At 68.4% G+C, this 57671-nt stretch carries 49 protein-coding genes; 25 read left to right on the top strand and 24 right to left on the bottom strand.

From position 1 onward, the window contains the following. Positions 1-49: 49 nt before the first annotated feature. On the top strand, positions 50-799 hold the full coding sequence (locus tag IB228_RS18425) for an SDR family NAD(P)-dependent oxidoreductase (RefSeq protein ID WP_192199478.1): 750 nt from the start codon (positions 50-52) through the stop codon (positions 797-799). A gap of 85 nt (positions 800-884) precedes the next feature. Here IB228_RS18425 and speA read toward each other — a convergent pair whose 3' ends face one another. Beyond that, positions 885-2774, bottom strand: a complete 1890-nt coding sequence (speA, locus tag IB228_RS18420) for an arginine decarboxylase (protein ID WP_183639590.1) — start codon at positions 2772-2774, stop codon at positions 885-887. Between the two features lie 173 nt (positions 2775-2947). On the opposite strand from speA, the gene speE reads away from it, so the two are divergent. Next, entirely contained in the window at positions 2948-3799 is an 852-nt protein-coding gene (speE, locus tag IB228_RS18415; protein WP_192199477.1) for a polyamine aminopropyltransferase, read from the top strand. Between the two features lie 65 nt (positions 3800-3864). On the opposite strand, the gene IB228_RS18410 is transcribed toward speE, so the two are convergent. After that, positions 3865-4317: a hypothetical protein gene (locus IB228_RS18410; protein WP_192199476.1), complete on the bottom strand. Its 453-nt coding sequence runs from the start codon at positions 4315-4317 to the stop codon at positions 3865-3867. Beyond that, positions 4317-4655, bottom strand: coding sequence for a P-II family nitrogen regulator (locus IB228_RS18405; protein WP_141455127.1), 339 nt, complete (start codon positions 4653-4655; stop codon positions 4317-4319). Before IB228_RS18405 ends, IB228_RS18410 begins: the two co-directional genes overlap by 1 nt. A gap of 174 nt (positions 4656-4829) precedes the next feature. Here IB228_RS18405 and IB228_RS18400 point away from each other — a divergent pair, with 174 nt between their 5' ends. The 3 genes from IB228_RS18400 to IB228_RS18390 all read left to right on the top strand — a co-directional run bounded on the left by IB228_RS18400 (position 4830) and on the right by IB228_RS18390 (position 7562). Then, complete coding sequence (locus IB228_RS18400; RefSeq protein ID WP_192199475.1) at positions 4830-5099, top strand: accessory factor UbiK family protein; 270 nt, start codon at positions 4830-4832, stop codon at positions 5097-5099. A gap of 10 nt (positions 5100-5109) precedes the next feature. After that, complete coding sequence (locus IB228_RS18395) at positions 5110-6612, top strand: YifB family Mg chelatase-like AAA ATPase (protein WP_183639594.1); 1503 nt, start codon at positions 5110-5112, stop codon at positions 6610-6612. Between the two features lie 188 nt (positions 6613-6800). Further along, positions 6801-7562, top strand: coding sequence for a phytochelatin synthase family protein (locus IB228_RS18390; protein ID WP_192199474.1), 762 nt, complete (start codon positions 6801-6803; stop codon positions 7560-7562). Between the two features lie 104 nt (positions 7563-7666). On the opposite strand, the gene IB228_RS18385 is transcribed toward IB228_RS18390, so the two are convergent. Next, positions 7667-8125, bottom strand: a complete 459-nt coding sequence (locus IB228_RS18385; RefSeq protein ID WP_192199473.1) for a carboxymuconolactone decarboxylase family protein — start codon at positions 8123-8125, stop codon at positions 7667-7669. A gap of 159 nt (positions 8126-8284) precedes the next feature. Between IB228_RS18385 and IB228_RS18380 the strand changes: the two genes are divergently transcribed. Both IB228_RS18380 and IB228_RS18375 read left to right on the top strand, forming a co-directional pair. Next, positions 8285-9196 (top strand): sigma-70 family RNA polymerase sigma factor, encoded by a 912-nt coding sequence (locus tag IB228_RS18380; RefSeq protein ID WP_192199472.1) that lies wholly within the window; start codon positions 8285-8287, stop codon positions 9194-9196. Between the two features lie 141 nt (positions 9197-9337). Beyond that, on the top strand, positions 9338-11392 hold the full coding sequence (locus tag IB228_RS18375) for a S9 family peptidase (RefSeq protein ID WP_192199471.1): 2055 nt from the start codon (positions 9338-9340) through the stop codon (positions 11390-11392). A 108-nt stretch (positions 11393-11500) separates the two neighbouring features. On the opposite strand, the gene aceA is transcribed toward IB228_RS18375, so the two are convergent. After that, positions 11501-12790, bottom strand: coding sequence for an isocitrate lyase (gene aceA / locus IB228_RS18370; RefSeq protein ID WP_192199470.1), 1290 nt, complete (start codon positions 12788-12790; stop codon positions 11501-11503). Positions 12791-12813: 23 nt separating this feature from the next. Then, entirely contained in the window at positions 12814-14439 is a 1626-nt protein-coding gene (aceB, locus tag IB228_RS18365; RefSeq protein ID WP_192199469.1) for a malate synthase A, read from the bottom strand. Positions 14440-14544: 105 nt separating this feature from the next. On the opposite strand from aceB, the gene IB228_RS18360 reads away from it, so the two are divergent. From IB228_RS18360 to IB228_RS18345, 4 genes are all read left to right on the top strand, one after another. Next, on the top strand, positions 14545-15513 hold the full coding sequence (locus tag IB228_RS18360) for a LysR family transcriptional regulator (RefSeq protein ID WP_192199468.1): 969 nt from the start codon (positions 14545-14547) through the stop codon (positions 15511-15513). A 132-nt stretch (positions 15514-15645) separates the two neighbouring features. Beyond that, a complete protein-coding gene (locus tag IB228_RS18355; RefSeq protein WP_192199467.1) occupies positions 15646-17220 on the top strand; it encodes a serine hydrolase domain-containing protein in 1575 nt (524 codons plus the stop codon). Positions 17221-17251: 31 nt separating this feature from the next. Next, positions 17252-18007, top strand: coding sequence for a helix-turn-helix domain-containing protein (locus IB228_RS18350; protein ID WP_183639602.1), 756 nt, complete (start codon positions 17252-17254; stop codon positions 18005-18007). Positions 18008-18081: 74 nt separating this feature from the next. Beyond that, positions 18082-18429 carry a VOC family protein gene (locus IB228_RS18345; RefSeq protein ID WP_192199466.1) on the top strand — a complete coding sequence of 116 codons (348 nt, stop codon included), beginning with the start codon at positions 18082-18084 and terminating at the stop codon, positions 18427-18429. Between the two features lie 229 nt (positions 18430-18658). Here the strand turns inward: IB228_RS18345 and IB228_RS18340 are convergent, their stop codons facing one another. Further along, positions 18659-19681 (bottom strand): isoaspartyl peptidase/L-asparaginase, encoded by a 1023-nt coding sequence (locus IB228_RS18340; protein WP_225562543.1) that lies wholly within the window; start codon positions 19679-19681, stop codon positions 18659-18661. Between the two features lie 26 nt (positions 19682-19707). Beyond that, positions 19708-20775: a cyanophycinase gene (locus tag IB228_RS18335; protein ID WP_225562542.1), complete on the bottom strand. Its 1068-nt coding sequence runs from the start codon at positions 20773-20775 to the stop codon at positions 19708-19710. A 125-nt stretch (positions 20776-20900) separates the two neighbouring features. Here IB228_RS18335 and IB228_RS18330 point away from each other — a divergent pair, with 125 nt between their 5' ends. The 3 genes from IB228_RS18330 to IB228_RS18320 all read left to right on the top strand — a co-directional run bounded on the left by IB228_RS18330 (position 20901) and on the right by IB228_RS18320 (position 25725). Further along, a complete protein-coding gene (locus tag IB228_RS18330) occupies positions 20901-21488 on the top strand; it encodes a sigma-70 family RNA polymerase sigma factor (RefSeq protein WP_183639606.1) in 588 nt (195 codons plus the stop codon). Continuing rightward, positions 21466-22554 carry a FecR domain-containing protein gene (locus IB228_RS18325; protein WP_183639607.1) on the top strand — a complete coding sequence of 363 codons (1089 nt, stop codon included), beginning with the start codon at positions 21466-21468 and terminating at the stop codon, positions 22552-22554. Before IB228_RS18330 ends, IB228_RS18325 begins: the two co-directional genes overlap by 23 nt. A gap of 87 nt (positions 22555-22641) precedes the next feature. Next, positions 22642-25725, top strand: coding sequence for a TonB-dependent receptor (locus tag IB228_RS18320; protein WP_192199464.1), 3084 nt, complete (start codon positions 22642-22644; stop codon positions 25723-25725). Positions 25726-25819: 94 nt separating this feature from the next. Here the strand turns inward: IB228_RS18320 and IB228_RS18315 are convergent, their stop codons facing one another. Further along, on the bottom strand, positions 25820-26422 hold the full coding sequence (locus IB228_RS18315) for a lysophospholipid acyltransferase family protein (RefSeq protein WP_305076295.1): 603 nt from the start codon (positions 26420-26422) through the stop codon (positions 25820-25822). A 4-nt stretch (positions 26423-26426) separates the two neighbouring features. Continuing rightward, a complete protein-coding gene (gene arfB, locus IB228_RS18310) occupies positions 26427-26861 on the bottom strand; it encodes an alternative ribosome rescue aminoacyl-tRNA hydrolase ArfB (RefSeq protein WP_183639609.1) in 435 nt (144 codons plus the stop codon). 127 nt (positions 26862-26988) lie between these two features. Here arfB and IB228_RS18305 point away from each other — a divergent pair, with 127 nt between their 5' ends. Beyond that, on the top strand, positions 26989-27543 hold the full coding sequence (locus IB228_RS18305) for a DUF2059 domain-containing protein (protein ID WP_183639610.1): 555 nt from the start codon (positions 26989-26991) through the stop codon (positions 27541-27543). An 82-nt stretch (positions 27544-27625) separates the two neighbouring features. Here the strand turns inward: IB228_RS18305 and ung are convergent, their stop codons facing one another. From ung to rhlB, 5 genes are all read right to left on the bottom strand, one after another. Continuing rightward, entirely contained in the window at positions 27626-28348 is a 723-nt protein-coding gene (gene ung, locus IB228_RS18300; RefSeq protein WP_192199463.1) for a uracil-DNA glycosylase, read from the bottom strand. A gap of 100 nt (positions 28349-28448) precedes the next feature. Beyond that, entirely contained in the window at positions 28449-29276 is an 828-nt protein-coding gene (locus IB228_RS18295) for a response regulator (protein WP_183639612.1), read from the bottom strand. 9 nt (positions 29277-29285) lie between these two features. Beyond that, positions 29286-30227, bottom strand: coding sequence for a permease-like cell division protein FtsX (gene ftsX, locus IB228_RS18290; RefSeq protein ID WP_192199462.1), 942 nt, complete (start codon positions 30225-30227; stop codon positions 29286-29288). Continuing rightward, positions 30224-30910, bottom strand: a complete 687-nt coding sequence (gene ftsE, locus IB228_RS18285) for a cell division ATP-binding protein FtsE (RefSeq protein ID WP_141455105.1) — start codon at positions 30908-30910, stop codon at positions 30224-30226. The genes ftsX and ftsE overlap by 4 nt, the downstream gene beginning before the upstream one ends. A gap of 90 nt (positions 30911-31000) precedes the next feature. Further along, entirely contained in the window at positions 31001-32692 is a 1692-nt protein-coding gene (gene rhlB, locus IB228_RS18280) for an ATP-dependent RNA helicase RhlB (RefSeq protein ID WP_192199461.1), read from the bottom strand. Between the two features lie 225 nt (positions 32693-32917). Here rhlB and trxA point away from each other — a divergent pair, with 225 nt between their 5' ends. From trxA to IB228_RS18260, 4 genes are all read left to right on the top strand, one after another. After that, positions 32918-33259: a thioredoxin TrxA gene (gene trxA, locus IB228_RS18275; RefSeq protein ID WP_141455103.1), complete on the top strand. Its 342-nt coding sequence runs from the start codon at positions 32918-32920 to the stop codon at positions 33257-33259. Positions 33260-33451: 192 nt separating this feature from the next. Next, positions 33452-35137 carry a transcription termination factor Rho gene (gene rho / locus IB228_RS18270; RefSeq protein WP_192199460.1) on the top strand — a complete coding sequence of 562 codons (1686 nt, stop codon included), beginning with the start codon at positions 33452-33454 and terminating at the stop codon, positions 35135-35137. 72 nt (positions 35138-35209) lie between these two features. Further along, the gene (locus IB228_RS18265) at positions 35210-36118 is read left to right on the top strand and encodes a LysR family transcriptional regulator (RefSeq protein WP_192199459.1); all 909 of its coding nucleotides are present in this window, start codon (positions 35210-35212) and stop codon (positions 36116-36118) included. A gap of 116 nt (positions 36119-36234) precedes the next feature. Beyond that, positions 36235-37233 (top strand): cyclase family protein, encoded by a 999-nt coding sequence (locus tag IB228_RS18260; RefSeq protein ID WP_192199458.1) that lies wholly within the window; start codon positions 36235-36237, stop codon positions 37231-37233. 104 nt (positions 37234-37337) lie between these two features. On the opposite strand, the gene IB228_RS18255 is transcribed toward IB228_RS18260, so the two are convergent. The 5 genes from IB228_RS18255 to IB228_RS18235 form a co-directional block, all read right to left on the bottom strand. Further along, complete coding sequence (locus IB228_RS18255; RefSeq protein WP_192199457.1) at positions 37338-38270, bottom strand: energy transducer TonB; 933 nt, start codon at positions 38268-38270, stop codon at positions 37338-37340. Between the two features lie 86 nt (positions 38271-38356). Then, positions 38357-39238 carry a TonB family protein gene (locus IB228_RS18250; RefSeq protein WP_225562541.1) on the bottom strand — a complete coding sequence of 294 codons (882 nt, stop codon included), beginning with the start codon at positions 39236-39238 and terminating at the stop codon, positions 38357-38359. Positions 39239-39295: 57 nt separating this feature from the next. Next, a complete protein-coding gene (locus IB228_RS18245) occupies positions 39296-39997 on the bottom strand; it encodes a TonB family protein (protein ID WP_192199456.1) in 702 nt (233 codons plus the stop codon). Between the two features lie 106 nt (positions 39998-40103). Then, positions 40104-40898 (bottom strand): energy transducer TonB, encoded by a 795-nt coding sequence (locus IB228_RS18240; protein WP_192199455.1) that lies wholly within the window; start codon positions 40896-40898, stop codon positions 40104-40106. Between the two features lie 42 nt (positions 40899-40940). Further along, positions 40941-41744: an energy transducer TonB gene (locus IB228_RS18235; protein WP_192199454.1), complete on the bottom strand. Its 804-nt coding sequence runs from the start codon at positions 41742-41744 to the stop codon at positions 40941-40943. A 122-nt stretch (positions 41745-41866) separates the two neighbouring features. Between IB228_RS18235 and IB228_RS18230 the strand changes: the two genes are divergently transcribed. Next, positions 41867-43678, top strand: a complete 1812-nt coding sequence (locus IB228_RS18230) for a monovalent cation:proton antiporter-2 (CPA2) family protein (RefSeq protein ID WP_192199453.1) — start codon at positions 41867-41869, stop codon at positions 43676-43678. A 31-nt stretch (positions 43679-43709) separates the two neighbouring features. On the opposite strand, the gene IB228_RS18225 is transcribed toward IB228_RS18230, so the two are convergent. Both IB228_RS18225 and IB228_RS18220 read right to left on the bottom strand, forming a co-directional pair. Further along, entirely contained in the window at positions 43710-47006 is a 3297-nt protein-coding gene (locus IB228_RS18225) for an ankyrin repeat domain-containing protein (protein ID WP_183639623.1), read from the bottom strand. Then, positions 46999-47256, bottom strand: a complete 258-nt coding sequence (locus IB228_RS18220; protein ID WP_183639624.1) for a YcgL domain-containing protein — start codon at positions 47254-47256, stop codon at positions 46999-47001. Before IB228_RS18220 ends, IB228_RS18225 begins: the two co-directional genes overlap by 8 nt. 182 nt (positions 47257-47438) lie before the next feature. On the opposite strand from IB228_RS18220, the gene IB228_RS18215 reads away from it, so the two are divergent. The 4 genes from IB228_RS18215 (at position 47439) to hemF (ending at position 52937) form a co-directional block, all read left to right on the top strand. Beyond that, positions 47439-49796 carry a S9 family peptidase gene (locus IB228_RS18215; protein WP_183641298.1) on the top strand — a complete coding sequence of 786 codons (2358 nt, stop codon included), beginning with the start codon at positions 47439-47441 and terminating at the stop codon, positions 49794-49796. A 5-nt stretch (positions 49797-49801) separates the two neighbouring features. Then, positions 49802-50344, top strand: a complete 543-nt coding sequence (locus IB228_RS18210; RefSeq protein WP_183639625.1) for a hypothetical protein — start codon at positions 49802-49804, stop codon at positions 50342-50344. 57 nt (positions 50345-50401) lie between these two features. Continuing rightward, positions 50402-51952, top strand: coding sequence for a hypothetical protein (locus tag IB228_RS18205; protein ID WP_192199452.1), 1551 nt, complete (start codon positions 50402-50404; stop codon positions 51950-51952). Between the two features lie 73 nt (positions 51953-52025). Beyond that, the gene (gene hemF / locus IB228_RS18200; protein ID WP_192199451.1) at positions 52026-52937 is read left to right on the top strand and encodes an oxygen-dependent coproporphyrinogen oxidase; all 912 of its coding nucleotides are present in this window, start codon (positions 52026-52028) and stop codon (positions 52935-52937) included. A gap of 444 nt (positions 52938-53381) precedes the next feature. Here hemF and IB228_RS18195 read toward each other — a convergent pair whose 3' ends face one another. Further along, positions 53382-53858, bottom strand: a complete 477-nt coding sequence (locus IB228_RS18195; RefSeq protein ID WP_192199617.1) for a YetF domain-containing protein — start codon at positions 53856-53858, stop codon at positions 53382-53384. Positions 53859-54243: 385 nt separating this feature from the next. Next, positions 54244-57006: a DNA polymerase I gene (gene polA, locus IB228_RS18190; RefSeq protein WP_192199450.1), complete on the bottom strand. Its 2763-nt coding sequence runs from the start codon at positions 57004-57006 to the stop codon at positions 54244-54246. A 96-nt stretch (positions 57007-57102) separates the two neighbouring features. On the opposite strand from polA, the gene IB228_RS18185 reads away from it, so the two are divergent. Beyond that, on the top strand, positions 57103-57408 hold the full coding sequence (locus tag IB228_RS18185) for a DUF2782 domain-containing protein (protein WP_183639629.1): 306 nt from the start codon (positions 57103-57105) through the stop codon (positions 57406-57408). Positions 57409-57671: the final 263 nt, after the last annotated feature.

Below are 57671 nucleotides of genomic sequence, written 5' to 3'. Positions count from 1 at the left end.
ACCCACACGCTGAATCCCCAGGCGTGCGGCTGATTTTCAAGGAGCCCCCATGACCCGAACCGCCCTCATCACCGGAGCGACCTCCGGTTTCGGCGCCGCCGCCGTGCGCCGTTTCGTCGCCGACGGCTGGCGCGTGATCGCCACCGGTCGTCGCGCGGATCGGCTGCAGGCGTTGGTGGACGAACTCGGCGGCGACCACGTGCATGCGGCGGCCTTCGACATCCGCGACGAAGCCGCCATGGATGCCGCGCTGGCGGCATTGCCGGAAGCCTTTCGCGGGATTGATCTGCTGATCAACAACGCCGGTCTCGCGCTGGGTACCGCGCCGGCGCAAGCGGCCAGCCTGGAAGACTGGCGGACCATGATCGCCACCAACATCGGCAGCCTGGTCACCCTCACCCATCGCCTGCTGCCGGCGCTGATCGAGCGCAAGGGCGCGATCATCAACATCAGTTCGATCGCCGGCAGCTATCCCTATCCGGGCGGCAATGCCTATGGCGGGACGAAGGCGTTCGTCACCCAGTTCTCGCTGGGCCTGCGCTCGGATCTGCACGGCACCGGCGTGCGGGTGACTTCGATCGAGCCGGGCATGGCCGAAACCGAATTCACCCTGGTGCGCACGCATGGGGATCAGGACGCGTCGGACAAGCTGTATGCAGGCGCGGCGCCGATGACCGCCGAGGACATCGCCGAAACCCTGTTCTGGGTCGCCACGCTGCCGCCGCATCTGAACATCAATCGCCTGGAGCTGATGCCGGTGACGCAGTCGTTCGCCGGGTTCCAGGTGCATCGGGGGTGATGGGGGTGTGACCCCGACCGCTTCGCCCCCATCCGCCCTTCGGGCACCTTCCCCCGCGAGCGGGGGAAGGGCAGGTTGTCGGGGCCTATGCCAGTGGTTCGTCCGACAGGTAGGTGTAGCCGGTCAGGCCGGCTTCCAGCGCGTCGGACAGGGCCGCCGCTTCTTCCTGCGGCAATCCGGCTTCGGCGACACGGGTACGGTACGCGGTGCGCAGGTCATCCAGCTTGTAGCCCACGTAATCCAGCATCACGTCGGTGGTGTCGCCGCGGCGCTGCTGGGTGAGCAGGTAGCCGGTGCCGGTGTCGGCGCTGACTTCCACCGCATCGGTGTCGCCGAACAGATTGTGGATGTCACCGAGAATTTCCTGGTACGCGCCGACCAGGAAGATGCCCAGCCGGTAGCTTTCGCCGGACCTGAGCGAATGCAGCGGTAGCGAGGTGTCCAGCCCTTCGTTCTCGACATAGGTTTCCACCATGCCGTCCGAGTCGCAGGTCATGTCGGCGATCACGCCGCGGCGGTCCGGTGCTTCGTCCAGGCGCTCGATCGGCAGGATCGGGAAGACCTGGTCGATCGCCCACACGTCGGGAATCGATTCGAACACGCTGAAGTTGACGAAATACTTGTCCACCAGCCGCTCGTTGAGTTCATCCAGCAGATCCCGGTGGCTGCGCTCGTCGCTGCTCAGGCGCCCGCGCACGGCATGGGCGATGGCGTAGAACAGATCGTCGATGCGCGCGCGATGGACCAGATCCAGCTGGCCCAATGCATAGAGGGACAGGCCCTCGCTGTGGTGGTGCTGCGCTTCGTGGAACAGCTCGACGGCCGGCCGCTCGTCCAGCTCGGCGTGGATCTCGCGCAGATGGCGGATCACCGCCGGTTCGTCGTCGTGGGCAGGCGGCACGCGGCCTTCCGGCGCCTGCTCCACCTCGGCCACGTTGACCACCAGCACCGCGTGGTGCGCGGTCATCGCGCGGCCGCACTCGGTGACGATGCGCGGCGGGGTCAACCCGTGCTGCTCGCAGGCGTCGGCCAGCGGCTGCACGATGTTGCTGGCGTACTGGTTCAGGCCGTAGTTGATCGAGCAGTAGCTGCGCGAACGGGTGCCTTCGTAGTCGATGCCCAGGCCGCCGCCGACGTCGACATGGGTGATGCTCGCGCCCAGTTTGGACAGCTCGACGAAGTAGCGGGTCGCCTCGCGCATGCCGTTGGCGATGTCGCGGACGTTGGAGATCTGCGAGCCCATGTGGAAATGCAGCAGGCCCAGGCAATCCTGCAGGCCGGCGTCGCGCAGGTATTTCCACAGATCCAGTACCTGGCGCGGGGACAGGCCGAACTTGGCCTTGTCGCCACCGCTGTTCTGCCATTTGCCCGCGCCCAGCGTGGCCAGGCGCATGCGCACGCCCAGACCCGGCTTGACGCCCAGCTTGCGCGCCTCCTCGATGACCAGCGGCAGCTCGGAGGGCTTTTCCACCACGATGAAGGTCTGCAGGCCAAGCTTGCGGCCGATCAGAGCCAGCCGGATGTACTCGCGATCCTTGTAGCCGTTGCAGACGATGAGGCCGCCGGGGCGCGACAGCGCCAGCACCGCCATCAGCTCGGGCTTGCTGCCCGCTTCCAGGCCGAAGCCCTCGCCGGCGTGCGAGGCCAGGGTGCCGGCCACGCCGCGATGCTGGTTGACCTTGATCGGGTACACGGCGGTGTAACCACCACGGTAATCCCAGTCGGCCTGCGCCTGGGCGAAGGCGGCCTGCAGCTTGCCCAGGCGGTCGCCCAGGATGTCCGGGAAGCGCACCAGCAGCGGCAGTTTGGCACCGTTGGCGCGGGCGGCATCCACCACCTCCGGCAACGGGATGACCGGTCCGCCGTCGCCCTTGGGCGAGACCACCATGCGGCCGGCGGCATCCACGTCGAAATACCCTTCCGCCCAGTGCGGGATGGAATAGGTCTTGCGGGCTTGGTCGGTGGACCAGGACATCGGCGTTTCCAGCTGAATACGAACGGACGCGCATTCTACAGGCAGTGGTCATGGGGGTTCGTTACAATGCGCGCCCTCGCCGTCCCCGCCTCACCCCGGTGGCCGCGGGCCCACCGGCCACGGCCGTCGCGCCCGCCGACAACGGCCAGATCCTTCCCCACCCAGGACAGACCATGACCACGAACGACAACTGGTACATCGAACACTTCCAGCCCACCGGCTCGGCCATCGGCTACCGCGTCACCGGCAAGCTGGACGAGGTGCAGTCGCCGTTCCAGAAGATCGAGATCTACGACACCACCGACTGGGGCAAGTTGATGGTCATCGACGGCGCGGTGATGCTGACCACGCGCGACAACTTCTTCTATCACGAGATGATCAGCCACCCGGCGCTGTTCACCCACGCCGCGCCCAAGCGCGTGGTGATCATCGGCGGCGGCGACTGCGGCACCCTGCGCGAGGTGCTCAAGCACCCGGGCGTGGAAAGCGCCACCCAGTGCGACATCGACGAGCAGGTCACCCGCATGTCGGAGAAGTACTTCCCCGAGCTGTGCGAATCCAACGGCGACGCGCGCGCCGAGCTGCTGTTCGACGACGGCGTGGCCTACATGGCCAACTGCCCGGCCGGCAGCGTGGACATCGTGATCGTGGACTCCACCGATCCGGTCGGCCCGGCCGAGGGCCTGTTCAACAAGGCCTTCTACGAAAGCTGCTTCCGCGCGCTGAAGGACGACGGCATCCTGGTGCAGCAGTCCGAGTCGCCGCTGGCGCTGCTGGACTTGATCAAGGAAATGCGCGGCGAGATGGGCAAGGCCGGCTTCACCGCCTTCAAGACCCTGCCGTTCCCGCAGCCGTGCTACCCGACCGGCTGGTGGAGCGTGACCATGGCACGCAAGTCCGGCGGTTTCGACTTCCGCCAGCAGGACGCCGCCAACAAGGGCTTCGACACCCTGTACTACAGCGCGCACCTGCACACCGGCGCGCTGGTCGCCCCACCGTTCGTGGCCAAGGCGCTGGGCGAGTAAGCGCTGCCGGTTCGATGAAAAAAGCCCCGCGATGCGGGGCTTTTTTTTATCCGGTACTCCTGATCTCAGTGCTCCAGCAAGCGCTGTATCTCCGCCCGCTCATCCAGCGAACGCTGGAAGTTGGCCGGATACACCGGCTGGTAGTCGCGCCCGGTGAGCAGGAAAATGCCACGCTGGCCGGTGAGATGCTTCTGCATGGTGCCCAACTCGTAGTGCCACATCATCCACAACGGCACCCGGATCGTGCGGGAAACCGGTGGCAGCCGCGTGGCGATCACTTCATGGACCTCCAGATGCAGACGCATCTGGTTGGCCGAACCGGGACCGGTCCGCGACTCGGGATCCGTAAGCAACCGGCCCTTGCCGTCCACCATGTCGACGCGGGTGATCGTCGCCACAACGACATGGTCGGCTTCCCGCACCATTTCGGCCAGCGGCTTGGGAACCACGCTCGTCGCCGATACCGTCGCCGCCAGGCACAGCAGCGCGATGAACAGGAACCGCTTCGCGACGCGCACTACAGCGCGTCCGCGTCCAGTTCACCGGTGCGGATGCGCACCACCCGCTCCAGGTCGTAGACGAACACCTTTCCGTCGCCGATCTTGCCGGTGCCGGCGGCCTTGACGATGGCTTCCACCACCGATTCGGCCTGCTCGTCGGTCACCGCCACTTCCAGCTTCACCTTGGGCAGGAAGTCGACGACGTACTCGGCGCCGCGGTACAGCTCGGTGTGGCCCTTCTGCCGGCCGAAGCCCTTGACCTCGGTGACGGTGATGCCGGCGATGCCGGATTCGGCGAGTGCTTCGCGCACGTCGTCCAGCTTGAACGGCTTGATGATGGCCATGATCATCTTCATCGGGACTGTTCTCCGGAAATGCTGGCGGCAGCATATCGTGGTTGCGGCCGGGGCGGGGGTCGGGTTCAATGTCGACCTGGCGCCGCGGGATTTCTCCGATGGCGCGACGCGGTGAATCCCGATGGCCGGGACGACTCCCGGATGCAATGCTCGGCTTCACTGCCGGAGACCCCCATGATCGATCTCAACCATCTCGACGACCTCGCCCGCCGCCTCAGTGATCTGGTCCCGCCGGGCCTGCGCGAATCCCGCGAGGAACTGCAGCAGGCGTTCAAGGGCGCCTTGCAGAGCGGCCTCTCCAGGCTGGACCTGGTGACCCGCGAGGAGTACGAGGTCCAGCGCGCGGTCCTGTTGCGCACCCGCGAGAAACTCGAAGCCCTGGAACGCACCGTCCAGGCACTGGAAGCGGCACCGCCCGCCTCCGCATCCACCGCCCAGTCCTGATTCCGCCGCCATGAGCCTGGCGCTGGTGCACAGCCGTGCACGGGCGGGCGTGGCCGCGCCTCCGGTCAGGGTGGAAGTGCACCTGTCCGGTGGTCTGCCGCAGACCCACATCGTCGGCCTGCCCGAGGCGGCGGTGCGCGAGGCACGCGACCGCGTGCGCGCCGCCATCCTCTGCGCGCAGTTCGAATTCCCGGCCCGCCGCATCACCGTCAATCTGGCGCCGGCCGATCTTCCCAAGGACGGCGGGCGCTTCGACCTGCCCATCGCGCTCGGCATCCTGGCCGCCAGCGGGCAGATCCCGCGCGACGCGCTGGCCGACTACGAGTTCCTCGGCGAACTCGGCCTGACCGGCGAGCTGCGCGGCGTCGACGGCGTGCTGCCGGCGGCGCTGGCCGCCGCGCGCGCGCAACGGACGCTGATTGTCGCGCCGGCCAACGGTCCGGAAGCGGCGCTCGCCCGCGACGGCCAGGCTCGCACCGCGCGCACCCTGCTGGAGGTCTGCGCCGCCCTGGGCGGCCAGCGCGAACTGCCGGTCGCCGAAACACCGCCGCCCGACGCATCGTTCGTTCCCGATCTCAGTGACGTGCGCGGGCAGGTGCAGGCGCGCCGCGCGCTGGAGGTGGCGGCCGCCGGCAACCACCATCTGCTGCTGGTCGGCTCGCCCGGTTGCGGCAAGACCCTGCTGGCGTCGCGGCTGCCCGGACTGCTGCCGGAAGCCAGCGAAGCGGAGGCGCTGGAAACGGCCGCCATCGCATCGATCAGCGGCCGCGGGCTGGATCCGGCGCGCTGGCGGCGGCGACCGTTCCGCAGTCCGCACCATACCGCCAGCGCAGTCGCACTGGTGGGAGGCGGCACCGAACCGCGTCCGGGTGAGATTTCCCTGGCCCACAACGGCGTGCTGTTCCTCGACGAATTGCCCGAGTGGGACCGACGCGCGCTGGAAGTGCTGCGGGAGCCCCTGGAGTCCGGCACGGTGTCCATCTCGCGCGCGGCACGCAGCGCCGAGTTTCCCGCGCGCTTCCAGCTCGTCGCGGCGATGAATCCCTGCCCGTGCGGCTGGGCCGGCGACAACAGCGGGCGTTGCCGCTGCTCCAGCGATGTCGTGCAGCGGTATCGCGGCCGCATTTCCGGCCCGTTGCTGGACCGCATCGATCTGCATGTGGAGGTGCCGCGCCTGCCGCCGAGGGAATTGCGTCCGGATGCGCCACCGGGCGAGACCAGCGCGCAGGTGCGGGTGCGGGTGGAACAGGCGCGCGCGATCCAGCTGGCGCGCGCCGGCCGGCTCAACGCGCAACTGGGCCAGGCGGAAACCCTGACGCTGTGCAGGCTCGACGATGCCGACCAGGCATTGTTGGAACACGCGATCGATCGGCTCCGGCTTTCCGCGCGCTCCATGCAGCGGGTGCTGCGGGTGGCGCGGACCATCGCGGATCTGGCCGGCGCCGAACGCATCGACAGATCCCATCTGACCGAGGCGTTGGGATACCGGAGGATTGACCGGGGCAAGCCCTAGAGGGCATGGCACCACCGCCGGCAGATCCGGCTCGAATGCCCGTTCCGGTTTCACTCCAGCCACCCCATACGGGCATCATTGCCGGGTACCTGTTGCTTCACCGCCATTTCATCCATTTCGCGCTGTAGTCGTTTGGCCGCCTGCCGCGAAAACGGCGGCGGCGCGCTTTCGCCATAGCCGAGGTCGCCATGAAGCGGGCGGGATTGGTCGGACTGTTTGCGGTCGTCCTGATCGCGGTGGCGGGCGGCGCGGGCGCGGTGTGGAACGAATACCTGCGCGCGCCGGCACCGCGGATGCTGGCGTTGCCCGGGGATCTGATTCCGCTGGACTCGCCGCTGGGCCGGCGCCTGTTGGCCGAAAGCGAGCGCGCCGACCATGACGAGTTGACCGGCAGTTTCGTCCCGCAGACGCGCAAGGCCTATTGCGGCGTGGCCAGTGCCATCACCGTGCTCAACGCAGCCGGCATCGCCGACGCGCCGCGGGACCCGCGCGCCCTGTTCGCGCATCCACACGCCGGGCCGGGTCCGCTGAAAACGAGTTTCAAAGGGATGTCGCTCAACGGACTGGCCGGCCTGCTGCGCGCGCATGGCGCGCAGGTGGACGTGGTGTTCGCCTCGGCGACGGACCGGGCCTCGTTCCGGCAACGGGCGCGCGAGAACCTGCGCCGCGAGGGCGACTACCTGCTGGTGAACTACCAACGCGCGGATCTGGGCCAGGTTCGCATGGGCCACATTTCGCCGGTCGCCGCCTATCACGCGCCCAGTGATCGCCTGCTCATCCTGGACGTCGCCGCCCACCGGTATCCACCGGTCTGGGCGGATCTGGACAAGGTCTGGACGGCGATGCGCGCGCCGTTGAACAAGAAGACCGCGACCACGCGAGGCTATCTCGTGGTACGCGGCGCGCATACCGTGTCCGCCGCTTCGCCGGTCGGCTTCGACCGGCGTTGAGGGTCAGGCGACTCTCCTGGAGCACCCCGACGTGCGCCATCGCTTCCGCTTCGCCGCACAGGATCGGCCTTGCGCGGAACGGCCGCGATTCGGCGAATCGTGGATCAACTCGCCCGCTGCCCGGCCGGCTGGCGCGTGGCGACATTCAGGCGGTTCCAGACGTTGATGTTGGCGATGGCGATCAGCAGCGAGGCCAATGCGGCTTCGTCGTAGTGGGCCCGGGCGCGGGACCAGACCTCGTCGCTGACGGCATCGCCGCGGTCGGCGATGCGGGTCACCTCCTCGGCCAGTTCCAGCGCGGCACGCTCGGCCTCGGTGAACCACGGCGCTTCGCGCCAGACCGCGACGGCGAACAGCCGCTCGTCGGTTTCACCGGCCTGCCGGCATTCGCGGGCATGCATGTCCACGCAGAAGCTGCAGCCATTGATCTGGCTGACCCGCAGGTCGATGAGGTGCAGCAGGGCATCGGAGATGCCCTTGCCTTGCGTGGACTGGTGCAGCGCGAGCAGCGCCTTCATGGCATCGTGGTGGATGACGGCGGGGTTGGGCATACGGGCTTGCATGGGGAACTTCCTTTGGTTGGTGGTCATTCCCATGACGCGCCGGCATCGGCCGGCGTGACGGATATCTCCGCCATCGCGGATCACTTCTTTCTTTCCGATGGTTGCGTCACGTCCCGGCCCGCTGGCGCGTCAATCGGGTTTCCCCCAGGATCTTTCTCCATGACAGATTTGCATCGACTGGCCGAACAGTTCCAGTCCAACCGCACCCGGCTCGAGGCCGTGGCGTTCCGCATGCTGGGTTCGCATGCCGAAGCCGAGGACGTGGTGCAGGAGGCGTGGTTGCGCCTGAATCGTGCCGACCCGACCGAGGTCGGCAATCTCGCCGGTTGGCTGACGACGGTGGTGACCCGGCTGGCGCTGGATCTGCTGCGCGCGCGCAAGGTGCGCAGCGAGGAATCGATGGACCTGGTGCCGGACGCGGCGCTGCCCGCCGCCGATGCCAGTGCCGGTCCGGAACACGAGGTGTTGCTGGCCGATTCGATCGGCCCGGCCATGCTGATCGTGCTGGATACGCTGGCCCCGGCCGAGCGCGTGGCGTTCGTACTGCACGACATGTTCGCGGTGCCGTACGAAGAGATTGCCCACATGCTGGATCGCAGCGTGGAAGCCACGCGGCAGCTGGCCAGCCGTGCGCGGCGCCGGGTCCAGGGTGCCGGCGCAGACGCGCTGGCCGATCGCGAGCGTGCCCGCCAGGTGGTCGATGCCTTCCTGCTCGCCTCGCGCACCGGCAATCTCCAGGGCCTGCTGTCCCTGTTGGCACCGGACGTGGTGATGCGCGCCGATGTCGCCGCCATCGAGGGCAGCCGGGACAGGCAGGGCGACGGCGCGCCGGTGCTGGCACGCGAACAGCGTGGCGTCGACGCGGTGGCCAGTGCCTTCCTCGGCCGCGCCCAGGCGGGACAGGCCGCGCTGGTCGATGGCCTGCCCGCCGCCATCTGGGCGCCGGACGGCGTACCGCGCGCCCTGTTCCGGATGGCCGTGCGCGAAGGCCGTATCGTCGCCATCGATGTCATCGCCGACCCCGCCCGCGTGGCGTCGGCCAGGGTCACCGAGATCGGCCCGCTGCCCTGAGGCGCCAGCCTCCCTTTCGCGGAAGCACCCAACCGGCCCCCGGACTTTCGACACTCCGCCGCGACGCGGGGGCGTGTGGTCTACTGCGTTTTCGCGGCGACGCCGCGTCCGCCACCACACGGCTCATCCAGGAGGAACGCCATGCTCCGCACCACCCTGATCGCGACGGCACTGTCCGCCGCACTCGTCAGTCCGCTTGCCTTCGCGCAACAGGCCGCCGCCGCATCGTCCGAGGTCGAACTCATCCCGCGCGAGATCCTGTTCGGCAATCCCGAGCGCAGCAATGTGCAGATCAGCCCGGATGGCCGCTACCTGAGCTGGGTTGCGCCGGTCGATGGCGTGGCCAACGTGTGGGTGGCGCCGGCGGACAATCCGTCGCAGGCCCGGGCGGTGACGTCCGACAAGGCGCGCGGCATCCGTCAGTATTTCTGGTCCTACCGGACCGATACCCTGCTCTATCTCCGCGACACCGGTGGCGACGAGGATTTCCATCTCTACGCGGTGGATCTGAAGTCCGGCGAGTCCAGGGATCTGTCGCCGTTTCCGAAGACCCGCGCACAGGTCGCGGGTGTCAGCGATCGCCATCCGGACACGATCCTGGTGGGCATGAACGATCGCGACCCGCAGTGGCACGATCTGTACAAGGTCGATCTGGCCAGCGGCAAGCGCGAGCTGGTGCAGAAGAACGATGCCCAGATCGCCGGCTACATCGCCGACGCCGACTACACCCTGCGCTTCGCCACCCGCGCGCGACCCGACGGTGGCCAGGACGTGCTCGCCGCCGACGGCAAGGGCGGCTGGAGCAAGTTCGACGACGTGCCGTTCGAGGATTCGCTGACCACCGGTCCGGGTGGCCTGACCAGCGACGGCAAGACCCTGTACTTCACCGATTCGCGCAAGCGCAACACCGCCGCGCTGTATGCCATCGACGTGGCCAGCGGCAAGCGCGAACTGGTGTTCGAGGACGCACGCGCGGACGTTGGCGATTCGCTGAGCCATCCGGTCACCGGACGGGTTCAGGCGGTCGCCTCGGACTACCTGCGCGAGGAATGGAAGGTGGTGGATCCGTCCATCGCCAAGGATCTGGAGCGCCTTCGCGGCATCGGTCCCGGCGACACCAGCGTGGCCGCGCGCACCCACGACGACAAGACCTGGATCGTGGTCTACGCCGCTCCGCAGACACCGGCTGTCTTTTACCGCTACGACCGCGACGCCGGCAAGCTGACCAAGCTGTTCTCGGTGCAGCCGAAGCTCGATGGCAAGCCGCTGGTGGCGCAATGGCCGGTGGAGATTACGTCCCGCGACGGCAAGACCCTGGTCAGCTATCTGACCCTGCCGCATAGCGCCGACGCCAACAACGATGGCAAGGCCGACACGCCAGTGCCGATGGTGCTGCTGGTGCATGGCGGTCCGTGGTCGCGCAACGCCTACGGCTACAGCAACACCAACCAGTGGCTGGCCAACCGCGGCTACGCGGTCCTGTCGGTCAATTTCCGCGGCTCCACCGGCTTTGGCAAGGAATTCACCAACGCCGGCAACGGCGAGTGGGCCGCCAAGATGCACGACGATCTGATCGATGGCGTGCAATGGGCGGTCAAGCAGGGCGTGACGACTTCCGACAAGGTGGCGATCATGGGCGGCAGCTACGGTGGCTACGCCACCCTGGCCGGCCTGACCTTCACCCCGGACACGTTCGCCTGCGGCGTCGACATCGTCGGCCCGTCCAACCTCAACACCCTGCTGAGCACGGTGCCGCCGTACTGGGCCAGCTTCTTCGAGCAGCTTGCCAAGCGCATGGGCGACCCGCGCACCGAGGAAGGCCGCAAGTGGCTGACCGAACGCTCGCCGCTGACCCGCGCCGACCAGATCAAGAAACCGCTGCTGATCGGCCAGGGCGCCAACGACCCGCGGGTGAAACAGGCCGAGAGCGACCAGATCGTCAAGGCGATGCAGGCCAAGAAGATCCCGGTTACCTACGTGCTGTTCCCGGATGAAGGCCATGGCTTCCACCGCCCCGAGAACAGCAAGGCGTTCAACGCGGTGACCGAAGGCTTCCTGGCCCAGTGCCTGGGCGGACGCGCCGAACCCATCGGCCAGGATTTCGCCGGCTCCAGCATCAGCGTGCCGGCCGGCGCCGACGGCGTTCCGGGCCTGACCGATGCGTTGAAGTCGCATCAGCAGGCGGTGAAGAAGTAAGCGCCATTCGGGATGCGGCCAGGGCGCGGCCATATTCCCTCGCACCAGGGCAAAAGAAAAGCCGGGTCCATTCGGACCCGGCTTTTTTCATCCTCGCACCCGCCGTGATCAGGCCGCCTTCTCCGCGAACTGCTCCTCCTCGGTCGAGCCCTTCAGCGCGGTGGTCGAGGACTGGCCCTGTTGGATCGCCTGCGTGACCGCGTCGAAGTAACCGGTGCCGACCTCGCGCTGGTGCTTGACCGCGGTGAAGCCCTTGTCGGCGGCGGCGAACTCGGCTTCCTGCAGTTCCACGAATGCGCTCATCTGGCGGCGCGCATAGCCGTGGGCCAGGTTGAACATCGAGTAGTTCAGGCTGTGGAAGCCGGCCAGGGTGATGAACTGGAATTTGTAGCCGTAGCTGGCGATTTCCTTCTGGAATTTGGCGATGGTGGCGTCGTCCAGGTTCTTCTTCCAGTTGAACGAGGGCGAGCAGTTGTAAGCCAGCAGCTTGCCGGGGAACTTCGCGTGGATCGCCTCGGCGAACTTGCGCGCGAACTCCAGGTCCGGCTTGCCGGTCTCGCACCACACCAGATCCGCGTAGGGTGCGTAGGCCAGGCCACGGCTGATCGCCTGGTCCAGGCCGTTGCGGGTCTTGAAGAAGCCCTCGACGGTGCGCTCGCCGGTGGTGAACGGCTGGTCGTTGGCGTCGATGTCGCTGGTCAGCAGGTCGGCGGCCTCGGCGTCGGTTCGCGCAACCAGCAGGGTCGGCACGCCCATCACGTCGGCGGCCAGGCGCGCGGCGTTCAATTTCTCCACCGCCTCGCGGGTCGGCACCAGCACCTTGCCGCCCATGTGGCCGCACTTCTTGACGCTGGCCAGCTGATCCTCGAAGTGCACGCCGGCCGCGCCCGCCTCGATCATCGCCTTCATCAACTCGAACGCGTTCAGCACGCCGCCGAAGCCGGCTTCCGCGTCGGCGACGATCGGTTGCAGGAAGTCGGTGCTGTCGTCACCCTCGGCGTGATGCAGCTGATCCGCGCGCAGCAGGGTGTTGTTGATGCGCTTGACCACCGCCGGTACCGAGTCGGCCGGATACAGCGACTGGTCCGGATACATCTGGCCGGCCAGGTTGGCGTCGGCCGCGACCTGCCAGCCGGACAGGTAGATCGCCTTCAGGCCGGCCTTGACCTGCTGCATCGCCTGGTTGCCGGTCAGCGCGCCCAGCGCGTTGATGAAGTCCTCGGTCTGCAGGTAGTTCCACAGCTTCTCGGCGCCGATCTTCGCGATCGAATGCTCGACCGGAATGGTGCCGCGCAGGCGCACGACGTCCTCGGCGCTGTAGTTGCGGGTGATGCCTTGCCAGCGCGGATTGGTGTCCCAGTCCTTCTGGATGTCCTGGGCGGTGGGCAGCTTGTTCATGGGTATTCTCCGGAAATGGGGGTTCAGTCGATGCGGGTGTAGGCGGGCAGGGTCAGGAATTCGGCCAGGTCTTCACTGCGGCTCAATGCGTCGAGCAGGCCGATGGCCTCGTCGACCTTGTCGCCACCGGGCAGCGCCGCGCGGTCGCCCAGGCGGGCCGGCAGGTTGCGCAGGGTGGCGTCGAGCAGGGCGAAGTCGATCGCGGTGCCGTCGGCCAGGTGCAGGCCGGGCGTGTGCAGCCACTGCCAGATCTGGGTGCGCGCGATCTCGGCGGTCGCCGCGTCCTCCATCAGCCAATGGATCGGCACGCAGCCGTTGCCGTCCAGCCAGGCGGCCAGGTAGCGCACGCAGACCTCGACGTTGCCCTCGAAACCGGCACGGGTGATGGTGCCGGTGCTCGGGCGGATCAGATCGTCGCGGCTCGCCCGCACGTCCTCGCGCAGCACGCCATGTTGGTTCGGCGTGGGCATGTGTTCGTCGAAGATGGTGCGCGCGATCGGGATCAGCGCCGGATGCGCCACCCAGGTGCCGTCGTGGCCGGCGGTGACCTCGCGCAGCTTGTCCGCGCGCACCCGCGCCAGCGCCTGTTCGTTGGCCGCCTCGTCGTTGCCGATCGGAATCTGCGCGGCCATGCCGCCCATCGCGTGCGCGCCGCGGCGGTGGCAGGTCTGGATCAGCAGTTCCGAATAGGCCTTCAGGAACGGCTGGGTCATGGTCACCTGGCCGCGCTCGGGCAGCACCCGGTCGCGATGGCGGCGGAAGGTCTTGATGTAGGAAAAGATGTAGTCCCAGCGGCCGCAGTTCAGACCGACGATGCGATCCCGCAGCGCGTGCAGGATCTCGTGCATCTCGAACACCGCCGGCAGCGTCTCGATCAGCACGGTGACCTTCATTTGACCTTGCGGCAGGCCCAGCGCGGCCTCGATGTGCGACAGCGCGGTCTCCCACAGCGCGGCCTCCTCCATGCTCTGCAGCTTGGGCAGGTAGAAATACGGGCCGCGATCGCGCTCGGCCAGCGCGCGCGCGTTGTGGAAGGCATACAAGGCCAGATCGAACAGACCGCCGGCGATCGGCTGGCCATCGATCAGCACGTGCTTCTCGTCCAGGTGCCAGCCGCGCGGGCGCACCAGCAGCACGGCCTGCTCATCGAACGGCTTCAACGCGTACCGCTTGCCGTTGGGCGCGGTGTGGGTCAGGTCGCCGCGCACCGCGCCGATCAGGGCCTGCTGGCCGATCAGCAGGTTGTGCCAGGTCGGCGCGGTCGAATCCTCGAAGTCGGCCATGTAGACCTTCGCGCCGGAGTTCAGCGCGTTGATCACCATCTTGGGATCCACCGGCCCGGTGATCTCGACCCGGCGATCCAGCAGTGCCGCCGGCGGCGGCGCGACCCGCCAGTCGCCCTCGCGGATGGCGCGGGTGTCGTCGCGGAAGTCCGGCAGGCCGCCGGCATCGAAGAACGCCTGCCGCTGGCGGCGCGCGGCCAGCCGGGCTTGCCGGCCGGGCTCAATCGCACGGTGCAGCGAGACGAGCAGCGCCAAGGCGGCGGGCGGCAACAGCGCGGCCTGCTCGTGATGGCGGACGGTCAGGCTGATGCCGGGCGTGGGGCGGGACGCGGGTTCGGATTGGCTCAGGGCAACGGCGGCGGACATTTCGGGACTCCTGCTGCTTGGAGGTCCACCGTGCGCCGCAGCAAACTATTTGACAAAACAGTTTTGTCAATGCACTTAATAAGCTGAACTTATATTTCAGCCAAAATGCCTGAAAAACGCCCGCCCACGCTGCGATTTGCCTACAAGTCGGACCGGCTGAAGCCCCTGCGGGCGTTCTGCCAGACCGTCCGGCTGGGCTTGGTATCGCGGGCGGCCGAGGCGCTGTTCGTCAGCCAGCCGGCCATCACCCTGCAATTGCAGGCGCTGGAGCGAGACCTGGGGGTGGTGCTGTTCGAGCGCAGCGGCCGGCGCCTGAGTCCCAGCCGCGAGGGGCAACTGCTGTACGAGCTGGCCCAGCCGCTGGTCGAGGGCATCGACGGTCTGGAGGCGACCTTCCACGACAAGGTCGCCGGGCTGGACGCCGGCGAACTGAACATCGCCGCCAACAGCTCCACCATCCTGTACCTGCTGCCGCGCATCGTCGAACTGTTCCGCCAGCAGCACCCGGACGTGCGCCTGACCCTGCACAACGCGATCACCGCCGACGGCACCGATCTGCTGCGCTCCGACGCGGTGGATCTGGCGGTCGGCTCGATGATGGATGTGCCCGCCGACCTCAGCTACGCACCGATTTACCGGTTCGAACCGCTGCTGATCACTCCGCCGGATCATCCGCTGGCGAACAAGCCGCGACTCGAACTCGCCGACATTTCGCCCTACGGATTGATCCTTCCGCCCAAGCGCCAGATCACCTACCGGCTGGTGGACCTGGTGTTCCAGCAGCACCGCGTGCCCTACACGGTGGCGCTGGAAGTCGGCGGCTGGGAAGTGATCAAGCAATACGTGGCGATGGGCATGGGCGTGTCGATCGTCAGTTCGATCTGCCTGACCGACGCCGATCGCGGCAGACTGGCAACGCGTTCGCTCAGCGACTGGTTTCCTGCGCGCAGCTACGGCGTGATCGTGCGCAAGGGCAAGTTCCTGTCACCGCAGGCGCGTGCCTTCATCGAGCTGATCCATCCGGATCTGTTCACCCGCCGCGACTACGACGACAGCGGGCATTCCGAACGCTGAGCGCGCCGCGCGTTTGAAGCCGCGCACGCGTTCGCCTACCCTGTCCGCTCCGGACAGTATCCGCCGACAACTTCGGAACACCGCGCACGACGAACGTGCGCCGGTTCACTGGATTGCTCCCGGAGTCTGTCGATGTTGCTGTCTTTCCCCTGTTTTTCACGTGTCCGCCAAACTTGCGCGGCGCTGTTGCTGTTGCTGTGCCTGCCCCTGCCGTGCCTGTCCCTGCTGTCCGCCCACGCCGCCGAGCCGGACTTTGCGCCGGTGCGCGAATACATCCGCACGCGCATGCAGGAACGCGACGTGCCGGCGATGTCGGTGGCGGTGGCGAAGGACGGCCGCCTGCTGTGGACCGAAGGCTTCGGCGTGGCCGATCGCGAACGCGGCATCGCCGCCGATGCCGACACGATGTATTCGCTGGCCTCGGTGACCAAGACCTTCACCGCGGTCGCGCTGATGACGCTGGTGCAGGAAGGCCGCATCGCCCTGGACGATCCCGTCAACCGGCATCTGGGCGAGGCCGGGCTGCATTCGTGGGTCGACGACGCCGACGCGGCGACCATCCGCCACGTCGCCAACCACACGTCCGGGCTGGGCACGGCCGAGCAATTCTTCTACGGCGAATCCGAGCGCGCGCTGATTCCGCCGATGGCGCAATCCATCCAGCGTTATGGGCATCTGTACCGTCGCGCTGGCGAGGTTCACGAGTACAACAATTTCGGCTATGGCCTGCTTGGCCATGTCGTCGAACGGGTCACCGGCCAGTCCTATGGCGATGCACTGCGAACACGGGTGTTCGAACCACTCGGCATGCGGCATTCCTCCATCGACATCGGACCCGGCCTGGAGCGGCACCCGGCGGCGCGCTATGGCGGCAAGCGCGAACCGATTCCGTTCTACGGCTTCGCGGAGCCCGGCGCCGCGGCGATGTACGCCAGCGCACCGGATCTGGCCCGGTTCGGGCTGTTCTTCCTCGGCCGGCCGCTGCCGGGGCAACGCGAAATCCTCGATGCCCGGCACCGCGCCGCGATGGTCGAGAACGCGTTCCGCACCGATCCGCATGCCCGCTACGGCATCGGGCTGGAGGTAATCGACGACGGCGGCTATCGCTGGTACGAACATGGCGGTTCGATGTCCGGCGTCTCCGCTTCGTTGACGATGGTGCCGTCCGAAGGCCTGGTGGTGGCGGTGCTGGGCAACGTGTCCGGCGCACCAGTGGCGCAGGTGCGCGAACGGATCTTCCAGCAATTGCTGCCGGGCTGGCGCGCGCAGGCCGCCGCCACGGCCGGCCCCGCCACCGCTTCCGCACCGCGGCCGGCGCCGATCGGCACCGCGCCGTCCGAATGGCGCGGCGACTGGTCGGGCACCTTGCATACCTATGAGGGGCCGGTGCCCGCGCGGCTACGCGTATTGGAAGATGGCCGTGCGCTGTTCCGGCTGGGTGATCAGCTGTGGAGCCTGCTCGACAAGGTGGAAGTCGAAGACGGACGCCTGCGCGGCTACACGCTCAGCCAGGTGCCGACCGCCGACGCGCGGCGGCGCCGGCATGCGCTGCGCGTGGATCTGCGACTGCGCGGCGACGCGCTCGCGGGCGAGGCGATGGCCTGGTCCGGACCGAAGGGACCCGCGGGCGTGCTGGATCCGTACTTCGTGTTCGCGCTCAACCACTGGCTGGAATTGCGGCGCGCCGATTCCGGGGATGAAGGCTGACGGTGGAAGCGCGTAACCTGTGGCGCACACCATGCCACGCGACGCCGCCTCCGACCTTCCTCCTTCCGCCTACCGCGAGGTCGCGCCGGCCGCGCCGCTGCGCGCGGGCCTGGCCTGCGCCTGGACTTACCAGGCGCCGTCGCGGCCGGCAGCGGAGGTGCTGGTCATCCCCGACGGCTGCGTCGATCTGATCTGGGCGGATGACGAGGTGTTCGTGGCCGGGCCGGATCCGATCGCGCAAACGGCATCCGTCGCGCCCGGCGCCTTGCTGACCGCGATCCGGTTCGCGCCGGGCGCGGCGCAGGCGTTCCTTGGCCTGCCATTGCGGAACATCACCGGCCAGCGGGTCGCGCTGCGCGATCTGTGGGGACGGCGGGCGCGCCGGCTGACCGATGGGCTGGCCTTCGATGCCGCCACTCCCACGGATCGCCTGCGGTCCCTGCAACACGCGGTCGCCCGGCAGGGCCTGCCGACTGCGGATCCCGCCATGCCCGCGCTGTTCACTCGCCTGGATCATTCCGATGCCGCGTCGCCGGCAAGGCTCGCGCGCGAACTGGGCATCGGCGAACGCACCCTGCGGCGGCGCTGCCACGATGCCTTCGGCTACGGCCCCAAGACGCTGGCGCGGATCCTGCGCCTGCAACGCTTCCTGCGTACGCCGGCGGATCTGCCGTTGCTTCGGCGCGCGCTGGACGCCGGTTACGGCGATGCTTCGCACCTGGTCCGCGACACCCGCCTGCTCACCGGACTGACACCGACCGACTTGCTGGCGCAGCGGCACGGCTGAGCTGGCCGTTTTTTCCAAGACGCCGTCCGGCCATCGCGCGATACTGCGCGCCCGCCCTCCACACGAGCCGCGCCATGAGCGAATCCCACCACCATCGCATCGACTACGTCGAGTTCAACGTCGCTTCGATTGCCACTGCCAAGGCGTTCTACGGCAAGGCGTTCGGCTGGACCTTCCAGGATTACGGCCCGGACTACTGCGAGTTCCGCGATGGCCGGCTGACCGGCGGCTTCGCGCATGGCGAGCCGCGCCCGGGCGGCGCGCTGATCGTGATCCAGTCGGATGACCTGGAAGCCAGCCAGACCGCGGTCGAGTCTGCCGGCGGACGCATCAGCCAGCCCATCTTCGCCTTCCCCGGCGGCCGCCGCTTCCACTTCCTGGATCGCGACGGCTACGAACTGGCGGTGTGGTCGCAGGGCTGATTCAGCGCTTGCGCCTGTAGGAGCGACGTAAGTCGCGACCCGTGATCTTCAAGGGATACGGTCGCGACTTACGTCGCTCCTACAAGTGTCCGATCTTCGGCACGCCTGTCGCCCTGCGGGAACACCTTCCTGTGGGAGCGACGTGAGTCGCGAGCTTTTCGCGCCATGCGCTACCGGGCATCTGATTCGCGACTTACGTCGCTCCCACAGGTTCGGGATTTCGGCGGGCTTACTTCTTCGGCATCGGCAGCGGGTCGTCGGCGAAGATCGCCACGTGCGGCACGCCGTCGGCGCCGATCCAGCCGCGGTACATGCCCTCGGTGTTGAACGGGAAGGCGATGCTGCCGTCGGCGGCCAGCGCAATCGCGCCACCGTCGCCGCCGGCCTTGGGAATCTCGTCGTTGATCACCGCCCTGGCGGCGCTGGCGATGTCCTGGCCGCCGTAGCGCACGCGCGCGCAGATGTCGTGCGCGGCGACCGCGCGGATGTAGTACTCACCCCAGCCGGTGCCCGATACCGCGCAGCGCGCGTCGGCGTAAGTGCCGGCGCCGATGATCGGCGAATCGCCGACCCGGCCGTAGCGCTTGTTGGTCATGCCGCCGGTGGAGGTGCCGGCCGCCAGATGACCCTGCGCGTCCAGCGCCAACGCGCCCACGGTGCCGAAGTGCTTGGCGGTTTCCAGATCCGCATGCGCCTGGCCGGAGGCTTCTTCCTTCAGCGCCTTCTGCAGCTGCTGCCAGCGCTTCTCGGTGCGGAAGTAGGACGGATCCACCAGGGTCACGCCCTGCTCGGTCGCGAAGGCCTCGGCGCCGTCGCCAACCATCATCACGTGCCTGGACTTGTCCATCACCAGCCGCGCCAGCTGGATCGGATTCTTGACCCGGTGCACGCCGGCCACCGCGCCGGCCTTGCCGCTGGCACCGTCCATGATCGAGGCGTCCAGTTCGTTCTTGCCGTCATGGGTGAACACCGCGCCACGTCCGGCGTTGAAGCTGGGCGCGTCCTCCATCACGGTGATCGCGGCGGCCACCGCGTCCAGCGCCGGCTTGCCGGCGGCAAGCTGGGCGTGGCCGGCGCGCAGCGCCTCTTCCATTGATTTGCGCGCGGCGGCGATCTCCTCGGGAGCGAGATCGCCACGCTCCACGCCCGCGCCGCCGTGGATGACCAGCACCGGCCGATCCGCATCCGCGGCGATGGCGGTGCCCGCCATTCCCAACAACGCAAGGCAGCACGCACGCAACAGGTTCGTCATGGCAGTCATTCCGGAATGGCAGTGGTTCAGGGGGGTGATTCTAGCGAGGCGGTGCGCGCGGCGTCGCCCAGGACGCCGTTCACCACATCGATGCGGCGCTCGAACGCCGGATGCTCGACGCTGAAGTCCGGAAACCGCAGCGTGCTGCCGGTATCCAGGCCGATGACCGGCACGTCGCGGAAGGTCAGCGGCTTGCCGGCGGCGAACACGTCGGCCTGGCGCTGCGGGCGCACCAGCCAGACATGGCCGCCGTCGCCACTGTGGACGCGGGCGATGCCGCCGGCGTCGATGCACAGCGCGGTGTATTCGTCGATGCCGATACCGGCCAGGTCCGTGCGCTTCTGTTCGGCCGACAGCCGGGCGACGAAGGCGATCAGGCGGCCCAGCCGATCCCGTTCTCCGAAGTGGCTGTCGGTGATCACGTTCTGCAGGTAGGGCATGTGCAGGAAATCATCCACCAGGGTGACTTCCGACCCCGCGGGGTCGGTCATCGCGGTCGGCGAGACGATGCTGCCGCCGTCCATCGCGCCATAGGCGAACGCCCCCAGGATCGCCAGGCCCGCGCTGGTGCCGCCGATTGGCTTGCCGGCGCGCACGTGGGCGTCCAGCGCCTCGTTCAGCGGCGTGCCTTTCCAGAAGCGCACGTAGTTGGACTGGTCCCCGCCGGCCAGGAAGATGCCGTCGGCCTCGCGCACGATGCGCAGCACTTCCGGATCGCTGGCGGCGCGGCGATCGTCGAACACCAGCGTCTGCGCGGCGGTGATGCCGCCGATGTCCTTGAAGAATTCGTCCTGCGCCTCGACGGTGCCGGAGGCGCGCAGGATCACGATGCGGCCATGCCCGGCCTTTTCGATCATCCAGCGGAAGGCGTCGTAGGGCCAATCGCCGCCGCCGACCAGCATCAGCCCGGCCTCGGTCGCGCCGGGTCGCGTGGCGATGAGGTCGCCGATTTCAAAGTAGCGGTAGCCGTCGCGGCGCGACGCGTCCGTGGCGGGCGCATTCCCGGCGGTCGCCATGCCGACAGCGGCGGCCAGCGTCAGGATCAGCAGCGCGCAGCGTTGCAGGAACAGGCGGCGGGACGACGTCGACGGCATCACGGAACTCCAGGGGGCACCTGCATTGAAGACGAACGGATACGCGCTTCCCCTCCCCCGTTCGTCGCTGCTGTGCAGCATCGATGGCCGTCGTTGGCCCGCGCGGATTGGGGTAATGTCGTGGCATGACCGAATCCACCGACGCCTGGTTCGCCCGCGAAATCCTCGTGCACGAGGAGGCGCTGGTGCATTTCCTGCGCCGCTGCTGGCCGCATCGGGAAGAGATCCACGACCTGCGCCAGGAAGTGTACGTGCGGGTCTACGAGGCCGCCGGCAAGTCGGTGCCGACCGCGCCCAAGTCGTTCCTGTTCGCCACCGCGCGCCACCTGATGACCGACCGGCTGCGCCGCAGCCGGGTGGTGTCGATCGAGACAGTGGGTGATTTCGACTCGATAAACGTCTTGATAGACGAGGTATCGCCCGAACGGTGGTGTGGCGGCCGGCAGGTGCTCAAGCGCCTGGCCGACGCTTTCGACCGCCTGCCGGACCGGTGCCGGGAGGTCATCTGGCTGCGCCGGGTCGAGGAACTGCCACAGAAAGAGGTGGCCTCGCGCCTGGGCATCAGCGAGAAGACCGTGGAAAAGCATGTCGCCAAGGGAATCCGCCTGATCGCCGAACATTTCTACGGCGGTGGCGGAACGCGCGCCCGCGCGCGGCAGGCCTTGCAGGACGCAGGAAGGGAACCGGGACATGGCCAGCAGCAGACAGATTGAACAGGCCGCGGCGGCCTGGCTCGCGCGACGCGAAAGCGACGGGTGGGCCGGAACCGACCAGGCCGGACTGGACGCGTGGCTGGCCGAATCCACCGCGCACCGGGTCGCGTTCCTGCGCCTGGAATCTGCCTGGAATGAAAGCGGCCGGCTGGCCGCCCTGGGCGCCGGACAGGCACCGGGTGCCGCGCCGCCGCGCGGACAATGGGGTGCTTCGCCGCTGGACCGCCCTGCGCCGGCGCGTGCGCCGCCGGCTTCGGCGGGCGGACCGCCGGATCTCGCCCGGCTGGTGTTCGCGCCGCGCAGACCGGAGCGCACGGCGAGCTGGCCGCGCCTGCTGGCCGCCACCTTCACCGGCGTGCTGGCGCTGGCTGGCGCGGGACTGGGCGCGCACCACTATTTCTACGGGGTCATCGAGCAGGCCTCCTACGCCACCGCGCTGGGCGACTTGAACCGGGTACCGTTGAGTGATGGCTCCGGCGCCACGCTCAGCAGCGACAGCCGCATCGCGGTCAGCCTGTCGCGGCGCGAACGGCATATCGACCTGCAGCGCGGCGAGGCGTTCTTCGAGGCCGCCAAGGATCCGCACCGACCGTTCGTGGTCAGCGCCGGGCCGCGCCAGGTGGTGGCGGTGGGCACGCGCTTCGCGGTGCGGCGGGACGGTCCCGATCTGCGTGTGGTGGTCACCGAGGGCACGGTGCGGCTGGAAGCCTCGCCCGATGCCGAAGGCCACCTGCAGCCGACCACCCTGTTGCCGGCCGGCAGCCTGGCCATCGCCAGCCGCAACGGCGTGGTGGTGCGCACCGGCTCGGTCGCCGACGCCGAACGCCTGGTCGACTGGCGCAGCGGCTTCGTGACCTTCCGCGATACCTCGCTGGCCGAGGCCGCGTCCGAGTTCAACCGCTACAACGCGCGCAAGATCGTGATGGGTGATCCCGCCGTCGGCGCGCTGCGGGTCGGCGGCAATTTCCGCTGGTCGAACGTGGACGCGTTCGTGCGGCTGCTGGAGCAGGGCTTCCCGGTCCGCGCCGAGACCGGTACGGACCGCATCGTCCTGCACAGCCTCTGACCCGTCCGGGGGGCGGGGGATTTCCCCGGCTCGTTCGTCCTGATAGCCAAGGGCGCCTTCCCGTGCGCCCATGGGGAGAGCCATCCAATGCGGTCGTCGTTGCGTGTCCTGTTGTTGAGCCTGGCCTGTTCAGCCGCACTGAGTGCGCAGGCGCAGAATTCCAAACCCGCGCAGGTCAACATCCCCGCCGGGGATCTGGTGGCGGCGCTGGATACGCTGGCGCGTCAATCCGGCACCCAGTTCGTGTACCGCGCCGACCAGCTCAAGGGCCTGCGCACCCAGGGCGTGCAAGGCAATCTCCCGGCCGACCAGGCGCTGGATCGCGTGCTCAGCGGCAGCGGCCACGTCGCCCGCCGCGACGCCGCCTCCGGCGCGGTGGTGATCGTCCGCCAGGATGCCCCGCCGCGCCCGGCGCCCGCCGCCCGCCCTACTCCGGCTCCCACCGGCCAGTCCGCTGAGGCCGCCGAGGAGCCCGTCACCCAACTCGAGAACGTGCAGGTCACCGGTTCGCGCATCCCGCGCGCGCAGATCGAGGGTCCGGCCCCGATCACCGTGGTCACCGCCGAGCAGATCCAGTCCGCCGGCTTCACCTCCGTGCCGGACGTGCTGCGCTCGCTCAGCCAGAACAGCGGCAGCGTGCAGGGCCAGCAGAACACCACCAGCGCCCAGTCCACTCCCGGCGCGCAGGCGGTCGACCTGCGCGGCCTTGGCCCGAACCATACCCTGGTGCTGATCAACGGCCGCCGCATCGCCGACTTTCCGCTGCCTCTCAACGGCCGCAGCAACTTCACCGACATCGGCAACATCCCGCTCGGCATGATCGATCGCATCGAAGTGCTGACCGGCAGCGCCTCGGCGGTGTACGGCTCCGACGCGATGGCCGGCGTGATCAACTTCATCCTCAAGAAGTCCACCGACGGCACCACCATCGACTACCGCTACGGCGACACCAGCCGCGGCGGCGGCGAGTCGCACAAGCTGACCCTGACCACCGGTTTCGAGCGCGGCGAGTTCAGCGGCATCGTCGGCGTGGAGTTCCTCAACAAGCGCCCGCTCTGGGGCTACGAGCGCAGCGTCCAGGATTCGACCCTGGATGCGCCGACCTCGCGCCGCCGGTTGCCGCGCCTGACCGCGCAGCTCTATGACTGGGACGACGACGTCAACATCGCCCCGGCGGACGGTTGCGCGGCGATGGCCGGCCTCAACCAGGGCACCACCGTGCTGGCCGAGGACCGTTTCGGCCAGCCGTACTGCGGCAGCGAGCGCGCCATCGCGTATCGCACCATCCAGAACGAGCGCAAGGGCTACAACGCTTACGGTTCGTTCGAGTATCGCTTCTCCGACACGCTGTCCTGGTTTGCCGATGTCCAGTTGGGCCGCCAGGAGGTCAAGCTGCTGACCGGCACCAATGGCAACGACGTGGTGAGCGATGTCATGGGCTGGGAGTTCCACGACCCGGCTTCGACCGACAACAACGACAAGGTGTTCTACAACGCCGTCACCGGCCACTACGAGACCTGGTCGCGCCAGTTCACCCCGGAGGAAATGGGCGGCCTGCGCAACCGCATGAACACCACCACCCAGAAGACCCTCGCGGTGACCACCGGCCTGCAAGGCGCTTTCGGCGAGGCCTGGAACTGGGAAGCGGCGTACAACCATTCGCAGTACAAGGCCGACGTGGGCATGCCGCGCATCTGGGCCGAAGCGGCCAACCGCCTGTTCCTGGGCGAACGCCAGGGTTACGACGCCGACGGCTACGCAATCTACAGCCCGGATCCGGCGCGCCTGTTCACCCCGCTCACCCAGGCCGAGTTCGCCAGCATCGCGGCGATGTCCACCTTCCGTCCGAAGGCCGAGAACGACAACCTGAGCTTCACCCTGGACACGCCGTCGCTGTTCACCCTGCCAGCCGGCGACGTCGGTTTCGCCGCCGCGATCGAGTACGGCCGGCAGTCGTACGAGATCAATCCCGATCCGTACGCGCTGACCGCCGACGCCTACTATGGCCCGCGCTACGGCGATGGCGAGGGCGACCGCGATCGCTGGAGCGTGGCGGGCGAATTCCGCCTGCCGCTGCTGTCCTCGCTGCAGGCCAGCCTGGCCGGCCGCTATGACCGCTACGAATACGGCAACAAGAATCCGGGCAAGTTCACCTACAGCGCCGGCCTGGAATGGCGCCCGTTCGACACACTGCTGGTGCGCGGCTCCTACGGCACGGGCTTCCGGGCGCCGGACATGCACTACCTGTTCGCCGGCGATGACTACTACCGCACCCTGTCGACCGACTACTTCCAGTGCCGGACCGACGAGCCTGGCTTCAGCGACGGCGACTGCTACGACGACGGCACCTGGGACATCAACACCTTCGACGTCTACACCGGCAACATGGACCTGGACGTGGAAACCAGCAAGTCGTTCACCGCCGGCTTCGTGTGGTCGCCGGTGTCCTACTTCGACCTGGCCGTGGACTACTACAAGATCGAGGTGTCCAACCAGGTGCAGACGCAGAGCCGCGAACTGCTGCGCTCGACCGAGGCCGACTGCCGCCTGGGCGTGACCGACTCCGGCGCGTCGGTCGACATCAATTCGCCCACCTGCGTGGACGCGCTCTCGCGCGTCATCCGCGACCAGGACGGCTTCATCACCAGCGTGCACTTCAGCCCGATCAACATCGCCAAGGAGGAAACCTCGGGCGTCGACGTGACCGCCAACTACCGCCTGTTGACCGCCAGCGCCGGCGACTTCGTGTTCCGCGCCAATTACAACTGGACCCATCGCCACACCCGCCAGCTGTATCCGGGCGATCCGACCGAGGACATGCTGGACGTGAGCTTCGCGGACACCACGCTGCCGCGCAACAAGGGCAACGTCGGCGTGAGCTGGGACAAGGGCGCGTTCGGGGCCAGCCTGTTCGGCAACTACGTGGGCCGCGTGGCCAACTACAACAACGATGCCTGGACAGAGTCGACCTGGCGCTTCAATGCCGGCGCGCGCTACGACGTGACCGATCACCTGCGCATCTCGCTGTCGATCAACAACCTGTTCGACAAGATGCCACCGCGCGACGCCACCTGGGCGAACTATCCGTACTACGACACCTCGTGGTTCGATTCGTTCGGCCGCAGCTACTACCTGCAGTTCACCTGGAAGCTGGGCGGATCGGCGCTGTAAGCCAGCCACCGGTTCCGGATCGCAACATGGAAAACCCGCCTCACGGCGGGTTTTCTTTCGGGTTCATTCCGGCGGACGCGTCATCCGCGGGCCATCACATCGTCCCGCGGTTCTTGCCTTGCCAGGGCCGGTACCATGCGCGGATCGCGGCCATGTCGACCTCGGCATCGCCGGTGGGGTAATAGACATCGCCAATGCCGATGGTTTTTTCGGGGTAATGGAAATAGGCCATCAGGATCGGCACCTGCGCCTGATGGGCGATCTTCAGGAAACCACCCTTCCACTTCTCCACCCGCTTGCGGGTGCCCTCGGGAGTCAGCGCGAACCACATCCGCTCCGACTCGCGGATCATCCGCACCGCCTGCTCCACCGTGCCCTGCGGCGAACTTCGATCCACCGGTACCACGCCGAGCTTGCGCAACAGCGGCGACAGCGGCCACCAGAACAGCTGCGCCTTGCCCAGCACGCGCACCTTGAAGCCCATCGCGATCTTCGCCGCCATGCCCCAGATGCCGTCCCAGTTGGACGAATGCGGCGCCACGATCAGGACCAGCTTGGGGATGTCCGGCAACGTACCCACCACCTTCCAGCCGAAGGTGCGCAGGAAGGTGCGCCCCATCCAGCGGGTGAACCGGTTGGGCGGCACCTGTGGCATGTTCGGCGGAATGGCGGGGATGACGTCCTGGGCGTCGCTCAATCGATTACTCCCAATGGCTCTTCTGCGAACGGCCGCGCTTGACTTCGCTGCGCTCGCGCTTGGCGTCCAGGCGCCGGGCCTTGGCCGCGCGCGATGGCTTGGTGGCGATGCGGGGCCGGGGCACGTGCATCGCCGCGGCGATGAACGCGGCCAGGCGCTCGCGGGCGTCCTGCCGGTTGCGATCCTGGGTGCGGAAACGCTGGGCGTCGATGACCAGCACGCCCTCGTCGGTCAGGCGCCGGTCGCGGCGGGCCAGCAGGCGTTCGCGCAGGGGTTCGGGCAACGACGGCGACCGCGCCACGTCGAACCGCAGTTCGACCGCGGTGGCCACCTTGTTGACGTTCTGCCCGCCCGCGCCGCTGGCGCGCACGAACCGTTCCACCAGTTCGTCGTCCGGAATCGCCAGCGTGGGCGTGATGTCGAGTCGTCCGCTCCCCATGCACGGATTGTAGTGGAGGTCGCGTACCGCCCGCATGACAACGGGCCGGCCGGCGCACGTGATTTAACGCCTCGTTTACTTCCGCCTCGGCACCATGCAGACCCTCTGTTTTCCGTATGGACGCCCGATGAAGAAGATGCCGCTGTTTTCGCGCCTGGTCATGATCGCGGGGCTGGCGCTGGGGGCCGGCACCGCCTGGGCGGCGGAACCTTCGGATGCGGACATCGAGAAACTGCTGCAGGCCTCGCGTGCCGAGAGCATGCTCAACGCGATCATCCCGCAGATGGAAACCATGCAGCGGCAGCAATTCGACCAGCTGATGGCCGGCAAGGAGCTGACGGCGGAGCAGCGCGCCGAAGCCGACCGGATCATGGCCAAGACCAACGAGATCATGCGCAAGGCACTGTCCTGGCAGGAAATGCGGCCGCTGTACGTGGATGTCTACAAGAAGACCTTCACCCGCGAGGACGTGCGCGCGATCACCAAGTTCTACGAGAGCCCGGCCGGCCGCAGCCTGCTCGACAAGACGCCCGCGCTGATGCAGAACCTGATGGGCGCCATCCAGCAGAAGATGGTCCCGATGATGGAAGAGCTGCAGGCCGAGATCCAGAACGTCACCCCGGCTCCGGTACCCGCCCCGCCGGTCACCCCGTCGCAGCCGCGACGCAAGAAAAAGCGCTGACGTAGAGCGGAGCTTGCTCCGCTGCGCGACGCCCCGGGCAACGCGAACATCCAGATATCCCGCCAGCGGAGCAAGCTCCGCTCTACGCCAGCAGGGGATCCGGGGGGAGCTGCGCGAGCGGGGGCAGGCGCCAGTCGATCGGGGCCTGGCCGCGCTCCTGCAGGTAACGGTTGGCCGCGGAGAAGTGGCCGCAGCCAAGGAAGCCCCGGTGCGCCGACAGCGGCGAGGGATGCGGCGCGCGCAGCACGCGGTGCCGGCGCGCGTCGATGACCTTGCCCTTGGCCTGCGCGTAGCTGCCCCACAGCAGGAACACCAGGCCTTCGCGCTCGCGCGCCAGGGTCTCGATGACGTGATCAGTGAAGCCTTCCCAGCCCTTGCCCTGATGGGCGCCCGCGCGTGACTCCTCCACCGTCAGCACCGCGTTGAGCAGCAGCACGCCCTGCCGCGCCCACGGCAGCAGGCAGCCGTGATCCGGTGGCGCGATGCCCAGATCGCTCTGGATTTCCTTGTAGATGTTGACCAGCGACGGTGGCACCGGCACGCCCGGACGCACCGAGAAGCACAACCCATGCGCCTGCCCCGGCCCGTGATACGGATCCTGGCCCAGGATCACCACCTTGGCGGCGTCGAACGGCGTCGCCTCGAACGCGGAGAAAATCTGCGGACCCGGCGGATAGATGCGCGCCCCGGCCGCCTTGCGCTGGCGCAGGAACTCCGACAGCGCCTGCATCTCCGGCCGCAGCAACCAGTCGCCGACATGCTGTTTCCAGGAGGGTTCGAGCTTGATGCGGTCGGGGTCGGACATTTAGCGAAGGGATTCGGGAGTGGGGATTCGGGATTGGCATGGTACCCAACACGCCCCTCGCCGTTGCCAATCCCCAATCACGAATCCCCAATCCCGACCCTCAACGCCCTTCCATCCGCGCCAGCCGCAGCTGGAACAACACCTTGGTGACCAGCAGGCGTTCCTCGATCGGTTTGAGCACCAGATCATTCGCGCCGGCCTGCAGCAGCACGGCCTGGTTGTCGCGGTTGCTGTCGCCGGTCATCACCAGGATGGGCAGGCGACGCTTGCCGTAGGCGAAGTCGATGCGGATCCGCTGCACCACGTCGCGGCCGCTGAGTTCGCCCTTCAGGGTCACGTCGGTCAGCACCAGGTCGAAGCGGTGGGTCGAAAGGCCGAGCGATTCGGCGGTGAGCAGGGCGAAGGCATCCTCGGCGCGCAGCACGTGCACCACGTTGAGCGATTGCCGTTCCAGCATGCGCTTGGTGGTCTCGGCGACCACCCGGCTGTCTTCCACGTACAGGATGGTCGCACCGGGAATCGGCTCGGGCTGCACGTAGCCGCGGATGAAGGCGGCCAGCGCCTCATGTCCCAGCGACTTGTCGAAATAGTCGGTGACGTATTCGTTGAAGCGGCGTTCTTCCAGGTGCTGCTGGGCGTCGCCGGACACCACGATCACCGGCACGTAGGCCTGGCCGGACGCTTCGCGCACGCTGCGCGCGATTTCCATGCCGTCACCGTCACGCAGCGCAAGCGCGGTGGTGACCAGGTGGATCTCGCCCTCGGCCAGCGCCCTGCGTGCCTCGGCGAGGCTGGCGCAGCCGATCACGTTGACGCCGGGCAGGTCCCGTTCGAGCACGTCGGCGATGAGCTTGCGCACCAGCTTGGAACCGTCGACCACCATCACCCGGGGGGCGTCGCTGATGAGGTGCCGGAGCGCGTCGGACATGCGGGCGGGTCAGGTGGTGGTCGGGCGAGTCTGCCGCAAGAAGTGTCCGGTCACCAGCCATGCGCCCAGCCAGCCGATCACTGTTGCCCCGGCCAGCACGGCGACGGCGCGCAACGGATCCAGTCCGGCCAAGGCGAAGCGGCTGCCGTAGCTCTGCGCCAGCGCGGTCAGCGAAGGCTGCAGGGCGGCGCCGGCGGCCACCAGCAGGCCCAGCGCCAGGGCGCCGGCGACCAGCCCGTACCAGGCGCCCAGGTAGATGAAGGGACGGCGGATGAAGCCGTCGCTGGCGCCCAGCAGCTGCAGCACGCCGATTTCCTCGCGCCGCGACTGGATGTCCAGCCGGACCGTGTTGCCGACCACCAGCAGCGCGCCGATACCGAACAGCGCGGCCAGCACCCAGACCAGGCGTTCGCCGAAACCGAGCCAGCCGCGCAGGCGGTCGCGCCATTGCGCGTCGTGCTGGATCAGATCGGCTTCGGGCAGGCGTTCAAGCATCGCCACCAGCCCGGTCTCGTCGCCGCGCGGGGTCACCTGCAGCAGGGTCGGCAGCGGATTGCCCTCCAGCGCGTCCAGGCTGGCGCCCAGGCCGCTGCGCTCGCGAAACTCGGCCAGCCCCTGCTCGGGCGTGCGCAATTCCACCTTGGCCACGTCGGCGCGGCCGCCCAGCTGGACCGCCAGCACCCGCGCGCGCGGCTCGGGCACGTCGAGCTTGAGAAAAACGTCGATGCCGCGCGATTCACTGACATCGCCGGCGAACTGCTCGACATTGGTCAACGCCAGCCACAGGCCCAGCGGCAGCACGAACGCCACCGCCATCACCCCGATGGTGAGCAGGGTGGCCCACGGCCGCCGCACCAGCCGGCCCAGGCTGGAGACGAAGCTGTAGAGATGCTGGTCCAGCCAGATGCCGAAGCCCGAGCGCGGACGCGAGAAGCGGTTGCTGTCGTTCATTCGGCCAGATCCGCGGGCGAGATGTCGTCGACCAGCTGGCCGTGGTCCAGCACCAGCACGCGCTTGCGCATGCGCTTGAGCAGGGCCAGATCGTGGCTCACCACCAGCACGCTGGTGCCGCGTTCGGGCATGGAGGCGAACAGTTCCATGATTTCCGCGGCCAGGGTCGGATCGAGATTGCCGGTCGGTTCGTCGGCTACCAGCAGCTTGGGCTCGGCGACGATCGCCCGGGCGATGCCCACGCGCTGTTGTTCACCGGCCGACAGCTGGGTCGGCAGCGCCTTCTCGCGATGGCCCAGGCCGAGCCGGGCGAGCACTTCGCGGACCCGCTTCTGCACGTCGGCGCGCCGCTCGCCGCGCAGGATCAGCGGCAGCGAGACGTTCTCCATGATCGTGCGATCGGTCAGCAGGCGATGGTCCTGGTGGACCGCGCCGACCTCGCGGCGATGCAGCGGTATGCGTCCGCCGCGCACCTTCAGCAGGTTGCGGCCGGCGAACACCACCGCGCCGCGGCTCGGCCGTTCGCTCAGGTGGATCAGCTTGAGCAGCGTGCTCTTGCCGGCGCCGGAATGGCCGGTGACGAACAGCATCTCGCCCTCGGCCACTTCGAAGCTGACCTCCGACAGGGCGGTGTGCCCGCCGGGATACTGCTTGCTGACGTTTTCGAATCGAAGCACGCTCATGCGGCGATTATGCCGGAGCGCCCAACGCGGAAGCGATGCCCGCGTGGCGCCGGCATCGACGCGGAGGCGATGCCGGGCACCGGGTCGGCGTCAGCCGCCGACCAGCGACTTCAACTTGCGGCCCAGGCGGCTGAAGAACGACGGCTTGTCGTGCTTGCCGGCGACGGGCGCGTTCGCGGCGGGCTTGCCAGCGGCAGGCGCGGACGTGGACGCGGCGATGCCGGCGTCGGCGTTCTCCACCGGACGGCCATGACGGCGGCGGCGGCGCTTGCGCGGACCGCGTTCGCCCTCGGCGCGCTCCGGATGCGGGGCGCGCTCGCCCTCGGGACGCGGCGGGCGCTCGGCGGGTGCCGGCGTGGCGGCCGGGTTGTCCGCACGCGGCGGACGCGGGCTGCGCGGCTTGCGTTCGCCCTGCCCGCCTTCGCGGCGTTCACCCCGGCCACGACCACCGCCACCGCCACTGCCGCCACCGCTGCGGCGGCCACCACCGCCACGGCGCTGTTCCTCGGCGCTGCGCTGTTCGCGCGCCTCGCGGAAGATCTGGCCGATGCTCTCGCCTTCCTCGCCCTCGCCGCCTTCCACCGGCGCGCGTTCGGGACGCGGCAGCGCGGTCAGCAGTTCGGCGGAGACCGCTTCGACCGGAATCTTCTGCTCGATGTACGCCTCGATATCGGGCAGCGACATCGCGTAGCGCTCGCAGGCGAAGCTGATCGCGTCGCCTTCCGCGCCCAGGCGGGCGGTGCGGCCGATGCGGTGGACATAGTCCTCGGCATCGAACGGCAGGTCGTAGTTGTAGACGTGCGAGACGCCGTCGATGTGCAGGCCGCGCGCGGCCACGTCGGTGGCGACCAGGATTTCCAGCTGGCCCTTCTGGAAGCGGTTGAGCAAGGTCTCGCGCTTCTTCTGCGGAACATCGCCGGACAGCACGCCGACCCGGTAGCCGGCGCGCTCCAGCGCGCGCGCGACCCGCTCGACGAACGCCTTGGTGTTGACGAACACCATGGTGCGCGCGCCTTCGCTGCGCGACAGCAGGCCCAGCAGCAGCGGGATCTTCTCCTCGTCGGCCGGGAAGTACATGCGCTGGCGCACCCGCGCGGCGGTGACCGTCTCGGCCTCCACCACCAGTTTCTCGGGCTCGTTCATGTGCTCGTAGGCCAGCTCCAGCACGCGATGGCTGAGGGTGGCGCTGAACAGCAGGGTCTGGCGCTCGGTGCGGATCGGCATCCGCCGCAGCAGGAACCGGATGTCCTTGATGAAGCCCAGGTCGAACATGCGGTCGGCCTCGTCCAGCACGCAGACCTCGCAGGCGTGCAGGGAGACGACCTTGTGCTGCTTGACGTAGTCGATCAGGCGACCGGGGGTGGCGATGATCACGTCCACGCCCTGCTGCAGCAGTTCACGCTGCTTGTCGTAGTCCACGCCGCCGTACACCAGCGCGAAGCGCAGGCCCAGGTCGGCGCCGAACTTCACCGCGTCCTTGTGGATCTGGATGGCCAGCTCGCGGGTCGGCGCCAGGATCAGCGCGCGCGGGTCTTCCGGCTTGCGCTCGGCCAGGGCCGGCCGCGACAGCAGGCGATTCATCACCGCCACCAGGAACGCCAGGGTCTTGCCGGTGCCGGTCTGGGCCTGGCCGGCGACATCGCGTCCGGCCAGCGCCACCGGCAGGGTGAGCGCCTGAATGGGGGTGCAGCGTGAAAAACCGGCGTTCTCCAACCCGGCCAGGAGGGCCGGATGCAGGTCGAACGAGGTAAAAGTAATGTCGGTTAAAGGTTTGTCGCTCATGCTTTCTTCTTTGCGCCGCAGTGTTCCGTTGGCGCGACTGATATAGGGACTGCTCGTGCTTGCATCGCCGTCGGCGGCGTCGCAAACTGCGCCCCCAAAGCCGGATCGCGCGGCCGCCAGGAATGACTTGATCTGGCCGCGGAACGCCCCAGTTTACCCCAAAGAGGTGGCCGTCCCCGGCCTCCCATCCGTCCGCGGCCCGCCGCGGCTCCGCAGGAGAACCCAGTGAGCGAAAAAGTAACCCATGTCGGCGACGCCGATTTCGAGGCCGCCGTTCTGCAATCCGGTGAACCGGTCCTGGTCGATTTCTGGGCCGAATGGTGCGGTCCGTGCAAGATGATCGCCCCGGTCCTGGACGAACTGGCCGAGACCTATGACGGCCGCCTGAAGGTGGTCAAGCTCAACGTGGACGAGAACCGCGCCACCGCCATCAAGTACCACGTCCGCAACATCCCGCTGCTGCTGCTGTTCAAGGACGGCCAGGTCCAGGCGACCCAGGTCGGCGCGGTCGGCAAGGGTCAGCTGACCCAGATGATCGACAAGACGCTCGGCGCCCAGACCGCCTGAGCCGGTCCGGCCGGGCGCCCCGGCTGAACCCGTGCGAACCCGCTGCGGCCCGGCGCTTGCCGTCGCCGCAGCGCGGTGCTAGTGTCCGCACATCCGGCGCCTTTTCTGCGCCGCACCCTTCTGAGTCACCCACACTCTTTCACCCGCCGCCGCGCGTTCGAGCCGGCGCTCGCCATAGCGAGGAATCGCACTTTGTCCGACAGCAGCAACGAAACCGGCGCCCCCGCCGAGAAGCGCGTGCGTAAGCCGCGCGTCGCCAAATCCGCCCCCGAAGCCGCCAGCGCGGCTCCTCCGGCCGAAGCGCCGGCCCCCGCCGCGCCCCCGCCGCCCGCTCCGGCTCCTGCCGTCGAAGCGCCGCGCGCCGCCGCGCCCGCCCAACCGGAAGGCGCCGCCGACACCGGCGGCGGCCAGCAGCAGGGCCAGGGGGATGGCGAGCCGCGCGACCAGCGCGACGGCAACCGCTTCAACAACAACAACCGCCGCGACCGCTTCCGCAACCGCCGTGACCGCGAGCGCGGCCGCGACCGCTACAACGACGGCATGCCCGGCGACGGCAACGGCGGCAACGAGAATTACGTCCCGCGCCAGATGCCGAGCGTCCCGGAGGGCTTCCCGCAGTACTCGCTGGGCGACCTCAAGCGCATGCCGGCGCCCAAGCTGCTGGAAATCGCCGAGCAGCTGAACATCCAGGAAGGCGTGGCCCGCGCCCGCAAGCAGGACGTCATCTTCGCCCTGCTGAAGGTGCTGACCCGCCACGGCGAAGGCGTGGCCGCCGACGGCGTGCTGGAAATCCTGCCGGACGGCTTCGGCTTCCTGCGCGCGGCCGAGGCCAGCTACCTGGCCGGCCCGGACGACGTCTACATCAGCCCCAGCCAGATCCGCCGCTTCAACCTGCGCACCGGCGACCACCTGTCCGGCCGCATCCGCTTCCCGAAGGACGGCGAGCGCTACTTCGCGCTGTCGACCATCGACACCATCAACGGCGAGCCGCTGGAAGCGTCGAAGAACAAGGTGCTGTTCGAGAACCTGACCCCGCTGTTCCCGCGTCGCCGCTTCACCCTGGAGCGCGGCAACGGTTCGTCGGAGGACATCGCCGGCCGCATCCTCGACCTGATGGCACCGCAGGGCAAGGGCCAGCGCGCGCTGATCGTGTCGCCGCCCAAGGCCGGCAAGACGATCATGATGCAGCAGATCGCCACCGCCATCACCACCAACCACCCGGACGTGCACCTGATCGTGCTGCTGGTGGACGAGCGTCCGGAAGAAGTCACCGAGATGCAGCGCACCGTGCGCGGTGAAGTGGTGTCGTCGACCTTCGACGAGCCCGCCGCCCGCCACGTGCAGGTCGCCGAGATGGTGATCGAGCGCGCCAAGCGCCTGGTCGAGCACAAGAAGGACGTGGTGATCATGCTCGACTCGATTACCCGCCTGGCCCGCGCCTACAACAACGTCGTGCCCAGCTCCGGCAAGGTGCTGACCGGTGGCGTGGACGCCAACGCCCTGCATCGTCCGAAGCGCTTCTTCGGCGCCGCGCGCAACGTCGAGGAAGGCGGCTCGCTGACCATCATCGCCACCGCGCTGGTCGAGACCGGCAGCAAGATGGACGAGGTGATCTACGAAGAGTTCAAGGGCACCGGCAACAGCGAAGTGCACCTGAACCGCCGCATCACCGAGAAGCGCGTCTACCCGGCCATCGACATCAACCGCTCCGGCACCCGCCGCGAGGACCTGCTGATCGAGCCGGAACTGCTGCAGAAGATCTGGATCCTGCGCAAGCTGCTCCATCCGATGGACGAAATCGCCGCGATGGAGTTCCTGCTGGACAAGATGAAGAACACCAAGTCCAACGACGAGTTCTTCGCTTCGATGAAGCGCTGAACCAACCGCAAGACGGAAACGCCGGCCCACGCCGGCGTTTCCATTTCCGGCTTCGCTTCCTCCGATACCGCCATGGATCAACTCAACGCGATGCGCGCCTTCCGGCGGGTTGTCGAACTGGGCGGCTTCGCCCGCGCCGCCGAGGATCTGGGCGCGTCCGCGGCCGGCCTGAGCAAGCAGATCCGGCAACTGGAGGAACACCTGGGCGCGGTGTTGCTGCAACGGACCACCCGCCGGATGAGCCTGACCGACGCCGGGCAGGCCTACTTCGCCGAATGCCGCCGGCTGCTGGACGAAATGGATCGGGTCGAGCACGCGCTGCGCGCGCAGGCCGGCCAGGTCGAGGGCCGCTTGCGGGTCAACGCACCGACCTCGTTCGGCCTGGCCGTGCTGTCGCCGCTGCTCGGGGATTTCCTGGCCCGGCATCCGCGGCTGAAGCTGGATCTGGCGCTGGACGATCGCGTGCTCGACGTGATCGGCACCGGCTTCGACGTGTCCTTGCGCGTGCGCAGCACGCTGGAGGATTCCTCGCTGATCGCGCGCCGGCTCGGCACGATCCAGCAGATGCTGTGCGCTTCGCCGGACTATCTGCAGCGGCGCGGCGTGCCGGGCACGCCGTCCGAGCTGCTCCAGCACGATGTGCTCGCCTACGCCTTGGCCGACACGCCCGACAGTTGGCAATTGCAGGGCCCCGAAGGAATGACGCGGGTGGCGCTGCCGCCGGCGCGCACCGTCGTCAACAACAGCCTGATGCTGCGCGATCTGCTGTGCGCCGGCCTCGGCATCGGCGCGCTGCCTTCGTTCCTGGCCGCGCCGGCCATCGCCGCCGGCCGTCTGCGGCGCATCCTGCCGGCCTGCGGTTATCCGCCCCGGCAGGTGTATGCGATCTATCCCACCACGCGGCACCTGCCGCCCAAGGTGCAGGTCTTCGTCGATTTCCTCGCCCAGGCGCTGCCGCCCCTGCTGGAAACCGATTCGTAACCGGCAGCGAAAACTGTCCGCACCCGCGAGGCATTTTTCGCCGCCGGCCACGCGCTCAAGCTGGGAATCCCCGGGCCGCCTGTTCCAGGCGCCCGCTCCACAAGGATTCCCGCAACATGAGTGCTTCCCTTCCCCTTCCCCTGCGTCGCCTGGCCCTGTCCGCGCTGCTGGCCGCTTCCCTGTCCGCCGCCGCGACCGGCCATGCCGGCGAGGTCGGCACCAGCCCCTGGGGTCCCGGTGACGAAATCGGCCGGCTCAACCTGATCACGCCCGAGTCCCGCGCCTCGATCCTGTCGCGCGTCGATGGCCGTCGCGCCTATGACCTGGCCACCGATTACTACATCGGCATGCCCAGCTGGCAGGGCGCGGGCGATCCGCACTACCAGTTCTGGATGACCCATACGCCGCGCGGCACCGCCGTCGACGATCCGATGGGCGTGGGCGACTCGCTCAACGCCAGCACCAGCTACACCGGCACCGCGTTCTCGATGTACAGCCACACCGGCACCCACATCGACGCGCTCAACCATTTCGGCCTGCACGGCCGGATCTGGAACGGCTTCAGCGCCGACGAACACCTGGGCGATCGCGGCTGGCGCAAGGCCGGCATCGAGAAGTTCCCGAACCTGATCGCCCGCGGCGTGCTGATCGACGTCGCCGCGGCCAAGGGCGTGGAAATGCTGGCGGATCAGTACCGCATCACCCGCGCCGACCTGCAGGCGGCGCTGGCGAAGCAGAAGGTGAAACTGCAGCGCGGCGACGTCGTGCTGATCCGCACCGGCCGGATGCGCCTGTTCGACCAGCCGGATGCCTACATGGCCAATCCTCCAGGCATGAGCCTGGACGCGGCGCGCTACCTGGTCGAGGACGGCGGAGCGATGGTGGTCGGCGCCGACAACCTGAGCTTCGAGACTTTTCCCTCGCAGGAACCCGACGCCTACGTTCCGCTGCACACCTACCTGCTGGCCGAACAGGGCGTGCCGATCATCGAGCTGATCGCCCTGGACGAACTCTCGCGTGACAAGGTCTACGAGTTCGCCTTCATCGGCGGCCCGCTGAAGATCCGGGGTGGCGATGCGGCACCGTTGCGACCGATCGCACTGCCGCTCAAGTGACGGTCGCGTCCGGAACCGTTCCTCCGGATGTCATCACGCCTACAGAAACGCCCCGCTGCGCGGGGCGTTTCTGTAGGACAGGAAACCGGAAGAAGCCTTGGCGCTCAACCGGACAGCGGCGTCAGCAGGCGGCGACCCTTGCCGACCTCGTAGACTTCGCCGGCCACCAGCGCATCCGGGGCGCACGCATCGTCCTGCTCCATCCAGGGCGCGCTCTGGCGAGGCCCGGGAATGTAGGCACGCCATTCGCCGTAGCCGGGTAGCTTTTCGCCCCAGAAGAGGAAGTCCACCGGTACGCGCACCTGCCAGAACGGGGCATTGGCGGTGTCGCCTTCTGTGGGCGGCTGGAATCGCCAGCGCCTGGCCGCCGTCAGCGCCGCTTCCGAAAGCCATTTGCGCATCTGCCGCATCTGGCGCTCGTTGCCGACGGTGCCCAGGTTGACCTGCTCGGCAAGCACTTCGCCGACCGAACCGTCCCGCTCCACCTTGATCACCAGGTACACGCTGCCGCGCGCGCCCATGCGCACGGCATTCTCCGGAAAACGTGGCGGCGTCATCTGGATGCTGCGAACCGAGTCGGAGCGCTGCCGGAGCTTTTCCGGATCCGCTTCGTCACCGAAGTGGCCACCGGTCAGCGTCACCCGGTAGTTGCCATCTTCGAGTCGGTTGGCCACCACCCGCAGGCTCATCCTGGCCTTGCCACGCCGCGGATGGCCATCAATCACGACCGGTTCGAACTTCCATCCGCCCGAGGCTTTGTCGATCAACTCCGCGACCGCTGCCGGCAACTTCTCCCGCTGATCGATATCGAGCCGGCCAACCGCGCCATCGGCTTCAATGATCACCCAGCCGGTCACCAGCATGCTGGCCTCGGTCTGCTTCCTGATCTCCTTGATGCTCAACTCCGCACTGGCGGCGCCGCTGATCAGCAGCGCCGCGACGCACAGGCAAGCGCGCGCGATTGCCAATGTTCCTTTCATCGCAAGTTCCTCGAATGATCCGCCATCGAGCCTAGCGGGCGAGGAAACCGCCTTCAATTAACATTGACATTCCCGCAGGCCACGGGAAATTGCGCGAACGCCTCGGCTAACGGAGCGTCTCCGCGTCCAAGGCCAGGCAATACTCAGCCCGACAGCGGCGTGAGCAGGCGCCGGCCCTTGCCGATCTCGTAGACGCCGCCGGCCACCATGGCGTCCGGAGCGTCGTCCTCGCCATGCTCCGATTGCATCCACGGCGCACTCTGGCGGGGGCCCGGAACATAGACCTCCCACCGGCCGTAGCCCGGCGCTTTCTTCTCGGGCATCTTGTAATCCACGGGCACCCGCACCAGCCAGAACGGCGCCGCCGCCTCCGCGCCTTCCGTTGGCGGCCGGAAGATCCATTTCTTCGCCACCGCCAGGGCCGATTCGGAGAACGCGTCACGGGCCTGCTGCATCAATCGCTCGTTGCCGACAAAGCCCAGATTGACCTGTTCGGCGATCACATCCGCAACCGTGCCATCGCGCGCCACCTTGACCACCAGATACACGGTGCCCTGTGCGCCCGCGCGCGCAGCGCCTCCCGGATAGGCGGGCGGCAAGAGCTTGACGCTCCGCACGGAGTCATTGCGCTTCTGGCGCTCTTCCGGACTGATCGCCTCGTCGCCGAAATGGCCGCCGCGCAGCGCCACCTGGAAGTCGCCATTCGGCAGCTTGTTGGCCACCACCCGCAAGCTCATCCGCGCCTTGCCGCGGCGCGCGACGCCATCGACCAGGATCGGTTCGAACTTCCAGCTCGCAGCGGCCTTGTCGATCAGGCCGGCTACGGCCGGTGGCAGTTTCTCGCGCTGATCGAGATCCAGTTTCGCCACCGTGCCGTCCGGCTCGATGATGACCGCGCCGGTCACCAGCATGCTGGCCTCGACCTGCGCGCGGACTTCCTTGATGCCGGCAACCGCCGTGCAGGCGATACCGAGCAGCAATGCGATCGCCAGCCATCGGCCCATTCCGCGCATTTCCATGATCATGACATTGCTCCTCCGCTATTCGTCCGACACCGACGCCTGCATATCCCCCATGACGACTCAGCCTCCTCCTTCCAGTCGCCTGAAAGGCGAATCCAATGCCACCGGACGCTGATCATCGCCCTGTTTCATCAGGGCCATGCATTCGGGCTTGTCGACCTTCGCGTTCGCCGCCACTGTCCCGCGCAAGCGGCGTTCGAAGTGCAAGGGCATCCTCATTCGCGTCCGGACCGGCTTTCCGTCCACTTCTTCCGGCATGAAACGCAGCTGCTCCACCCAATCCTCGATGGCCTGCTGGAACAGGCGCCGGCTGCGTGCCGGCTTGAACTCGACCGTTTCCAGCGTGGCACTACCGTCCGGTTCCACCACGAACTGCACCAGCCCACTGCCGCCGGCCTGTTGCTTTATCGCTTCGACCGGGTATTGCGGCGGCGGCGACCTCCCATCCGGTCGCCGCGCGCCCGGCCCGGCGCCCTTGTAGTCGATCGCCAGTTGATAGCCTTCAGGCACCGGTGCGGCGCATGCGCCCAGGGTCAGGTAGGTCTTGCCTGCGCGCGGCTGTCCATCGATATCGGGCGGCACGAATCGCCACTGCGTGATCTGGTTGCGGACAAAGGACGCCACCACCTCCGGTAGCTGCTCCGGAAGCTGGATATCCGTGGGACGCCCCATCGCGTCGATGCTCACCGCGGCCCGGGTCTGGAACATCAACAATTCCTGCTCCCCGGGATGGGCCGCCGATGCGACGCAGGTGCAGGCCATCAACAAGGCCGCTGTCAGTATCCGGCCACGTCGCCGCGGAAAACCCCATCGCTTCATCCTTCTTCCCCCATCCCATCCATGTCCATGCCTGTCCTGGAAAACGCGATCAGAGCGCGGTTCCCACCACGGGCGTTTTCAGTTTCACCGAGTAGTCCAGCGCCAGGACTTCGCCGTCTTTCAAGCCGGACGCATCAAACGCCTGGCGGGAAGGCGCGAGCCAGGGGATCGGTCGGGCTGGCCCTGCCGATTCGTAGTGCCAACCCTCCCGTGGAGGGCGGTCCACATTCATGCGGTAGCTGATCGGCACGATCAGGGTGGTGTCCCCTTGCTCGTGCAAGGCCGTATCGACGGGTTCGAACGTCCAGTCTCGCGCGGCTTCCACCGACGCGGTTTCCAGCAGCGCTCCCCACTTTTCGGCCGCCTTGGCGGCAACTTTCTTGTACGGCCAGGAGGTCTGCACGGCCACGGCGTCAATCACCTTGCCCGAAGCATCGACCCTGACCGCCACCAGTACGTCGCCGCCCACGCCATTGATCGCCGCCTGCTTGGGATAGCGCGGCGGCTTCATCGAGACCGCGTCCCGATACCCCGAGAAGCGGACGTCCTCCACTTGCAATTGGAAGCCCTCGGTCACCTCTCGGGCGATCAGTGTCAGGTGAACACGGGCCTTCGCATGGGTCGCCTTGCCGTCACGCAGCACAGGCTCGAACTTCCATTGCCGCACCGAGCGCTCGACCAGCGACTTGACCTCCGGCGTCAGCTCGGTGTCGATCCGGTAATCGAACACGGCACCTGTCGGGTCGATACCGATTTCCCCGTTTACCGGCAGCCGCAGCCCGGCATCCTGGGCCAGGACGGTCGTTGCCATGGCCCACAGGGCCAAACCCAGAATCCTTTTCATCTACCATTCTCCGGTTCGACGACCACGAAATGCGGATCCCGCCTAGAGCGCGGTTCCCACCACGGGCGTTTTCAGTTTCACCGTGTAGTCCAGCGCCAGGACTTCGCCCTGCTTCAATCCGGACGCGTCAAAGGTCTGCTGTGCGGGCTCCAGCCAGGGAATGGGCCTGGCGGGTCCGGCCGATTCCTGGCGCCATCCCGCCGTGGCCAGGGGCGCGTTCACCCGAAAACTGATCGGCACCACCAGCGTGGTATCGGCCGGCTCGGATTGCGCGGGATCGTTCGGTTCGAACCGCCACTTGCGGGCGGCATCAACGGATGCCTTTTCCAGTACCTTGCCCCAATAACGCATCGCGCTTTCGCTGATCTTCTCGTACGGCCACGCGCTCTGCACCGCGGCGGCCTCAACAACCTTGCCCTGGGCGTCGACCCGCACCGCCACCAGCACGTCGCCGCTGATGCCGGCCCGGGCGGCTTCCGGCGGATAGCGTGGCGGATTCATCAGCACCGTCTTGCGATAGCCCGAGAAGCGGGCCTCCTCCACCTTCAGCTGGAATCCGCCGTCCACCTGGTGCGCGATCAGGGTCAGGTGCATGCGCGCCTTGGCGTGGGTGGCGACACCGCCACGCAATACCGGCTCGAACTTCCATTGCCGGACCGAACGCTCCACCAACGCCTTGACCTCGGGCGTCAGTTCGGAGTCGATGCGATAGTCGAATACGGAACCCGCCGGGTCGATGCCGATTTCCCCGTTCACCGGCATCCGCAGCTCCGCGGTCTGGGTCTGTGTCTGTGCCTGGGCCAGGGCGGCCAGCAGCCACAGTGCGATTCCCCAAATCCCCTTCATCTCCCGCTCCCTGGATGAACCGTCGCCGAGCCTAGCGCGGACGTTGGCCGGCTTCAATCGCCGCGGCCGGCCCGGGTCGCGGGGGCTGCCTGCATAATGTCCTTCGACCCCGAGGTGAATGCATGCACGGTAGCGGCCTGGAACTGACGTTGGTGTTTCTGCTGGCCGCGGTCATCGCGGTACCGGTGTTCAAGCGGCTGGGCATCGGCGCGGTGCTGGCCTACCTGGTCGCCGGCGTGGTGCTGGGGCCGGACGGCATGGCGCTGGTGCGCGATGCGGACCGGGTCCTGGACGCGGCGGAAATCGGCGTGGTGATGATGCTGTTCGTCATCGGCCTGGAATTGTCGCCGTCGCGCCTGCGGGTGATGCGCAAGCCTGTGTTCGGCGCCGGTGGCCTGCAGGTCCTGCTCACCGCGCTGGCGCTGGGCGGCATCGCCCTGCTGGCCGAGCACCATTGGAAAACCTCGCTGGTGATCGGCCTGGGACTGGCGCTGTCCTCGACCGCGGTCAGCCTGCAGTTGCTGTCCGAGCGCAAGGAACTGACCAGCGAGCACGGCCGGCTCGGCTTCGCCATCCTGTTGTTTCAGGATCTGGTGGCGATTCCGTTGCTGGCGGCGATTCCGCTGCTGGGCGGAGCCAAGAACGAGACCCTGACCTGGACCATGGTGTTCCAGGCCATCGGTGCGATGGCGATCGTCATTTTCGGCGGGCGACTGCTCCTGCGGCACATGTTCCGGGTGGTGGCACGCACGCGGATGCCGGAAGTGTTCACCGCCAGCGCGCTGCTGGTGGTGCTGGGCACGGCCTGGTTCATGCAGCTGGCCGGGCTGAGCGCGGGCCTGGGCGCATTCCTGGCCGGCGTGCTGCTGTCGGATTCGGAATTCCGGCACGAGCTGGAATCGCAGATCGAACCCTTCAAGGGCCTGCTGCTGGGCCTGTTCTTCATCGCCGTGGGCATGGACATCGATCTGGATCGGGTGGTCGCCGAACCGCAGATCATCAGCGCCGGCGTGCTGGTGCTGTTGCTGGTGAAGTTCGGCATCCTCTTCCTGCTCGGCCTGTGGCCTGGCCGGCTGGGCGTGCGCGGCGCGCTGATGCTGGGCGGCGCGCTGTGGCTGGGCGGCGAGTTCGCGTTCGTGGTGTTCAACGAAGCCGCGCGCGTGAAGCTGCTGGACGCCGACGTGCGGGATCGCCTGGTCGCCATCGTGGGTGTATCGATGGCGCTGACCCCGCTGCTGATGATGGGCATCTCGCGCTGGGTTTCGGGCATCGCCCGGCCCGTGCAGGACACGCGCGCCTTCGACGACATCCCGGATCAGACCCCGCAGGTTCTGATTGCCGGCATGGGCCGGTTCGGCCAGATCGTGGCGCGCGTGCTCACTTCGCAGCGGATCCCGTTCGTCGCCCTCGAACACAGCCCGGAGACGGTGGACACGCTGCGCCGGTTCGGCGGCGCGCGCATCTACTACGGCGATCCCACCCGCCCCGATCTGTTGCGTTCGGCCGGCGCGCAGCACGTCAAGGTGTTCGTGATCGCGATGGACGATCCGGACACCAACATCAAGGCGGTTCGGCTGATCCGCCGCATGTATCCGAACGCCAAGGTGCTGGCGCGCGCGCGCAACCGCCAGCACGCGTGGCGGCTGATGGATCTGAGCACCGAACCATTCCGCGAGACGCTGGGCACGAGCCTGGAAATGGCCGAGCAGACGCTGGTGGCGCTGGGGCGTTCGCCCGAGGCGGCGGCCCAGCAGGCCCGGCGTTTCCGCGAGCACGACGAGAAGCTGCTGCGCGCGCAGTACCTGGTCTACGACGATGACGCGGCGGTCGTGCAGACCGCGCGCGACGCCGTCGGCGATCTGGAGAAACTGTTCGAGGCCGATGCCAGCGACGAGGATACCGGCGCCACGGATGCCTCGCCGCGCGCGACCTGAGGGACACGCGGGAGCGGCAGGACGACGGGCTTCAGCCGCCGGGTTCGCGCAGGAAACGCGCCATCGAGGCACCGGGCGCCACCGGCACGAACTCGCCGGCCACGTCGACGAAACCGCGCATCACCGCGATCTCGCGCGGGGTGCGGTTCAGGGCGTCGCGCAAATCCGGATCCGCACCCGCGCGCAGCAAGCGCTGCACCACCCGCAACAGGCCATGCAGCGCGGCCAGGTGCAGCGGACCGAAACCGCGCGGATCCTGGGTTTCCAGGGAAACCTCCTCATCGAGCAGGCGCTCGACCCCGGCCAGCACGACCTCCTCGTCGCAGGCGGTGCCCGGTTCGGCGCGCGCCCCCAGCAACAGCAGCAGCGGTGTGACCGAACCGGCGGCGACCTGATCGGGTTCGGCGCCGGACAGCAGCAGGGTGTCGAACAGCGCGACCAGCCGTGGCTTGTCGCGCGAGGTGAAACCGTACAGGGCGGCGCAATGCAGCGGCGTCAGGCCCTGCGCATCGCCGGCATGCACGTTCGCGCCCGCGGTCAGCAGACGCGCGACGATGTCCGGCAGTCCCAGCGCGGCCGCCAGCATCAGCACGGTGACGCCGCCCGGCAGGCGGTGTTCCAGTGCGGCGCCGGCCTGCAGCAGCAGCGCCACGATCTCGGCCTGGCGCATGCTCACCGCCGCCGACAACGGGGTGGCGCCGGTGTTCGCCGCGTTCTGCGGATCCGCGCCGCGCGCCAGCAGCAGTTCCACAGCAGCGCGATGACCGCCGCCGGCCGCGCGCAGCAGCGCGGTGCAGCCCTGCGCGTCCGGCGAATCCACCGCGAATCCCAGATCCAGCAAGCGGCGCACCGCGTCGGCGTCGCCGACCATCGCCGCCGCCGGCAGATCGGCGGGCCGCAGCGCGCGGCGCGGCAACGCCCAACCACGCCAGTCCAGCCAGTCGGCCAGATCGCGGCGGCCGCTGGCCAGGGCCACGCCCAGCGGGGTCTGGCCATCGGCGGCGCGCGAATCCGGGCATGCGCCCTTGGCGATCAGTTGGCGCAACGCGAGTTCGCGGCCCAGCGCCGCGGCCAGGTGCAACGCGGTCATGCCGTGGCTGTCGCGGGCTTCGCGATCCACGCCGATATCCAGCAGCCGGTCCAGCAGTCGCGACCAGCCCAGTCGCACCGCCAGCGCCAGCGGCGGATCTCCCAGCGGCGAGGCCGCGAAGGGATCGGCGCCGCGTTCCAGCAGGTCGCAGGCGAACTGCTCCAGCCCGCGCCCGATCTGTTCGCCACGCGCGCAGGCGTCGAGGAAGCGCGCCAGTCCGCCGGCCCCCGCCGGGGACGCGGCGCGGCGCAGCAGGACCTGCACCGAGGCCATGGCCTCGCCGCCACGCGACAGCAGCGCGAACAGCGGCGTGTCGCCGGCCGGATCCAGCGCATCGGCGTCCGCGCCCTGCGCCAGCAGCCATTCCAGGCGTTGCGGCGAAAGCGCGATCTCGGGGTCGTGCAGCAGCGCACCCAGCTCCTGGCGCGATGCCAGCCGCGCCAGCGGCGCCAGTTCGCCGCGCGGGCGATCCGCGTGCAGCCCATCGCGCAGCAGCGCGATCGGCGCGCGATCCGGCGGCGGCTGGTCGTCGTCGCCGGCACTTACCGCCGACGGCAGCGGATAGGCGGCATCCAGCGCGGACACGATCGCCCAGCGGCCCGCCTCGGCGGCGAGATCCACCGCGCGCCGGCCCTGCGCATCGGGCTGATCCGCCGCCACGCCCAGGTCCAGCAGGCGCCGGATCAACGCCGGCGAGGCATTCTCGGAGGCGCAGGCCACGCGAACCGCGTTGCGCTGTTCGGTGTCGCTCACGGTCACGTCCACGCCCGCTTCGGCCAGTCGCTCCAGCACCGCGATGCGGCCGCCACGCGCGGCTTCCAGCCACGGCGTGCGCCCCTGTGCATCGTGGGCATGCACATCGGCGCCCGCGGCCAGCAGCGTGTTGACGATGTCGATATGGCCGGCGAGCGCGGCTTCGTGCAGCGCGCTGCGGCGCTCACCGTCGCGGGTGTCGACCTTGGCGCGGTGCTTGAGCAGCAACTGCACGCCGGCGGGGTCGTCTTCCTCGGTGGCGGCGGCGGCCAGCAGCACCGGTTGCCCGCCGGCCGGTTCGGGACGCGCGCCACGCTCGAGCAGGAACTTGGCCAGGCGCCAGTTGCCGGCCACGCAGGCCACGCCCAGCGGACTCAGGCCATCCTGGTTGATGGCATCGATCTCGGCGGCGGCATCGCGCAACAGGGCGACCACGCCGGGATCGGAACTGCGCGCGGCATGATGCAGCGGGGTGTTGCCTTCGCCATCGGCGACCCGCGGATCGGCGCCGTTGGCCAGCAGGGTAGTCACCGCGTCGGGACGGCCATGCCAGCTGTCGCGGGTGGCGGCTAGCAGCGGGGTCATGCCGGCGTGGGCGTGGTTGAGATCCACGCCATGGCCGATCAGGGTGCGCAGCAGGCGCAGATCCGGCAGCACCGCGGCCAGCACCGGCAGGCTGCGCTGATCGCGCGAGGACGGCGCCGGCAGCGCATGCGGATCGGCGCCGGCTTCCAGCAGTTCGAGCGCGCGATCGACCCGGCCGCCGCGGGCGGCGTCGAACAGGGCCTGTTCCAGATCCGCTTCGTGGACCGGTGCGGGCGCCGTTGCGCTTTCCTGCATTGGCGGCAGGCCGGCACTCATTTCCACCACCGGCAGGCCGCGCGCGGCGGCGATGGACTGGATGCCCCAATGCAGCGCCGGCAGCGCCAGCACATAGATCGGGGCGACGATCAGCCGCGTTTGCGCCGGAAGCAGATCCGGCCACGCCAGCACCAGGCCGCCGGCGATCGCCAGCGCCACCAGCGCGGCCACGCCCAGCCCGCGCCAGGCATGGAAATCCCGCTCGGCCAGCGCGCGCCAATGCCAGCCCAGGCTGCCCGGTTCGCGCTCGATGCCCTGCCACAGCGGCCAGGTCCGCCACAGGCCGATCAACAGCACGCCCACCACCGCGCTCAGGCCCAGCGCCGCCTGCAGGCTGCCGCTGTCACCCAGCGCCGACAGCGGCCAGGCGATCAGCACCGCCACGGTCACGAACGCGCCGCCCCAGGCGATCAGCAGGGCCGGCAGCGATTCGCGCCAGTCGCGCGCCACCGGCAGCGGCCGGCTGCCGCGCTGCCACGACCAGGCCAGCGCCAGCGCCGGCTGCGCCAGCCAGGCGCCGAACGCCGCCAGCGGGCCACCGACCCAGCCCAGCGCGGCCAGGGCCACGCCCAGGAGACCGGCGATCGCGGCCAGCCGGCGTTGTTGGCTTGCGGACTCAGGCATCGGTGGATTCGTCGCTGTCCGGCTGCGGCGGGAACTGGATATGGAATCCGCGCGCGGCGAGGTTGCCGCGCACCACCCCGGCGTCTTCCCGGGCCAACTTGCGTTCGGGGGTGAGCGCCACTTCCAGCACGAAGCTCAGGTCGCCCAGTTGGGTGCGCAGCGGTTCGGGCAGGCGGGTGAAGTCGTCGCGCGCGGCCAGGTACACATAGGTGTCCGCCTTGCGCAGGCTTTTGTAAACGAAGGCTTGCATCCGCGCGTACGCGTCCTGCCGTGGAAAAGTAGGGAATGGCGGAGATTGTGGAGGAAACCCGAATGCGGGGAAACCCTGCACGTTCAGGCCTCGCATGACCATCGGCGGGCGATGCCGGCATCCGCGGCTGCTACGCTTGCACCCTTTCACACCGGCCTAACGGAAACTCCATGCGCCACGTTCTGCCCGCCCTGCTCCTGCCACTGTCGCTGGCCCTCGCCGGCCCCCTTTCCGCGCAGGAAGCCACGCCACTCACCATCGAACAGGTGATGGCGGATCCGGACTGGATCGGTCCGCCGGTCGAACGCGCCTGGTGGTCGTGGGATGGCCAACGCGTGCAGTACGACCTCAAGCGGCCGGGCAGCCTGAGCCGCGACACCTACGTGCAGGCCGTCGCCGGCGGCCGCGCCGCCGAACGCGTCGGCGATGCCGAGCGCGGTGGCCTGGACGCGCCGAACCCGCAGATCGACGCGCGCGGGCAGCGCATGCTGTTCGTACGCAACGGCGATGTGTTCCTGCGCGATCTGCGCAGCGGCGCGCTGACCCAGCTCACCCGCAGCAACGACACCGAGGCGCAGGCGCGCTTCGCCCGCGACGGCGGCGTGATCTGGCGCAGCGGCAACGACTGGTATCGCTGGACCGCGCAGGGCGGCACCACCCAGGCGCTGGTGCTGCGCGCGGAAAAGGATCCCAATGGCGCGCCCAAGGCCGACGCGCTGCGCGAACAGCAGCTGCGCACGCTGGAGACCCTGGCCCGGGATCGCGCGTTGCGCGATGCCGCGCGCCAGCAGGACGACGCCTGGCGCAAGGCCGACGGCAGCCGCGCGCCGGCGCCGGTCTACCTCGGTGCCGACGTCGCCATCGCCGACAGCGCGATGTCGCCGGATGGCCGCTGGGCGCTGGTGGTGACCCAGGCCAAGGGCGCCGACGAAGGCCAGGAAGGCAAGATGCCGATGTACGTCACCGAGTCCGGTTACGAGGAATTCCAGAGCGTGCGCACCCGCGTGGGCCGCAACGATCCGGTGCCGCAGTCGCTGTGGCTGGTCGACGTGGCCGCGGGCAGCGTCCGGCCGCTGGCCTACGACGCGTTGCCCGGCATCGCCGAGGATCCGCTGGCCGCGATGCGCAAGGCGGCGGGCAAGGATCCGCTCAAGGGCAACCGTCCGCTGCGCGTCGAGAGCGAAGCCACAGCCGCGATCGCCTGGAGCGACGACGGCCGCCAGGTCGCGGTGCAGTTGCACGCGATCGACAACAAGGACCGCTGGATCGCCACCGTGGACCTGGCCGGCGCGCGCCTGCAACCGCGCCACCGGCTCAGCGATCCGGCCTGGATCAACTGGAACAACAACGAATTCGGCTGGTTGCCCGACGGCAGCCTGTGGCTGCTGTCCGAGCAGTCCGGTTATTCGCACCTGTACACCGTCCAGGGCAACGGCAAGCCGCGCCAGCGCACCAGCGGCCGCTGGGAAGTGACCTCGCCGGTGCCGACCACCGACGGCAGCGCCTTCTTCTTCCTGTGCAATCGCGCCAATCCCGCCGACTACGAAATCTGCCGGCTGGATCTGGCCGGCGACCAGGTCAGCGAGGTCACCGCGCTGGACGGCGTGGAGCGCTTCGCGCTGTCGCCCGATGATCGGCGCGTGCTGGTCAGCCATTCCAGCGCCTACGTGCCGACCCAGCTGTCGGTGGTCGACGCGGCCGGCGGCACGCCGACCGCGCTCACCGACACCCGCACGCCGGCCTTCAAGGCGCGCGAATGGATCCAGCCGGAAATCGTGCAGGTGCCGTCGAAGCATGGCGCGGGCCAGGTATGGGGCAAGTACTACGGACCGAAGACGCTGGAGCCCGGCAAGCGCTATCCGATCGTGATGTTCGTGCACGGTGCCGGCTACCTGCAGAACGTGCACCATCGCTACCCCACCTACTTCCGCGAGCAGATGTTCCACAACCTGCTGGTGCAGCGCGGCTACATCGTGCTGGATCTGGACTACCGCGCCAGCGAGGGTTATGGCCGCGACTGGCGCACCGCGATCTATCGCAACATGGGCCATCCGGAGCTGGAGGACTACCTGGACGGCCTGGACTGGCTGGTCGAGACCCGCCAGGGCGATCGCGACCGCGCCGGCATCTACGGCGGTTCCTACGGCGGCTTCATGACCTTCATGGCGCTGTTCCGCAAGCCGGGCGTGTTCAAGGCTGGCGCCGCGCTGCGTCCGGTGGTCGACTGGACCCAGTACAACCACGAATACACCTCCGGCATCCTCAACACCCCGGAGCTGGATCCGCAGGCCTACCGCACCTCCTCGCCGATCGAATACGCCGCCGGGCTGCAGGATCACCTGTTGATCGCGCACGGCATGATCGACGACAACGTGTTCTTCCGCGATTCGGTGGTGCTGACCCAGAAACTGATCGAACTGCACAAGGACAACTGGGAACTCGCGCCATATCCGCTGGAGCGCCACGGCTTCACCCGCGCCGATTCCTGGCTGGACGAATACAAGCGCGTGCTGAAGCTGTTCGAGAACAACCTGAAGTAAGCGTCATGCCGGCCGCGCCACGTTCCCAGTTCGTCACCATCACCGCGTGGCTTTCGCTCGCGCTGGCGCTGGTGGGCGTGCTGACCGGACTCCTGCAGTGGGCGATGTTCGCCGCCAGCCCGGCGGATCAGGGCCTGCTGGACGCGCTGACCGCCGGCGGCGGGTCCGGCCTCCCGCTGCCGCCATCGCTGCTGTGGGTGTTCGATCACCTTGGCCTGTTGCTGCTGGCGTCGCTGCTGTCATCGGTGCTGCTGGCGGTGGCCTCGTGGGGCCTGTTGCAGCGCCGTGAATGGGGCCGCTTCGGCTTCATCGTCCTGCTCGCCGGCGGCGCCCTGCTGACACTGGCGGGGGCTTTCGCTTTCGACGGGCTGATGGGCGATCTGAACGCACGGGCCGGGTTCGATCCCGCCAACGTGGATCCATTGCTGGCCAACCTGCAGGCGGCCATGCGGATGGCGATCTACGCCGCCGCGTTGCTGATCGGAATCCTGCACGGCGCCATCGTGTGGAAACTGTGCACGCCCGCCGTGCGCGCGGAATTCCACTGACGCTCGGAGTCCGCGCGGCGTCGATATACTGGCGCCCCCCACAACGAGCGTTTGTTCATGTCACGAGCATGGATGCTGACCGCGCGGATCGCCGGTGCCCTCCTGATTGGCCTCCCCACCCTGGCGCTGGCCGCGTCGCCCGCCTGCGGCGTCTACCGTAACGCCGATGGCAGCCGCGAGCTGCGCATCGAGACGACGGCCACCGCGACCGAGCACACCTCGTACCAGGCGCCGCGTCCGCTGGCCTACGCCCCGGCCGGCGACAACATCACCGCCTACGATCTGGAAAGCGCCTATTCCGAAACCTGGACGCCGGAAAACGGCGGCCGCGCGCTGCGCACGGAAATGGACGAGGTCTACACGCTGGCGCAATCCGCGCAGTGCGCGACGTCTCCGCCAGCGCCCAACGGCGGCTGCCGCGCGGATCTTGCCGGCTGCTTCGAGGCCCGGACCGAGGCCGATGAGCCGACCCTGGCGCGCTGGTGCGAACAGGAAGCCCTGCCGTTCGCCTGCGTGGCGCTGATTGAAGGCTTCCAGGAAGCCGCCGATCAGGCATCGCGCGGCGACGCCGGGACGGAAGAGGCGCCGCCGGAGTGTGTGGAAGGCCATCCGGCCTTCTCCGAAGCCGCCTGCGAGGTCAAGGTCAAGGAGGCGATGACGCGCGCCTTCGCCGATGCCTTCAAGGGCATGTACGCCGACGATCTTCCCCTTTCCGGGCCGCACCTGGATCGCAGCCTGGCGTTGTGCCAGCGCAGCGGTTCGGCCAAGGTCTGCGGCGCAGCGGCGGAGAAACTGTGGAACGCGGGGCGCTACCTGGATGCGCGCGCGGCGCTCACCCTCGCCTGCGAGCGCGGCGGCGACAAGGACGCCTGCGGCAAGACGGCGCCGCTGGCGGCGCTGACCGCGGCGGACCTGCGCGCCGCGCCGGCCACCGCCCTGCCCTGCGGCGCCTACGCGGCGGAAAGCGGACTGATGTCCGAACTCGGCTTCGGCGATGCCGGCCGGGTCGAAGGCGGCTTCGGCAGCGTCATGCGTGCGCGCCTGGAGAACGGCCTGATCCGCATCCGCCACGACAAAGGCGGCGATTTCGTATTCAAGGCAATTGGCGGCGATCGCCTGCTCGGCCTGGACAGCTGGAACCGCTATGCGGTCTACCGGCGTGGCGAAGGCGGCGCGGATCGCTGCGCGCCGCCGCGCCAGTTCGTCGAGCACCCGCTGGTCGAGGATTGCCCCGCCATCAGCCAGGCCGGCGGCGCCGAAGCCTGCTGCAAGGCCGGCAAGCTGCAGGGCTGCAACGCGCTGGGTCACCAGCGGGCGCTGGAAGGCGACTGGGCCGGCGCCCAGCCGCATTACCTGCGGATCTGCACGGCCGGCGTGCGCGTGGGCTGCGAGAACCTGACCCGTGCCTACGCGGAAACCGGCGACGAGTCCGTCATCGAATCGATGCGCGCGCTGTGCGGCAAGGACGAACGCCACGTCGCCTGCGATGTGCTGGAAACGTCCAACTGGGAACAGATGGGCGTCGGCCGCGCGCTCCAGGACGCCTTGCGCGAACTGGAACAGGAAGCCGGCGACGACGCCCCGGAAGAAAGCGAAGCGACGCCCTGACGATCGCCCCGGTGCCGCCGCACCGTCCGCCGGAAAAGGACGGCGGTGGCGGCCCGCCGCTAGAATGACGGGCATGAACGACATCACGCCCGTCCGCGACTATCTCACCGACCTGCAGGACCGCATCTGCGCCGCCATCGAGGCGGCCGACGGCCAGGCCCGCTTCCAGGAAGATTTGTGGAACCGGCCCGAAGGCGGCGGCGGCCGCACCCGCGTGCTGCGCGGCGGCGGCGTGTTCGAGCAGGCCGGCATCGGCTTTTCCGACGTCTCCGGCAGCAAGTTGCCGCCCTCGGCGTCCGCGCATCGTCCCGAGCTGGCCGGCGCCTCCTGGCGCGCGGTCGGCGTCTCGCTGGTGTTCCATCCGCGCAATCCCTTCCTGCCCACCACCCACGCCAACGTTCGCCACTTCCGCGCCGAGCGCGACGGGCAGGCGGTGGCGTGGTGGTTCGGCGGCGGTTTCGACCTGACCCCGTTCTATCCGTTCGACGAGGACGTCCTCCACTGGCACCGCACCGCGCGCGAGCTGTGCGAACCGTTCGGCGGCGCCGAGCGCTATGCCGCGCACAAGCACTGGTGCGACGAGTATTTCTTCCTGAAGCACCGCGGCGAGACCCGCGGTGTCGGCGGCCTGTTCTTCGACGACCTGGGGCAGGATTTCGAACGCGACTTCGCCTACCTGCGCGCGGTCGGCGACGGTTTCCTCGATGCCTACCTGCCGATTGTCGAGCGCCGCAAGGACACACCGCACGGCGAACGCGAGCGCGAGTTCCAGTTGTACCGCCGCGGCCGCTACGTGGAGTTCAACCTGGTCTACGACCGCGGCACCCTGTTCGGCCTGCAGAGCGGCGGCCGCGCCGAATCCATCCTGATGAGCCTGCCGCCCTACGTGCGCTGGGAATACGGCTACCAACCCGAAGCCGGCAGCGCCGAGCAGCGCCTGCGCGACTACCTGCGCCCGCGTGACTGGTTGAATGAACTGGGGTGAGCCGGTGGGGCGGTCGCTCTGCCATACCCCCAGGCGAATCGCTTTCGGTCCCCCTTCTGCAAGCGCCTTTCAACAGCCGCATGGCAGGTCAAAAGGGGAGGAACGGCGGGTGTGGCCAACGCGACGGATATGCCGTGGTGGTCGGATGAAATCCCCGGAAACCTCCCTTTTGTCACTCGGCGCCACAATCGCTCAGCGCGATGCGCGGTCGCACATCCTCGAATCGCCGAAGCGAACGTCAAGGACGCACGAATCCGGTAGGAGCGCCGTCCCCGGCGCGAGCCTTTGCGCGGATTGCGAAGCTTCAAAAGCTCGCGGCCGGAGGCCGCTCCTACCGAGGGCTCGTCCTTTGAAAAAAGGGGCGGTCCCCCGCGAAGCGGTTAACGGGGATTTGCTTTCAGCATGAAGACTGGCGCTTCCGCCAACCGGATGACCGGTCACCCCTCACGCGCGTCGCGCCACCAGCGTGATGTGTCCATTGGTTTCCAGCACCGCCAGATGGATCTCGTCGATCGCGTCGATGCCCGCCTCACGCATCGCCTTGTCGAAATCCTCGCGGCTGATCAGCTCGCGCCGCAGGACAGCCTTGTAAACCTTGCCCTCGCGTGCCAGCAGCACCGGCGAACCTTCCACCAGCGCCTCGAACCGGCGGTTGCGCGCCGACGCCAGGCCCACCAGCCAGTTGATCGCCATCAGCGTGCCCGCCAGCAGCAGACCGCCACCCACCGAAGCGTCCTCGCCCAGCAGCGCGTTCTGGACCGCGTTGCCCAGCAGCACCACCAGCAGCATGTCGAACGAGGTGAACTGTCCCATCGTGCGCTTGCCGGATACCCGGATCATCACCAGCAGCGCGAAGTAGACGATGACCGCGCGGGCGATGAAGCCCCACCAGGGCATCGAGAGGTTGAACGTCTGATGCAGGAAGGAATCCATGTCCAGGCTCCGTTCGGGTTGCCGACACGTTAGCGTGCCCGGTCTCGAAGGACGCACAAATAAAAAGCCCCGAAGACCAGGGGGAGGTCATCGGGGCCAGGGGAACGGGGACCTGGGGAGGGGTCGCCGTTCCGGGGAGATCGCTCCAGGGGATGGGAGAGATCCGCGACAGACGTTGCATCTGTCGCGAGTTATCTGACCATTTCCCACATGGATGGTTCGTGAAGATTCCCGTTAAGAATCCGTGGAATTAAGGCCGCATTCATTTTATTGAACTGTCCAGTTCAAAAATTGAATCGCACCCTGTTTCTACATCCCGCGCGCAAGTTTCTGGTTGTCAACGGGTTTCCGGATTTAGACGTTCAAATCGGTCTCAGTGGGCCTGATCCCAGTCGTCGCCGACCCCGCTGTCGACCACCAGCGGAACGATGAGTTGCGCCGCCGCCGACATCCGCGCGCCGGCCTCGGCCACCAGCGTGGGCACGAAGTCGGCATCGGCCTCGAACACCAGTTCGTCGTGCACCTGCAGGATCATCAGCGCGCGTTCGCGATGCTCGGCCAGCCACGCGTCCACCGAGATCATCGCGCGCTTGATGATGTCCGCGGCCGTGCCCTGCATCGGCGCGTTGATCGCCGCGCGCTCGGCGCCTGCACGCTGTCCCTGGGTACCCTTGTTGATGTACTCCAGGTACAGCCGGCGGCCGAACACGGTCTCCACGTAGCCTTGCTCGCGCGCCTGCTGGCGGGTGCGCTCCATGAAGTCGCGCACGCCCGGATAGCGGCTGAAGTACAGCGCGATGTAATCCTGCGCCTCGCCGCGGCCGATGCCGAGCTGGCGGGCCAGGCCGAATGCGCTCATGCCGTACATCAGGCCGAAGTTGATCGCCTTGGCCGCGCGGCGCTCGTTGGAGGTCACGTCCTCCAGCTGCCGGCCGAACACTTCCGCCGCGGTCGCCTTGTGGATGTCGGCGCCCGATTCGAACGCGCGCACCAGGCCCGGATCCTCGGACAGGTGCGCCATGATCCGCAGCTCGATCTGCGAATAATCGCAGGCGATCAGCTTGCGCCCCGGCGGCGCCACGAACGCCTTGCGGATGCGGCGGCCGTCCTCGGTGCGGATCGGGATGTTCTGCAGGTTGGGATCGGTGGACGACAGCCGGCCGGTGGCCGCACCGGCCTGGTGATAGCTGGTGTGCACGCGGCCGGTGACCGGATTGACCATTTCCGGCAACTTGTCGGTGTAGGTGCTGCGCAACTTGGCCAGCCCGCGGTACTCGAGGATCACGCGCGGCAGTTCGTGCTGGTCGGCGATTGCCTCCAGCGCCTCCTCGTTGGTGCTGGGCTGCCCGGTCGGGGTCTTCAGCACCGCCGGCAGCTTGAGTTCGTCGAACAGCAGCGCCTGCAGCTGCTTGGGCGAATCCAGGTTGAAGCTGCGCCCGGCCAGTTCGGTGGCCTTCTGCTGGGCGGCCAGCATGCGCTTGGCCAGGTCCGCGCTCTGCCGGCGCAATTCGTCGCCGTCGATGCGCACGCCATTGGCCTCGATGCGCGCCAGCACCGGCACCAGTGGCATCTCGATGTCGCGATATACGCGTTCCAGACCCGGCTCGGCGGCGAGTTTCGGCGCCATCACCCGGTGCAGGCGCAGGGTCACGTCGGCGTCCTCGGCGGCGTAGCGGGTGGCGTCGTCCAGCGCCACTTGCGAGAACAGGATCTGCTTGGCGCCCTTGCCCGCGACCTGTTCGTACTTGATGGTGTCGTAGCCGAGGAAGCGCTTGGCCAGGCTGTCCATGTCGTGGCGGTTGCTGCCGGAGTTGTATACGAAGCTCTCCAGCATGGTGTCGTCGGCATAGCCGCCGACCTCCACGCCATGGCGGCGCAGCACGTGCAGATCGTACTTGCCGTGCTGGCCGAGCTTGCGCTTGCCAGGATCGGCGAACAACGGCGCCAACCGCGCCAGGGTGGCGGCCTGGTCCAGTTGCGCGGGCGCGCCCGGATAGACGTGCCCCAGCGGCAGGTAGGCCGCCTTGCCGGGTTCCACCGCGAAACTCATTCCGACCAGGTTGGCCTGCATCGCGTCCAGACTGTCGGTCTCGGTGTCGAAGGCGAACTCGTCGGCCGCCGCCAGCCGGGCGATCCAGGCCTCGAGCTGGGCCTCGCTCAGTACCGTTTCGTATTCGCCGGGCGCGGACCACGCCGCATCGATCGGCGCGGCATCCGGCGCCGGCCCGGACACGAAACCGGTGCCGCGCGCGCGGCCGGGTTCCTTCTCCGCGACGGCGCCGGCGGCGGCGCCGCCGTCCAGTTCCTTCAAGGCCTGGTTGAAACCGTAGCGCGAATACAGCTCGCGCAGTTCGCCGACATCGCGATTGCGCAGCGCCAGCGTCTCCGGCCCGCCGGGCAGCGCCACATCGGTCTTGATGGTGACCAGTTCACGGTTCAGCGGCAGCCGCGGCAGCGCCGCGCGCAGGTTCTCGCCGATCTTGCCCTTGATACCGTCGGCGCCGGCGACGATCGCATCGAGCGTGCCGTATTCGCCCAGCCACTTGGCGGCGGTCTTGGGACCGCACTTCTCCACGCCGGGCACGTTGTCCACGGTATCGCCCATCAGGGCGAGGAAGTCGACGATCTGCTCCGGCCGCACGCCGAACTTCTCAATCACGGCCTCGGCCGAATCCATCCGGCTGCCGCTCATGGTGTTGACCAGCGCCACGCCCGGTCGCACCAACTGGGCGAAATCCTTGTCGCTGGTGGAAATGGTGACGTCGATGCCCTGCGCCGCGCCCTGCAGCGCCAGCGTGCCGATCACGTCGTCGGCCTCCACACCTTCCACGCACAGCAGCGGAAAGCCCAGCGCCTCGACGATCCGGCGCATCGGTTCCACCTGCGCGCGCAGATCCTCGGGCATCGGCGGACGGTTGGCCTTGTACTCGGGATACAGGGCGTCGCGGAAGGTCGGTCCGCTGGCATCCAGCACGAAGGCCACGTAGTCGGGCATTTCCTTGAGCGTGGCGCGCAGCATGTTGACCACGCCGAACAGCGCGCCGGTCGGTTCGCCGGCGGCGTTGGTCAGAGGCGGCAGCGCATGGAACGCGCGGAACAGGTAGCTGGATCCGTCGATCAGGACTAGTCGTTTCATGCGGCGATTCTACGCCCCGTCGCGGGCGCGGCGTCACGGCGCATTGGCGTCGTTTGGCGCATAATCCCCGAACCGGTCATTCCCGAGGAGTTCGCGATGTCCCGCATGACGTTGGCACCCGCCGCGCTTGCCGTGTTGCTGCTGGCAGGTTGCGCGTCGATGGGCGGCGCCCAGGACGATCCCGGCGTGGATCTGGCCGACGCCCAGGTCGCGGTCCGCACCGAAACCAATGGCGACGTGATCGAGGAATACCGCGTGGCCGGCCAGCTGCGCATGGTCAAGGTCACTCCGGCGCGGGGTCCGGCCTATTACCTGATCGACGAAAACGGCGACGGCCGGCTGGACAAGAGCAAGGGCGAAGGCCCGGTATCGCCGGTGTACTGGAAGATCTACGGCTGGTGAGTCGCGGTTTCGGTCGCGGATGGTGGTTTACCGGTTCGTGATGCCCTTGCTGCGACGGGAAAAAGCCGCTTGGCTCCCGGGCGCGTGCCCCCTTCCGCCCTTCGGGCACCTTCCCCCGCAAGCGGGGGAAGGAATTGGCGACGGCCGGCTGGACAAGAGCAAGGGCGAAGGCCCGGTATCGCCGGTGTACTGGAAGATCTACGGCTGGTGAGTCGCGGTTTCGGTCGCGGATGGTGGTTTACCGGTTCGTGATGCCCTTGCTG

The organism is Pseudoxanthomonas sp. PXM04, from assembly GCF_014851695.1.
Lineage (GTDB): Bacteria > Pseudomonadota > Gammaproteobacteria > Xanthomonadales > Xanthomonadaceae > Pseudoxanthomonas_A > Pseudoxanthomonas_A beigongshangi.
The sequence above is the reverse complement of the archived record's forward strand: the minus strand, read 5'-3'. Positions and strand labels throughout refer to the sequence as shown.

What these genes read in the sequence shown, in the direction of transcription:
- IB228_RS18425 (WP_192199478.1), top strand. Translation starts at nt 50, where the DNA reads ATGACCCGAACCGCCCTCATCACCGGAGCGACCTCCGGTTTCGGCGCC.
- speA (WP_183639590.1), bottom strand. Translation starts at nt 2,774, where the DNA reads ATGTCCTGGTCCACCGACCAAGCCCGCAAGACCTATTCCATCCCGCAC.
- speE (WP_192199477.1), top strand. Translation starts at nt 2,948, where the DNA reads ATGACCACGAACGACAACTGGTACATCGAACACTTCCAGCCCACCGGC.
- IB228_RS18405 (WP_141455127.1), bottom strand. Translation starts at nt 4,655, where the DNA reads ATGAAGATGATCATGGCCATCATCAAGCCGTTCAAGCTGGACGACGTG.
- IB228_RS18400 (WP_192199475.1), top strand. Translation starts at nt 4,830, where the DNA reads ATGATCGATCTCAACCATCTCGACGACCTCGCCCGCCGCCTCAGTGAT.
- IB228_RS18395 (WP_183639594.1), top strand. Translation starts at nt 5,110, where the DNA reads ATGAGCCTGGCGCTGGTGCACAGCCGTGCACGGGCGGGCGTGGCCGCG.
- IB228_RS18390 (WP_192199474.1), top strand. Translation starts at nt 6,801, where the DNA reads ATGAAGCGGGCGGGATTGGTCGGACTGTTTGCGGTCGTCCTGATCGCG.
- IB228_RS18385 (WP_192199473.1), bottom strand. Translation starts at nt 8,125, where the DNA reads ATGCAAGCCCGTATGCCCAACCCCGCCGTCATCCACCACGATGCCATG.
- IB228_RS18380 (WP_192199472.1), top strand. Translation starts at nt 8,285, where the DNA reads ATGACAGATTTGCATCGACTGGCCGAACAGTTCCAGTCCAACCGCACC.
- IB228_RS18375 (WP_192199471.1), top strand. Translation starts at nt 9,338, where the DNA reads ATGCTCCGCACCACCCTGATCGCGACGGCACTGTCCGCCGCACTCGTC.
- aceA (WP_192199470.1), bottom strand. Translation starts at nt 12,790, where the DNA reads ATGAACAAGCTGCCCACCGCCCAGGACATCCAGAAGGACTGGGACACC.
- aceB (WP_192199469.1), bottom strand. Translation starts at nt 14,439, where the DNA reads ATGTCCGCCGCCGTTGCCCTGAGCCAATCCGAACCCGCGTCCCGCCCC.
- IB228_RS18360 (WP_192199468.1), top strand. Translation starts at nt 14,545, where the DNA reads ATGCCTGAAAAACGCCCGCCCACGCTGCGATTTGCCTACAAGTCGGAC.
- IB228_RS18355 (WP_192199467.1), top strand. Translation starts at nt 15,646, where the DNA reads ATGTTGCTGTCTTTCCCCTGTTTTTCACGTGTCCGCCAAACTTGCGCG.
- IB228_RS18350 (WP_183639602.1), top strand. Translation starts at nt 17,252, where the DNA reads ATGCCACGCGACGCCGCCTCCGACCTTCCTCCTTCCGCCTACCGCGAG.
- IB228_RS18345 (WP_192199466.1), top strand. Translation starts at nt 18,082, where the DNA reads ATGAGCGAATCCCACCACCATCGCATCGACTACGTCGAGTTCAACGTC.
- IB228_RS18340 (WP_225562543.1), bottom strand. Translation starts at nt 19,681, where the DNA reads ATGACGAACCTGTTGCGTGCGTGCTGCCTTGCGTTGTTGGGAATGGCG.
- IB228_RS18335 (WP_225562542.1), bottom strand. Translation starts at nt 20,775, where the DNA reads ATGCCGTCGACGTCGTCCCGCCGCCTGTTCCTGCAACGCTGCGCGCTG.
- IB228_RS18330 (WP_183639606.1), top strand. Translation starts at nt 20,901, where the DNA reads ATGACCGAATCCACCGACGCCTGGTTCGCCCGCGAAATCCTCGTGCAC.
- IB228_RS18325 (WP_183639607.1), top strand. Translation starts at nt 21,466, where the DNA reads ATGGCCAGCAGCAGACAGATTGAACAGGCCGCGGCGGCCTGGCTCGCG.
- IB228_RS18320 (WP_192199464.1), top strand. Translation starts at nt 22,642, where the DNA reads ATGCGGTCGTCGTTGCGTGTCCTGTTGTTGAGCCTGGCCTGTTCAGCC.
- arfB (WP_183639609.1), bottom strand. Translation starts at nt 26,861, where the DNA reads ATGGGGAGCGGACGACTCGACATCACGCCCACGCTGGCGATTCCGGAC.
- IB228_RS18305 (WP_183639610.1), top strand. Translation starts at nt 26,989, where the DNA reads ATGAAGAAGATGCCGCTGTTTTCGCGCCTGGTCATGATCGCGGGGCTG.
- ung (WP_192199463.1), bottom strand. Translation starts at nt 28,348, where the DNA reads ATGTCCGACCCCGACCGCATCAAGCTCGAACCCTCCTGGAAACAGCAT.
- IB228_RS18295 (WP_183639612.1), bottom strand. Translation starts at nt 29,276, where the DNA reads ATGTCCGACGCGCTCCGGCACCTCATCAGCGACGCCCCCCGGGTGATG.
- ftsX (WP_192199462.1), bottom strand. Translation starts at nt 30,227, where the DNA reads ATGAACGACAGCAACCGCTTCTCGCGTCCGCGCTCGGGCTTCGGCATC.
- ftsE (WP_141455105.1), bottom strand. Translation starts at nt 30,910, where the DNA reads ATGAGCGTGCTTCGATTCGAAAACGTCAGCAAGCAGTATCCCGGCGGG.
- rhlB (WP_192199461.1), bottom strand. Translation starts at nt 32,692, where the DNA reads ATGAGCGACAAACCTTTAACCGACATTACTTTTACCTCGTTCGACCTG.
- IB228_RS18265 (WP_192199459.1), top strand. Translation starts at nt 35,210, where the DNA reads ATGGATCAACTCAACGCGATGCGCGCCTTCCGGCGGGTTGTCGAACTG.
- IB228_RS18260 (WP_192199458.1), top strand. Translation starts at nt 36,235, where the DNA reads ATGAGTGCTTCCCTTCCCCTTCCCCTGCGTCGCCTGGCCCTGTCCGCG.
- IB228_RS18250 (WP_225562541.1), bottom strand. Translation starts at nt 39,238, where the DNA reads ATGATCATGGAAATGCGCGGAATGGGCCGATGGCTGGCGATCGCATTG.
- IB228_RS18245 (WP_192199456.1), bottom strand. Translation starts at nt 39,997, where the DNA reads ATGGCCTGCACCTGCGTCGCATCGGCGGCCCATCCCGGGGAGCAGGAA.
- IB228_RS18240 (WP_192199455.1), bottom strand. Translation starts at nt 40,898, where the DNA reads ATGAAAAGGATTCTGGGTTTGGCCCTGTGGGCCATGGCAACGACCGTC.
- IB228_RS18235 (WP_192199454.1), bottom strand. Translation starts at nt 41,744, where the DNA reads ATGAAGGGGATTTGGGGAATCGCACTGTGGCTGCTGGCCGCCCTGGCC.
- IB228_RS18230 (WP_192199453.1), top strand. Translation starts at nt 41,867, where the DNA reads ATGCACGGTAGCGGCCTGGAACTGACGTTGGTGTTTCTGCTGGCCGCG.
- IB228_RS18225 (WP_183639623.1), bottom strand. Translation starts at nt 47,006, where the DNA reads ATGCCTGAGTCCGCAAGCCAACAACGCCGGCTGGCCGCGATCGCCGGT.
- IB228_RS18220 (WP_183639624.1), bottom strand. Translation starts at nt 47,256, where the DNA reads ATGCAAGCCTTCGTTTACAAAAGCCTGCGCAAGGCGGACACCTATGTG.
- IB228_RS18210 (WP_183639625.1), top strand. Translation starts at nt 49,802, where the DNA reads ATGCCGGCCGCGCCACGTTCCCAGTTCGTCACCATCACCGCGTGGCTT.
- IB228_RS18205 (WP_192199452.1), top strand. Translation starts at nt 50,402, where the DNA reads ATGTCACGAGCATGGATGCTGACCGCGCGGATCGCCGGTGCCCTCCTG.
- hemF (WP_192199451.1), top strand. Translation starts at nt 52,026, where the DNA reads ATGAACGACATCACGCCCGTCCGCGACTATCTCACCGACCTGCAGGAC.
- polA (WP_192199450.1), bottom strand. Translation starts at nt 57,006, where the DNA reads ATGAAACGACTAGTCCTGATCGACGGATCCAGCTACCTGTTCCGCGCG.
- IB228_RS18185 (WP_183639629.1), top strand. Translation starts at nt 57,103, where the DNA reads ATGTCCCGCATGACGTTGGCACCCGCCGCGCTTGCCGTGTTGCTGCTG.